Annotated in this window: 52 protein-coding genes and 1 riboswitch (2 of these 53 cut by a window edge); of the genes, 29 read left to right on the forward strand and 23 right to left on the reverse strand. The window is 49.0% G+C overall.

Going from position 1 to position 57671, the window contains the following annotated elements; all coding sequences use genetic code 11:
- The 6 genes from EKM84_RS04180 to EKM84_RS04205 form a co-directional block, all read right to left on the reverse strand.
- A protein-coding gene (locus EKM84_RS04180; RefSeq protein ID WP_125763989.1) for an NAD(P)-dependent alcohol dehydrogenase crosses the window boundary here: on the reverse strand, positions 1–522 show its beginning. It extends 603 nt beyond the left edge of the window; 522 of the gene's 1125 nt are visible here — the first part of the coding sequence; its start codon is at positions 520–522; its stop codon lies off the left edge, out of view.
- A gap of 235 nt (positions 523–757) precedes the next feature.
- The gene (aldA, locus tag EKM84_RS04185; protein ID WP_125763991.1) at positions 758–2233 is read right to left on the reverse strand and encodes an aldehyde dehydrogenase; all 1476 of its coding nucleotides are present in this window, start codon (positions 2231–2233) and stop codon (positions 758–760) included.
- 348 nt (positions 2234–2581) lie between these two features.
- Entirely contained in the window at positions 2582–3364 is a 783-nt protein-coding gene (locus EKM84_RS04190) for an SDR family NAD(P)-dependent oxidoreductase (RefSeq protein WP_125763993.1), read from the reverse strand.
- Between the two features lie 204 nt (positions 3365–3568).
- Positions 3569–3892: a DMT family transporter gene (locus EKM84_RS04195; RefSeq protein WP_125763995.1), complete on the reverse strand. Its 324-nt coding sequence runs from the start codon at positions 3890–3892 to the stop codon at positions 3569–3571.
- 159 nt (positions 3893–4051) lie between these two features.
- Positions 4052–6346 (reverse strand): CDP-glycerol:glycerophosphate glycerophosphotransferase, encoded by a 2295-nt coding sequence (locus tag EKM84_RS04200; protein ID WP_125763997.1) that lies wholly within the window; start codon positions 6344–6346, stop codon positions 4052–4054.
- 14 nt (positions 6347–6360) lie between these two features.
- A complete protein-coding gene (locus EKM84_RS04205; protein ID WP_125763999.1) occupies positions 6361–7272 on the reverse strand; it encodes a hypothetical protein in 912 nt (303 codons plus the stop codon).
- Between the two features lie 852 nt (positions 7273–8124).
- On the opposite strand from EKM84_RS04205, the gene EKM84_RS04210 reads away from it, so the two are divergent.
- Together EKM84_RS04210 and EKM84_RS14300 are read left to right on the forward strand one after the other, a co-directional pair.
- Positions 8125–11130, forward strand: a complete 3006-nt coding sequence (locus EKM84_RS04210) for a YfhO family protein (protein WP_125764001.1) — start codon at positions 8125–8127, stop codon at positions 11128–11130.
- A 141-nt stretch (positions 11131–11271) separates the two neighbouring features.
- Positions 11272–12153 (forward strand): hypothetical protein, encoded by an 882-nt coding sequence (locus EKM84_RS14300; RefSeq protein ID WP_225418138.1) that lies wholly within the window; start codon positions 11272–11274, stop codon positions 12151–12153.
- A gap of 110 nt (positions 12154–12263) precedes the next feature.
- Here the strand turns inward: EKM84_RS14300 and EKM84_RS04220 are convergent, their stop codons facing one another.
- The 4 genes from EKM84_RS04220 to EKM84_RS04235 form a co-directional block, all read right to left on the reverse strand.
- A complete protein-coding gene (locus tag EKM84_RS04220) occupies positions 12264–14522 on the reverse strand; it encodes an SH3 domain-containing protein (protein ID WP_125764003.1) in 2259 nt (752 codons plus the stop codon).
- Between the two features lie 102 nt (positions 14523–14624).
- On the reverse strand, positions 14625–14915 hold the full coding sequence (locus tag EKM84_RS04225) for a hypothetical protein (protein WP_125764005.1): 291 nt from the start codon (positions 14913–14915) through the stop codon (positions 14625–14627).
- Between the two features lie 172 nt (positions 14916–15087).
- Entirely contained in the window at positions 15088–15441 is a 354-nt protein-coding gene (locus tag EKM84_RS04230) for a phage holin, LLH family (RefSeq protein ID WP_164511307.1), read from the reverse strand.
- Positions 15442–15934: 493 nt separating this feature from the next.
- The gene (locus EKM84_RS04235) at positions 15935–17737 is read right to left on the reverse strand and encodes a phage tail tip lysozyme (protein ID WP_164511308.1); all 1803 of its coding nucleotides are present in this window, start codon (positions 17735–17737) and stop codon (positions 15935–15937) included.
- 419 nt (positions 17738–18156) lie between these two features.
- Here EKM84_RS04235 and EKM84_RS04240 point away from each other — a divergent pair, with 419 nt between their 5' ends.
- Positions 18157–19200: a hypothetical protein gene (locus tag EKM84_RS04240; RefSeq protein WP_125764011.1), complete on the forward strand. Its 1044-nt coding sequence runs from the start codon at positions 18157–18159 to the stop codon at positions 19198–19200.
- Positions 19201–19721: 521 nt separating this feature from the next.
- Here the strand turns inward: EKM84_RS04240 and EKM84_RS04245 are convergent.
- Positions 19722–20411, reverse strand: coding sequence for an N-acetylmuramoyl-L-alanine amidase (locus EKM84_RS04245; RefSeq protein WP_125764013.1), 690 nt, complete (start codon positions 20409–20411; stop codon positions 19722–19724).
- A 328-nt stretch (positions 20412–20739) separates the two neighbouring features.
- Between EKM84_RS04245 and EKM84_RS04250 the strand changes: the two genes are divergently transcribed.
- Together EKM84_RS04250 and EKM84_RS04255 are read left to right on the forward strand one after the other, a co-directional pair.
- Complete coding sequence (locus EKM84_RS04250; RefSeq protein WP_125764015.1) at positions 20740–21960, forward strand: RNA-guided endonuclease InsQ/TnpB family protein; 1221 nt, start codon at positions 20740–20742, stop codon at positions 21958–21960.
- Positions 21961–22166: 206 nt separating this feature from the next.
- A complete protein-coding gene (locus EKM84_RS04255) occupies positions 22167–22433 on the forward strand; it encodes a Mor transcription activator family protein (RefSeq protein WP_225418139.1) in 267 nt (88 codons plus the stop codon).
- Positions 22434–22494: 61 nt separating this feature from the next.
- On the opposite strand, the gene EKM84_RS04260 is transcribed toward EKM84_RS04255, so the two are convergent.
- The gene (locus EKM84_RS04260; RefSeq protein WP_125764019.1) at positions 22495–23442 is read right to left on the reverse strand and encodes a helix-turn-helix transcriptional regulator; all 948 of its coding nucleotides are present in this window, start codon (positions 23440–23442) and stop codon (positions 22495–22497) included.
- Positions 23443–23532: 90 nt separating this feature from the next.
- Here EKM84_RS04260 and EKM84_RS04265 point away from each other — a divergent pair, with 90 nt between their 5' ends.
- From EKM84_RS04265 to budA, 4 genes are all read left to right on the forward strand, one after another.
- A complete protein-coding gene (locus EKM84_RS04265; RefSeq protein ID WP_164511309.1) occupies positions 23533–23787 on the forward strand; it encodes a Mor transcription activator family protein in 255 nt (84 codons plus the stop codon).
- Between the two features lie 104 nt (positions 23788–23891).
- Positions 23892–24155 carry a Mor transcription activator family protein gene (locus EKM84_RS04270; protein WP_125764023.1) on the forward strand — a complete coding sequence of 88 codons (264 nt, stop codon included), beginning with the start codon at positions 23892–23894 and terminating at the stop codon, positions 24153–24155.
- A 232-nt stretch (positions 24156–24387) separates the two neighbouring features.
- Complete coding sequence (locus EKM84_RS04275) at positions 24388–26634, forward strand: hypothetical protein (protein ID WP_125764025.1); 2247 nt, start codon at positions 24388–24390, stop codon at positions 26632–26634.
- 251 nt (positions 26635–26885) lie between these two features.
- The gene (budA, locus tag EKM84_RS04280) at positions 26886–27599 is read left to right on the forward strand and encodes an acetolactate decarboxylase (protein WP_125764027.1); all 714 of its coding nucleotides are present in this window, start codon (positions 26886–26888) and stop codon (positions 27597–27599) included.
- 142 nt (positions 27600–27741) lie between these two features.
- On the opposite strand, the gene EKM84_RS04285 is transcribed toward budA, so the two are convergent.
- Positions 27742–28245 (reverse strand): DUF2798 domain-containing protein, encoded by a 504-nt coding sequence (locus tag EKM84_RS04285; RefSeq protein ID WP_125764029.1) that lies wholly within the window; start codon positions 28243–28245, stop codon positions 27742–27744.
- Between the two features lie 68 nt (positions 28246–28313).
- A complete protein-coding gene (locus EKM84_RS04290; RefSeq protein WP_125764031.1) occupies positions 28314–28736 on the reverse strand; it encodes a hypothetical protein in 423 nt (140 codons plus the stop codon).
- Between the two features lie 289 nt (positions 28737–29025).
- On the opposite strand from EKM84_RS04290, the gene EKM84_RS04295 reads away from it, so the two are divergent.
- The 4 genes from EKM84_RS04295 (at position 29026) to EKM84_RS04310 (ending at position 31745) form a co-directional block, all read left to right on the forward strand.
- Entirely contained in the window at positions 29026–30039 is a 1014-nt protein-coding gene (locus tag EKM84_RS04295) for a C40 family peptidase (protein ID WP_125764033.1), read from the forward strand.
- Between the two features lie 170 nt (positions 30040–30209).
- Positions 30210–30440: an antitoxin of toxin-antitoxin stability system gene (locus EKM84_RS04300; protein WP_125764035.1), complete on the forward strand. Its 231-nt coding sequence runs from the start codon at positions 30210–30212 to the stop codon at positions 30438–30440.
- Positions 30433–30783 (forward strand): type II toxin-antitoxin system PemK/MazF family toxin, encoded by a 351-nt coding sequence (locus EKM84_RS04305; protein ID WP_125764037.1) that lies wholly within the window; start codon positions 30433–30435, stop codon positions 30781–30783. The genes EKM84_RS04300 and EKM84_RS04305 overlap by 8 nt, the downstream gene beginning before the upstream one ends.
- 254 nt (positions 30784–31037) lie before the next feature.
- A complete protein-coding gene (locus tag EKM84_RS04310) occupies positions 31038–31745 on the forward strand; it encodes a hypothetical protein (protein WP_125764039.1) in 708 nt (235 codons plus the stop codon).
- Between the two features lie 228 nt (positions 31746–31973).
- Here the strand turns inward: EKM84_RS04310 and EKM84_RS04315 are convergent, their stop codons facing one another.
- From EKM84_RS04315 to EKM84_RS04325, 3 genes are all read right to left on the reverse strand, one after another.
- Complete coding sequence (locus EKM84_RS04315) at positions 31974–32546, reverse strand: DUF1097 domain-containing protein (protein ID WP_125764041.1); 573 nt, start codon at positions 32544–32546, stop codon at positions 31974–31976.
- Positions 32547–32768: 222 nt separating this feature from the next.
- On the reverse strand, positions 32769–34040 hold the full coding sequence (gene preA / locus EKM84_RS04320; RefSeq protein ID WP_125764043.1) for an NAD-dependent dihydropyrimidine dehydrogenase subunit PreA: 1272 nt from the start codon (positions 34038–34040) through the stop codon (positions 32769–32771).
- On the reverse strand, positions 34040–35302 hold the full coding sequence (locus tag EKM84_RS04325; protein ID WP_125764045.1) for an FAD-dependent oxidoreductase: 1263 nt from the start codon (positions 35300–35302) through the stop codon (positions 34040–34042). The genes preA and EKM84_RS04325 overlap by 1 nt, the downstream gene beginning before the upstream one ends.
- 1112 nt (positions 35303–36414) lie before the next feature.
- Between EKM84_RS04325 and EKM84_RS04330 the strand changes: the two genes are divergently transcribed.
- Together EKM84_RS04330 and EKM84_RS04335 are read left to right on the forward strand one after the other, a co-directional pair.
- Positions 36415–37269: a glycosyltransferase family 8 protein gene (locus EKM84_RS04330; RefSeq protein ID WP_125764047.1), complete on the forward strand. Its 855-nt coding sequence runs from the start codon at positions 36415–36417 to the stop codon at positions 37267–37269.
- A 360-nt stretch (positions 37270–37629) separates the two neighbouring features.
- Complete coding sequence (locus EKM84_RS04335) at positions 37630–38091, forward strand: hypothetical protein (protein ID WP_125764049.1); 462 nt, start codon at positions 37630–37632, stop codon at positions 38089–38091.
- A gap of 378 nt (positions 38092–38469) precedes the next feature.
- Here the strand turns inward: EKM84_RS04335 and EKM84_RS04340 are convergent, their stop codons facing one another.
- From EKM84_RS04340 to EKM84_RS04350, 3 genes are read right to left on the reverse strand one after another with little or no spacing between them, the layout of a single operon-like run.
- Positions 38470–38640 (reverse strand): DUF1068 domain-containing protein, encoded by a 171-nt coding sequence (locus EKM84_RS04340; RefSeq protein WP_125764051.1) that lies wholly within the window; start codon positions 38638–38640, stop codon positions 38470–38472.
- Positions 38641–38655: 15 nt separating this feature from the next.
- Positions 38656–40644, reverse strand: a complete 1989-nt coding sequence (gene feoB / locus EKM84_RS04345) for a ferrous iron transport protein B (protein ID WP_125764053.1) — start codon at positions 40642–40644, stop codon at positions 38656–38658.
- Position 40645: 1 nt separating this feature from the next.
- The gene (locus tag EKM84_RS04350; RefSeq protein ID WP_125764055.1) at positions 40646–40873 is read right to left on the reverse strand and encodes a FeoA family protein; all 228 of its coding nucleotides are present in this window, start codon (positions 40871–40873) and stop codon (positions 40646–40648) included.
- Between the two features lie 1362 nt (positions 40874–42235).
- Here EKM84_RS04350 and sufC point away from each other — a divergent pair.
- From sufC to EKM84_RS04395, 9 genes are all read left to right on the forward strand, one after another.
- Positions 42236–43030, forward strand: coding sequence for a Fe-S cluster assembly ATPase SufC (sufC, locus tag EKM84_RS04355; protein ID WP_125764057.1), 795 nt, complete (start codon positions 42236–42238; stop codon positions 43028–43030).
- 21 nt (positions 43031–43051) lie between these two features.
- On the forward strand, positions 43052–44323 hold the full coding sequence (sufD, locus tag EKM84_RS04360) for a Fe-S cluster assembly protein SufD (RefSeq protein ID WP_125764415.1): 1272 nt from the start codon (positions 43052–43054) through the stop codon (positions 44321–44323).
- On the forward strand, positions 44313–45557 hold the full coding sequence (locus EKM84_RS04365; protein ID WP_125764059.1) for a cysteine desulfurase: 1245 nt from the start codon (positions 44313–44315) through the stop codon (positions 45555–45557). The genes sufD and EKM84_RS04365 overlap by 11 nt, the downstream gene beginning before the upstream one ends.
- Positions 45538–46005, forward strand: coding sequence for a Fe-S cluster assembly sulfur transfer protein SufU (gene sufU / locus EKM84_RS04370; RefSeq protein ID WP_125764061.1), 468 nt, complete (start codon positions 45538–45540; stop codon positions 46003–46005). The genes EKM84_RS04365 and sufU overlap by 20 nt, the downstream gene beginning before the upstream one ends.
- The gene (gene sufB / locus EKM84_RS04375) at positions 46005–47411 is read left to right on the forward strand and encodes a Fe-S cluster assembly protein SufB (protein ID WP_125764063.1); all 1407 of its coding nucleotides are present in this window, start codon (positions 46005–46007) and stop codon (positions 47409–47411) included. Before sufU ends, sufB begins: the two co-directional genes overlap by 1 nt.
- A gap of 32 nt (positions 47412–47443) precedes the next feature.
- Positions 47444–47767, forward strand: a complete 324-nt coding sequence (locus EKM84_RS04380; RefSeq protein WP_125764065.1) for a metal-sulfur cluster assembly factor — start codon at positions 47444–47446, stop codon at positions 47765–47767.
- 11 nt (positions 47768–47778) lie between these two features.
- Positions 47779–48672 (forward strand): helix-turn-helix domain-containing protein, encoded by an 894-nt coding sequence (locus tag EKM84_RS04385; RefSeq protein WP_125764067.1) that lies wholly within the window; start codon positions 47779–47781, stop codon positions 48670–48672.
- A 226-nt stretch (positions 48673–48898) separates the two neighbouring features.
- Entirely contained in the window at positions 48899–49948 is a 1050-nt protein-coding gene (locus EKM84_RS04390) for a sensor histidine kinase (protein WP_125764069.1), read from the forward strand.
- Positions 49941–50594: a response regulator gene (locus tag EKM84_RS04395; RefSeq protein WP_125764071.1), complete on the forward strand. Its 654-nt coding sequence runs from the start codon at positions 49941–49943 to the stop codon at positions 50592–50594. The genes EKM84_RS04390 and EKM84_RS04395 overlap by 8 nt, the downstream gene beginning before the upstream one ends.
- A 401-nt stretch (positions 50595–50995) precedes the next feature.
- Here EKM84_RS04395 and EKM84_RS04400 read toward each other — a convergent pair whose 3' ends face one another.
- Positions 50996–51799 carry a hypothetical protein gene (locus EKM84_RS04400; RefSeq protein ID WP_125764073.1) on the reverse strand — a complete coding sequence of 268 codons (804 nt, stop codon included), beginning with the start codon at positions 51797–51799 and terminating at the stop codon, positions 50996–50998.
- A 131-nt stretch (positions 51800–51930) separates the two neighbouring features.
- Positions 51931–52029, forward strand: a riboswitch (TPP riboswitch).
- A gap of 72 nt (positions 52030–52101) precedes the next feature.
- Between EKM84_RS04400 and thiW the strand changes: the two genes are divergently transcribed.
- Entirely contained in the window at positions 52102–52611 is a 510-nt protein-coding gene (thiW, locus tag EKM84_RS04405; protein ID WP_125764075.1) for an energy coupling factor transporter S component ThiW, read from the forward strand.
- A 71-nt stretch (positions 52612–52682) separates the two neighbouring features.
- On the opposite strand, the gene EKM84_RS04410 is transcribed toward thiW, so the two are convergent.
- Together EKM84_RS04410 and EKM84_RS04415 are read right to left on the reverse strand one after the other, a co-directional pair.
- Positions 52683–53345, reverse strand: coding sequence for a Fic family protein (locus EKM84_RS04410; protein WP_125764077.1), 663 nt, complete (start codon positions 53343–53345; stop codon positions 52683–52685).
- Positions 53346–53566: 221 nt separating this feature from the next.
- Complete coding sequence (locus EKM84_RS04415) at positions 53567–54046, reverse strand: hypothetical protein (RefSeq protein ID WP_125764079.1); 480 nt, start codon at positions 54044–54046, stop codon at positions 53567–53569.
- 117 nt (positions 54047–54163) lie between these two features.
- On the opposite strand from EKM84_RS04415, the gene EKM84_RS04420 reads away from it, so the two are divergent.
- The 4 genes from EKM84_RS04420 to EKM84_RS04435 all read left to right on the forward strand — a co-directional run.
- On the forward strand, positions 54164–55348 hold the full coding sequence (locus EKM84_RS04420; RefSeq protein WP_125764081.1) for an MFS transporter: 1185 nt from the start codon (positions 54164–54166) through the stop codon (positions 55346–55348).
- Positions 55349–55888: 540 nt separating this feature from the next.
- Positions 55889–56398, forward strand: a complete 510-nt coding sequence (locus tag EKM84_RS04425; protein ID WP_125764083.1) for a TetR/AcrR family transcriptional regulator — start codon at positions 55889–55891, stop codon at positions 56396–56398.
- An 11-nt stretch (positions 56399–56409) separates the two neighbouring features.
- Positions 56410–57471 carry an ABC transporter permease gene (locus EKM84_RS04430; protein ID WP_125764085.1) on the forward strand — a complete coding sequence of 354 codons (1062 nt, stop codon included), beginning with the start codon at positions 56410–56412 and terminating at the stop codon, positions 57469–57471.
- Between the two features lie 3 nt (positions 57472–57474).
- Positions 57475–57671 carry the 5' portion of an ABC transporter ATP-binding protein gene (locus EKM84_RS04435; RefSeq protein WP_125764087.1) on the forward strand. It continues 475 nt past the right edge of the window, so only the first 197 of its 672 coding nucleotides appear in the window; it begins with the start codon at positions 57475–57477; its stop codon lies off the right edge, out of view.

Genomic DNA, 57671 nt, shown 5'->3' on the forward strand with positions numbered 1-57671 from the left:
AGAACCGGTGACGTAGCCACAGCCCAGCGGTCCGAGCTTCCGTAAGTCCAGGTCCTTGTCGACCTTAACGGCGTTCCGTTCCCGAACGACCGTGGTCGAAGTGAAGGAACTTTGGTCGAACATGTCAGCGACATCGTGGCCATTTTCAGTGAAGTGCGCGGTCCCGTCAGGACGAACCCCAGACAGGTTGTTCGCGGCGTAGTTTTCACACTGCGTTGGCATTCCAGCCAGGCAGCTCTTGCAGTTCCCACAACCGTAGAAACTTAGAACAACGTGGTCGCCGGGCTTGAACTGGGTAACTTCTGGCCCAACCTTTTCAACAATCCCGGAACCTTCGTGGCCCAAGACGATGGGGTAGTCAATGGTGGCGACCCCGGTACGTAAAGCTTCGTCGGAGTGGCAGATCCCACTGGCAACCATGTGAACTTGGATATCGTCCGCACCCATGTCAGCCAGTTCAACGTCATCACGAATTTCAAAATCAGCATTTTGCTTATCAACAACTGCAGCTTGAATCTTCATAATTGGCACCTCGTTTTAAAAGTTATTTACACTTGATAATTATGTCACAATGAGCCCGAAAAGCAAGCGCTTTCATGAAAACGTCACTTTTAGGTTAAGCCTAACAACTGCTTGCTAGGACTGCGGTCACGGTCCTGAAACGGGACTGACCACAGATTTGAAAAATGGTAACGCTTTATTCACAATCACAGAAAAAAGATAATTCGAAAGGGAATTATCTTCTTTCATGGTTAGCTTAAGCTTGCGTCTTTTCTGGGTGACCCTGCAGGTAGATGACGTGGGTGTTCAGGAACTCTTCGATCCCGTGCTTCCCGTCGTCGCCGCCGATCCCGGATTCCTTCCAGCCGGAGTGAGAGCCGTTCATGGCTTCGAAGTTGAAGCGGTTGATATAGGTTTCGCCGTCTTCGAGCTCGTTAGCTGCCCGCATGGCGTTCTCGATGTTTTCGGTAAAGATGGAAGAGGTCAGGCCGAAGTCACTGTCGTTAGCCATGTCGATGGCGTCGTCCAAGGTCTTAAAGGTCAAGACTGGCAGAACGGGACCAAAGATTTCGTCTTGCACGATTTCAGAGTCCTGCTTGACGTTGGTAATGACGGTTGGTTCGTAGTAGAAGCCGTTAGCGATTTTAACCTTGTGCCCACCAGTTTCTAGCTTGCCACCAGCTGCAACGGCCCGGTCGACCATGCCAGCAACCTTGTCGAGGGCGCCTTGGTTGATCAGGGGACCCATGCCGATGTCTTCGTTCTTCATGGGATCGCCCACGGTAACGGCGGCCATCTTGTTGGCCAATTTCTGGGTAAATTCAGCCGCAACGTCCTCTTGCACGTAGACCCGTTCACAGTTGTTGCAGAGCTGGCCGTTGTTGTCGACCCGGGAGTCGATGATGGATTGCACGGCGAGGTCGATGTCGGCGTCCTTGCAGACGATAGCGGGCGCCTTGCCACCTAATTCCAAGGAAACCTTGGCCATGTGGGTGGCGGCGGCCTCCATGACGCGCTTCCCGGAGTTCACGGACCCGGTCAAACTGATGATGCCAACCTTCTTGTTCCGGGACATTTCGTCGCCAATGACCGAGCCGGGACCGGTGATGATGTTGACAACACCCTTAGGAATCCCGACCTTTTCAACGATCTTGGCAAATTCCAAGCCTAAGTTAGGCGTATCGGTACTTGGCTTCATGACAATGGTGTTCCCGGTAACCAAGGCTGGCCCCATCTTCCGCGCAATCAGGAAGAATGGGAAGTTCCAAGGTAAGATACCAGCGGCCACCCCGATAGGTTGCTTGGCGATCATGATATTTTCGTTGGCGTTGTCGGACTGCAGGATCTCGCCTTCGTAGGTCCGTGATGCGCTGGCCATATAGTCGAAGTAGTCGGCGGAGAACAGAATTTCCGTGGTGGCTAACGACTTGATCTTGCCCTGTTCCTCTTGGAGCATGGCAATCAGGTGGTCGGCGTCCTGGCGAATTTCAGTCGCGACGTCGTGCAGGTACTGGCCCCGGGTTGCGGCGGGCACCTTCTTCCAGGACTTTTGCGCTTCATAGGCGGCGTCGATAGCTTCCCGGCATTCGTCTAAGGTCGCACTGGGAACCGTGGAAATGGGTTCCCCGGTGGCTGGATTTAACACGGTGATCAGATTGCCGGATGACGAATCCTTAAACTCACCGTTGATATACATTTGATAGTGTTTCAAAGCAACTGAACTCTTGGACATAACAATAAGACTCCCTTCAACATCGTCAAGAAAAACTGACTTGACCCCAAAATGATGCCGAGGTGATGACTCGCACCGGACCCAGTAGGTAATTAACTGGTTAGGTAATTTTCTGTGGTGTAGAGGTTATCCCTCAACTCTGTTATACCGCGTTTTGATTGTTAATGTGATTATTTTCACAAATAATATGTTTGGTGGAGAGTAGTGGCGCTGGCAACCCGGTCGGCGCGTAGGAGCACACAGTTCGGTAGGTGACCTTATCAAGTCTCAGAACATTCGGGACAATGCGGATTGAAAAAAACGAGCAACCGCGGCAGGTTAGCCACAGTTGCTCGAATGATTATGGAGTTAGTCTGTTAGAAATTCCGAATGCTGCTGAAGAAAGGCGTTAACGCCGGGATGCTCCTGGAGAAAGGTTTGAAGGCGGTCGGGATCGTTCATGACCGCTTTGAGTGCTGAAAATTCAGATTCGCTTTGTTCTCCCGCGGGATAACGCAGTTCGGTCTGGTTCCGGTCGGCCGCGGCCTGAAGATAGGCCGTCGCCACGTTGGCCGGTTGCATGGCGTCACTGGTCCCGGAGATTCCCTGGATGGTGATGAGGCCCACGTAAACGGCCGTGTCAGCCAGTTCGTCGGCCAGGGAATAAGCATAACTACGCAGGGCGGCCTTGGTCAGGGACAGCGTGGTAGTCGCCTTGACCGGGTTCAGCGCCGCGCCACCCCCGGTAATCAAAATGTTGCGAGGAATATCGGTGTCGGCTAAGTCCAGAAACTGCCGCGTCGTGCGAATCGCGCCAAGCACGTTCACGTCAAAGGCCTGGGCGATGTGGGTTGCGGGTGTGTCCCGCGGCCGGTCCAGCTGGGTATCGGCCACGTTGTAGACGAAGGTTTCGGGGATGCCAAAGTGTTGGACGACCTGCCGAAAGAGGTCGGCGGTCGATTGTGAATTGGCGGCATCGGCTACCAGCCAGTCGGCACTGATGTCGGCGGCGCGTAGCTGAGCGGTCATGTGTTGGAGCGCCTCCTCGTGGCGCGCAGCCAGGACCACGTGTTTCCCCTGTTGCCCAAACGCCTGCGCGATGGCAAAGCCAAACCCTGAACCTGCACCTAAGATGACGACCGTTTTTGTCATAATGAAGCCTCCAATTCGTAGATGGCCACGGGGCGAACTCGTGACATGAGACGCTGTCAGAAACACAACGTAGAATCAGTATACGCTTGCCCACGGCGTAATAGCCATTAATTCACCTTATAAATATACTTATGATAAAACCAATTTCGTGCAGGTGGCTGCCGCCCAGAGTCGAGCAGTTGGCGCGCATCACAGCCTACCAGCTCAGTGGCTGGGGCCGTAAAGATTGAGCACAACGACGCCAACTACAACCAGGATAATTCCGAGAACACTGGCAAAGTTGATGGGCTCGTGCCAGAGGATGACGGCAAGCACAGTGGTGATGACGATCCCGATGCCGGCCCAGATGGCGTAGGCGACGTTTAGGTCGATGCTTTTCATGGCTAAGGATAGGAAGAAAAAGCAAATGCCATACGCCAGCAGTGCGCCCACCGACGGCCAAAAACGGGTGAAGCCGGCCGCTGCCTTGAGTAAATTGGTGCCAATGAGTTCTCCGATAATTGCGGTGCCTAGGTAAAGGTAGGACATTCGCTCACCCCCATAGTTTCAATGACTTCTTGGCCATTAGCTTAGCAGGTTCAGTGGGCGATGGGTGAAGAAAGTTTGTTGTTCGTAATTTGAGTAGCAAAACAGGCCTGAGCGGAAGTCTTCAGGCCTGTTTTAGCAGTATTTGGAAAGGTGTCAACGTTACTTTAAATCAAAGAAGGTGTTGACGACACGCTGGGTGGCATGACCGTCTTCCCAAGCATTGAACCGCTTGCTGAACTGCTGGTAGGCGTCACGGTATTGCCTTTCAACAGCAGGCAGATTGTGTAAGGCACCAAGGACCTCGTCATTCGTTTTTAGCAGGGGGCCTGGCAGGTCCGTTTCCATGTTGAGGTAGAAGCCACGTAAAACGCTACGGTACTTTTCGTAGTCGTAAACAAAGTAGAGAATTGGTCGTTTTAGAATAGCGTAATCAAAGAAAACGCTGGAGTAGTCAGTAATGAGGACATCGGAGATCAGATATAACTCGCTAATGTCATCGTAGCTGGACTCGTTGTAAACAAAGTCGCCAAAGCCGGTTGTATCAAGGTGATCAGTAATAAAGTAGTGGGTTCTGAGCACAAGAACATAATCTTGACCTAATTCTCTTTTTAATCGAGGAATGTCGAGCTTCAAAGTGAATTTGTAATTACCAACACTATAGTAATCATCATCGCGCCAGGTCGGTGCGTACAGGATAACCTTTTTATCTAGAGAAATCCCCAGCTTTTGCTTGATGTTATTCGCTTGGCTGGCCTTGTCTGGGGCGCTGAGAATATCATTGCGTGGGTAGCCGGTTGATAACATTTTTTGCGTCGGATACATAAAGGCGTGTTCGAAGACATTCACAGAAAATTGGTTGGCGGTGATCAGGTAGTCCCATTGGCGAGATTGCTGATAGAAGATTTCCTTGTAGTGTGGATTAGCACTAGCAACGTTATCCATGTCAAAAACCAAGTGCTTTAAAGGTGTGCCATGCCAGGTGGCGAGAAATTTTGTTCCGGGTCGTTTGATAAACCACTTTGGTTGTCGCATATTGATAACTTGATACTTGGCGGTGGCCAAGTAGTACATGTAGCGCCAGCCAAAGCGCTTAACCACCTTGGTGTCAGACTGATTACGGGGGCCAGTATCTGTGTGGTCGGCCATAACCCAGATGTGTTTGAATTTACCGGGATAGTTTGCTTGCAGATACTGATAAATAGCCTTGGGACTGTCCGAAAAGTTGCGGCCGAGAAAGGACTCGTAAAGAATCGTTTTGGGCTTAACGGGTAGTTTCGTGAACCACCAGTCATAGGCCAAGCGCGTCACGCCGCGTCCGTGATGCTTGATGACTCGGCGCAACTGACGAAGCCGTACAATCGTATTAATCTGTCGCTGGGGGATGGTGCCATGCAGTTGAAAGTGACGCAAAATTTTTCGACTTAATAGCGGCATAGCTTGAAAGCTGCTCGGCGTATCAATTGATTGAAGATATCGCTGAAGTTGTACGGCTAAATCCTGGGGGTCAGCAACGGTATCGTCGGTGTTGGTGGACAGGGACTTATACAAGTAGCGATGCAGCCGGTTTAGTGTATAAGCGACGAAGGCATCGCGCAAATCACCAGCAGAAAGTTGGTCTAGACTAAGTTGCCAGGAAGCTAGTCGATCATGCCAACGGCTAGATGTAGGTAATTGGTGTACAGAAGGCGCATTGATTGGATCGTTGTGTCTGACACGAATATAGGTCGGATTAGCCAATTGAAGATAAGCCGATGTGTGGGCCATGACTTGTGTGAGGAAAAGACTATCCGGGTACAAGGGGTTCGTCGCATCAAATTGAATCTTAGTTTGCTGAACGAGTTCGCGATTGATGACCTTACCAGCAATTGACAGTTGACGCTTGAAATTATCCCAGCGAGTGGTGTTTTGATAGAGCCGATATTTATAATTCAACCAGTTCTGTGCCTTAATTGGTAAATCATTTGGCGTTTCGGTAGTTAGGTTTGCGGGTAAATCGAGTGGACGATAGGTGACCTTCTTGCGTTTAGAACCTGTGCCTTTGGGTAAGCTATCCCGCGCGATTGTTTGGGAAAGGGTGTTGATAAAGGCAGTGTGTGGTTCATAGGTCGGGTATTGATGCAAGTCAGCCATGACAGTGGGAGTTAAGGCGTTAGTACCAGCCAAGTGGGCTAGTGCCTCCGGTAATAAGTAGTCATCACTGTCCATGAACACAAGCCAGTCACCCTTGGCACTCGCAATAGCAGCATTACGTGCCGCGCCGATGGTTGAGACGGTTGGTTGGATCAAACGAATCGGAAACGGCGTCTGCCAAGTAGGACTTTGCAAATCCAAGGTTAGATCGGTCGCGACTAGCCATTCGAAATCCTGCATGGTTTGCTGGGATAGATTCCGTTTGAGTGCTAGAAGTTGGGGAAGCTCTTCGGCCTTTACTGGCGTAATTAAACTGAATTTCATAGGTGATCTTCTCCTTAGTGGAACAATAGATGGGCCAGTTGTGGCGAGATGTGTTGGAGTAGAGCCAGCCGTGTCCAAGGATGGACTGGTTTGCTTGTTAATTGCTGAACTTGTTGTAGGAGACGAATATGCTCTGCAGGTGTCAGCCGGTGGGTGGTGGTAGTTGCCAGGATTAAGGTTAATTGATGCTGCAGGTAGTGAGTAAAAAGTGGTTGCCAAGCGGTATCTAATCCCGTGACATCAACAGTTTGCAGTTGTTCTAGCCAGGCTAGCGGTGTTGTGGCAGCCCAAGATTGCGTTATAAATGTTGGGACACATAGCCGGACAACTTCAGCGGCGGACTGAAACGCAGACAGCGTCTGGTTCAGTGAGACTAAAGGGTATTCAGATTGGAGTAAACTTACGGGTAGGAGAACACCAGTAGGTTGGAGCTGTTGGGCTAATTGATGGGAGCTGGGGAGATCAGGCAAAATTGTGTACTTTTGTAAACTCCACAAAACAGTTGATGAGGTTACTGGGCCTGCTAAGGCTGAAAAAGTCGTTTGTAGGCTGTTTGCTTGATGATGATTAAGATAATCATGGATTTGATCGGATGGTGAATGGCTATTGTCAAAACTGGCAAGGCTGATAATAGCTTGGGGATGAAGGGCTGCCAAACTGTGCCACTGTAGGAGGGCCCCCGGTAGTAAGTGATCGGTTTCTCGCAGGTTAATGAGATAGTCAGCGGAAATTAAGGGTGGCTGGTTTACGGACAATGACCAGTTTGAAGCCGTTACGCGTTGCTCAATCGATAAATGCTGTGTTAAAGGTAGTTGTAGATTTAATGATAGATTTTTAAAGCGCTGTGATTTAATTTCTTCAATTAATGTTGTTAGATGAGGCCAGCTTAATTGGGCCTCGGGTGTAATGTTAATGAGGATATGCATGACGTGAGACTTCCCTTTAAAATAAGATATAAGGTTTCAGAAGAGGCCGCGGTTTATTAGAGAGGCTGTTGTGACCTGAAATCTTACTTAAATAGTAATCCTGAACTCAGGGGAGAAAACGCCAATAATCGGCCATTTTTTTGAAGTGACAGGTATAATAATTTGGGGCTTCAGGCAAGACCAATCGTTGTCGATTGGTTGTTGCCTCAGCCCTAAATAACGCCTTCCTGGCTGTTCAAGAGGAGAAGATTAGATTAATCGAATATATTAACATAGGGTATAAGGATACTACATTTTATGGTTGATATAAACAATTAAATTGAAAGGGCAAGCCAGGGCGAAAGCAAATAAGGCGTCATTTTGGTATCGATCAAAGGTCCTTTCGGAGATTAGGAGCTTGGAACATGTCTTGGGGACCGTGTACGCATTAATGTAGCGGAGACGTAGAATATCGGCTAGAAAGGCAATGTTTGCGATTGCACGCTTCCCAGATAAGTATGCAAAACTAGTGGTTCGTGATTAATTTTGTAAGATAGTTATGAGAATAGCAAGACGCACAAAAAGGAGTTTCTAATCGTCAAGATTAGAAACTCCTTTTTGTTGTGCTAACGCTTATTAGCCTAATATTTGAAACGAGTTCTGACTCTTAATAGCTGCCGCTAATAATTTCGGATATACATAGATTACAAGTGTTAACGAATTGTGGCAATAGGATTACATGGGATAATTCTTTGTTAAAAGTTGCGCTATCTTCTTGTGTGAGATGAAGGTAACTCCTATAGTGAAGGAAAGAGCACCTTGCAGAGTGCGGAGAACCCTGCAGTTGGTTTTACATATAAGGGGATAAACAAGATGAAACGTTCAAGGGAGAACTATCTGTACTATTCGGGGATATTTATCATATTAGCCGGCCTGTTGTACGGTATTTTTATTTTGACTGGAAAATCGTTTATTTGGGAAGGAGACGGCCTGGCACAACACTATCCCGTATTGGAAAAGTTCTACACCTGGCTGCATCAGGGAAGCCTCACCGGCTGGTCCTGGGACCTGGGCCTAGGGGCCGACAAGGTGACGACCTTTTCCTATTACGTGCTTGGAGATCCGTTTAGCTACCTAATTGGGCTCTTTCCCCGGCATGCGCTGGAGTTCGGGTATAATTGTCTGATTTTACTGCGGCTCTACGCGAGTGGCTTGGCCTTTCTATTCTTCGCGCGGCAACGAGACTTTCGACCGACTAGCGCGCTACTGGGAACCTTGGCTTACACCTTCACCGGTTATAGCCTGTACGTCAGCATTCGGCATCCGTTCTTTCTTTTGCCCATGATTCTGTTTCCGTTGCTGGCGTATGGCATCGACCACGTCTTACGGGGGCGGTCCTGGGTGCCATTAGCGGTATTCACGGGCCTGGCGTTGGTCAGCAACTTCTACTTTGCTTACATACTAGCTATCGGCAGCCTGGTCTACGCCGTCTTACGCTATCTGAGTCTCCGACCGTTGCCCCTGTGGCGGACGGTGCGGCGTTTGGTGGGCGCCGGTGTGACGGGCTTTCTGTTGGCGGGGAGTCTGTTTATCCCGTCCGTGCTAGGGGCGCTAGGATCCACGCGGGCCGGGGGCCAATTCGCCAACGGGTACAAGCTATTTCCGTTCGACTACTACCTCCGCCTCCCCAACGCGCTGGTGACGACCGGGAACCCGATGCGCTTCTGGGTCAGCCTAGGCGTGAGCGGCCTGGTCTTTCTGGGCATCGTCTACGTGTTCCGACATTTCCGGCAGTACCTGTGGTTAAATGTGGGCTTACTGCTCCTGGCAGCGGGACTCCTCATCCCGGCAGTCCCAGCGCTCATGAACGGTGGCACGACGCCCTCGCAACGCTGGTTATTGCTAGGCAATCTGGCGTTTGGTCTGGCGACCATGCATTTGCTGGACCACGTAACGGCACTGACCCGTGGAGACTTACAGGTCATGATTGCTAGTGTGTTAGGCCTACTAGTAGTTGTGTGGGCAGCCAACGGGTTCATTTTCAACAATCATGTTCATGATTTCACCATGTACGGGCTATTGCTGGTCACGCTGGGGGCACTGATCTGTGGGGTCATGTTTCATTGGTCATCTGGTCAGTTGCTGGGAAGTTTGTTGGCGTTATTAAGCTTGAATATCGTGACCAATGGGTATGGCTATTACAGTCCCAACTCGGGCGGTGCCAGCCAACAGTTGTTGACCCGCGGAGTGGCAACGAAATTTCAAAAGAACTTCTACGACGGGGCCCAACGGTTTACCAACCGGCAATCCGGGTTCAGTCGTAGCGCCACCAGTAAATACTATTACTATAGTGATGACGCGAAGACCAACCTGGGGATGAACCTGGGGAGCCATGACATCATGAGCTATTTCTCCGTGCAAAATGGGGCGGTTGGCGATTTCAGCCAGGCGCTGGGCAATGCGCAATTTCAGATGAACAAGCCGATTAACCAGGCAGATAGCCGCACGACGCTGAATAACCTGTTGGGTGTGCGGACAATCTTTGCCCGCGGCAATCAACTGGGGATGCAGGCACTTCCGTATGGCTATCAGCCAGCGACGCAGCACGGACAACGCGTCACGTATCGTGATCAACCCGTCCACGGGCTCGGTAACGCCTATGATACGACCGTGCTCCAGTCCAAGAACGCCTTACCGTTGGCATACGTCCAGCTAAAGCAACTACGAAGTGGTCAGTTCAACCGGCTTAATGGGAGTGACCGCGAGCAGGCGCTAACTACCGGTGCACTCGTCGCGGGTGGCGCCAAGGGCGTTCCCACCACGACTTATCACAGTCATCAGCGCGAAGTAAAGTACACGACAACCAGCGATTCCCAGCTTGCGCTGACGAGCCTAGCCAAGGTGGTCAGGTATCGCCAGCAAAATAATCAGTTGGATCCGGCGCCGGATCAAATTCAAAAGCCATCGTTGCGTAAGCATAACCTCGACCGTTCCGTAAGCATTGAAACGGACCGGCCCCGTTTACGGCGATTGACGCGAGAAAACCGGCAAATTCTGCGGGCCAATCAAAAGAAGAATGCGCACGGCTTGCGGCAACTGACCAGTGATAACCAGAATCAGCCAATTGCGGTTGATCTGACCGTGAAGCGGCCGAAAATCACGCGCGGTACCGAGGTTTATTTGGAATTACGGGGCATCCAGGCACAGGGATTCGGGGTCATTGATAATTATCGTGGCACCCAGAAGACGCAGGCCTTTCGTAACAGTGCCTTCACGGGGATCGCCCGCCTGAATCGGTTACGGAATGCCCTCTGGAACCTAAACGACGGGGCCTACACACTTACGGTCGGTAGTAAGCAAAATGTCACCAGCTATCGTCAATTGGGGCAAAGTAACTTGTCGGATTATCAGCCACAGCGACGCGTGCTCCTGAATCTGGGTTACACCAAGCAGCCACGGCAAACGATTCGCGTGACCTTCCAAGGCGTGAAGCAACTCACGTTCAAGTCGGCCAAGCTAATTGCGGTCCCATTTGGCAAGACCTATGATCAGCGGATGCAGGCGCTGAAGCACCAGGGTCTACATCAGTTGCGAGTTCATGAGAATACCGTGACGGGAACGTCTCAGGCCCAACAGGCCGGTGTCCTGACGACATCGATTCCGTATTCTACGGGCTGGCATCTAACGGTCGATGGGAAAGCGACCCCCACGACTAAGGTCAACGTCGGCTTCGTTGGCGCAAGGTTGCCAGCAGGTACCCACCGTATTCGCCTGACGTATCGTACACCGGGCTTACGCGTGGGCCGGTGGTTGACGGGACTGGGACTGGTTGTCCTGGTAGTTGGCGGGACAGTTGACAAGTTCCGTCGTCAGGAATAAGAATTAAGTTAGTGTTGCCTCGTAGCTATTTTTTATGATGTAAGGGTATATTGGGGTAAATTAATTCTGCATATAGCTTTAGTTTGTGCAGATTAATGCTAGGATTAAAGTATGTAGCGTTCATAAGAGGAGACTAGGGATATGAATAAAGTAAAATTAGCACAAGGTGTAATTGCACTTGTAGCTTCTGCAGGGATGTTTGGTTTTATGACGACAACTGCATCAGCTAACAGTCAATACTCGGCTGCTAGATCCAATTCGGTTAAATTAGTTTGGCGTAAGAGTATGAAGCAGCATATGTACACGGCTACTAAGGGTGCACGGTATTCAAAACACTTAGGGATTCGTTACAGTAATAATGATGTAACTCCGACAGTGACTTGGTATACAGATGCTCATGAGAAATTATATAAAAAGTACAAGGGCCATAGTGCCATCTACTATCACGTTAAAAGTGCGGATGGAACCCTACAAGGCTGGATTTGGCGTGGTTATTTAAGGAAAGTTGTAAGTACGAATACCACGATTGCGAAAAATGCTATTATCAACCTGGGGAGTGGTGCTAAACCGGATGCGCAATCTATGCAAATTGCAAAAAACATTCTAAATCAATTATTGAGCAGCAAAGTTCATTTTAGGACCCAGGCTGAGGTTTTTCCAAATGTTCCTGAGAAGTCAAACGATAGGGATATTGTGTTGCGTGATCCGTCTGCAGATAGTTCAACGCCAAGTGCGAAATTAATGTTTAACTTATTAAAAGAAAATAGAATTAATGGATCAGGGTTTGGTGTGGGCAAAGCCAGTACAACTTTGTTGATTCAAAATAAAATAAATGTTGGGGACACGTTGCACAGTTATTTTGACCCTTCATCTGATTTTTATGGTCAACAAGGACTGACGCGAAAGAACTTCTTTACTGACGTCAAGATTGGAGTTGCTGTAACCAAGACAGCTGATGGACGTATGGCAGTGCTGGCGGTTTTCCAATATCCTGATAAGTACACTAAACTGACGTCTGACTAAGCAATAGCTATATCTTGCGAAGAGATAACAAAAAAGGGTAAGAAAACCATTTGCGGTTTTTCTTACCCTTCTTTGTTTTACTTATGCGTACCTATTTATTAAAGATATAATTAAAGGTAAGGCATATATACATTACCGTCAGCGGAATCATAGCCGACAGTAATGGTTGAAACTGCTGGACTGTATCCATTGTAGTTCTCCAATGAGTAACTATATGGAAGATTCTTTTTAGCTGTGATAGTCGTAATCAAGAACTTTTGACCATTCGGTTGTACACCATAGATAGACTGTGAATACTGACCATGGGCAGACTCGTTTCCTGACAAGCCATTTGCAATCGGTGCTCGTTCAGGGTTGGCATTAGTCCAGGTACTTGCACCGACGCCCTTGACTCGCATATTTGAGCTTGAATGGATATCCTTAGCCTTTTCAGTAATAGTCTTCCCATCTTGATTAGCTGGTTTTACATCACTTGCTAACGTGTAGATTTGATTACCGTCCACATGAATATCATCCATTGTGTGAGTAGATCCAATCATAAACAAAGCGTATGATGGCGCATACTTAAGCGCTTTTTCAGCATTTGCATTGTATCCGTGAACGTCATTGAGAATATCAGGTTCAGCAACGTGGACCATTTGCGGATTCATATTGAAAATCTGGTTGTTTCGAATGTAGAATCCACTGTTCTTCTGTTTAGTCCCTTTCTTGTAGTTATAGAACATAAATACGTTAGGAGAAACTTGAGTCTTTCGACGCTCAATTTGATTGTTAGTAATTGTGATGTTTTCAGCACTAGGGAAATGAATTGGTGCGTAAAAGCCGTAGCCTCCAAAATTTGCCGGTTTAGGGTCCAAAATTAAGCAGTTAGTCAGATGAATATTGTTTGGTACTTGTGTAGTTGCAGCACCAACGGCTCTGCTAAGATGGGTACCAACAGGTTGAGGCCCATATTTGGCAAGTGTCGTAGCATAACTATCGGTATAGAGTGGCAAGAATCGACAACCATCAATATAGACATCTCGTGTCGGAAGTTCAGTGAATGGGCGAGAACCGTAATCATTTGGCCTTGCACTGTATCCGCCATCATAGTCATAGTCGGTTTGAATCGCCTCTTTATAAAAATCTTTTTCAGAAATTGAAGACGTAGATTTTCCAACACCAATGAATGTCGAGTCACTTACATAAATATGGTCCGAACCACCTAAGTCAAGAGAATGACCACCGTTGGCTTCGTTTTGATCAAAAGTGCATTTAGTGAACTTGATATAATGGCTTACTAGGATGCTATGAACTAAGCGATAAACATCGTTGTGATCATTATCGTTAATTCCGCGGAAGATAATGTTAGTCCAAGTGGTATTAGATACACCATCATATTGAAAAGCGCTTCCTTTATGGGTCTTGATATCCTGAACCTGAGATATTGTCCCTAAGAAGGTGGCCCCATCAGCACCAACAAAATCAACGTTGGAACCAATATTAGGACGGCCAATTTTGAAAACACCGGCCGGAATATTGACAGTTACAGCAGATGAGTGGGCAAAGGTAAATAACTTTTGAAATGCCTCGTTGTTAGCTGCAATATTATCCTCGGAAGTTCCAGAAACGGCTCCTAAGTCTTTAACGAAATCAATAACCGTTTGACCAGGAGTCAGACCACCGGCATCACCAGTAGTACCGCCCGTGTTGCCACCGGTTGAACCACCTTGCGAGTAGACTGGGTCACCAGGCTTAGAATCAGTCCCATAGTACCGGAATGGATCAATCGTTGCGTATGGAACGTAATAAGTGGCGCCACTGGTGTGAATGTAACGGAACCAGTAGTGACCGTCAGCCTTGATCTTACCGTTGTAGTAGACCGTTTCACCAATAGCGAAGCTGTCAACTTTGTTGGCAGTTGTCATGTTCGTGGCATCTCGCCCACGAGCTGTTTCATCAAAAGTAAATGATCCGTTCTCAACAAGAAGTGTACCATCAGGAGTTTGGTCGGCCACATTGGCACCGGCTTGGCCCGTCAAGGAACCTAAAGACCCAGTCGTAGAACCTGTACCAGTTGAACCAGAGCCGCTAGTAGCGGCCTTAATGGGATTGACTGAATTAGAATCAGTCCCAAAGTAAACGCCGGTGTCGGTGTTAGCGTAAGGAATGTAACGACGAGTGCCGCTAGCAGCGATGTAGGATAACCATAAGTGATTACCATTTTTGAGCTTACTATCGTAACTAACGGACATCCCTACAGTGTACGTAGCAACGCCGGAGTCGCTCATATCAGGTGTGTTCCGTACACGACAGTTCGTGTTAAAAGTGAATGACCCAGAAGCAGTAATCTTATACATGTCTGGGGTGTTGCTTACATCAATAGCCATAATTAAAAACCTCTTTCAAATTTTTTTGTATAAAAAAAGCGCTAATGCGCTAGAAATTTGGGTATAAAAAAAGCCGTCTAGATAGACGACTGAATGTTAGTGTTACAAGTTACCGTACTTGGCATGATACTTATCATTTTCCTGGCGAAGGATAGTGTTAGCTCGGCGAAGAGTTGAAATTTGCTGCTCATATTGCTGGGCCATGTGTTCTTTCTCATGAGATAGGTTGTCGAAGTCTCTCTGTAAGTCGTCCAACTTGTCTTGCATATTAGTCAATGCTTCCGCCGAGTTATGTTTCACCTGGGCCATAATCCATTCCTCCCACTTGGTTCGGTCTTGCTCCGCTTGTCGCTTGTCGCGAGTATGGGCGTGAATGATAGACCAAATAACCATGGCGAATGAGCCTAAAGCACCTACCAGAGTAGCGATATCTCTAAGACTCATGGTCATCGCCTGCTTTGCGGTAGAGTTGGCAGAAGGGTGGAAGTAAGGCATCAGCTGATATGGTAAGTTTTTCGATTCTGTTGGGAACCGAGCCGATACTTAGAACCATCATTGAACCTCCTTATAAATCAAGGTGTTGATCACCAGCCACTAAATGTTTGTAGAGCTGATAAGCGTTTTCTACAGCAGCAGAAACCACGGATGGGGATAACGTAATGCCATGATTATTGAGCTTAGATGTTACAAAACGGATTGCTTCATCTTTACGTTCGGATTTTCCAAGATTACTCATGACGGCAATCTCAGGAACAATGATTGTAGCTAGTTGATCGGTAAGCTTGAGTGCTTGCTGCAGTCGGGTGTTATGCAAGGTCTTGAGCTTAGCCTGAACTAGCGGATGGAGAACGTAGTAAGCAACGATAAGGATTACTGTGAATAGCGCGAACCAATTAAGCGCGTCCGCATTATCGGGCATAAAAATCATCTCTTTTCATGGAGACTTTGATTTATTGCTAGCAGATAAATCAGTCTCCTTTGGTTTTTTGGTACAATACCATAATATGATGGAATTGAAGGTTTCAACTGCAGGGGCACTGCGGGTTTGGTGAAAAGACACTGCAGATTTAATGAAAATCCAGTAAGAGGAATAGGGTTGTGACAGAGGATAGGTTTTAAGAAGCAAGAGCCTTAACCTGATAGGTGGGTCGTGCAAGTTGGTAAACGTAGTTCGAAATAAAAGGCCTGAGAAATTGCATATGCAATTTCTCAGGCCTTTAGACGAAGCAAAATGATGTCATAATTTAGATGAAGCGAGCTATTCTCTGGGTATTCAGGGGGCACATTTGTACAACGGTATTATGACTGATGGTGTTACATATAGAAGCTATTTGGCGTACTCGGTCCCCTTTTAACAGTGTCAAATTAAAAAACACCTCCCTATTGGAGAGGTGTTAAGAGTTACGAGGTTTCTATTCTGCTGGTTTGATAGGATCCTTAGGAGTGGTATCTGACCCAAAGTAGGTTCCTTTAGAAATATTACCGTAAGGGACGTAACGACGAGCACCGCTAGATACAAGGTAGGATAGCCAAAAATGGTTATCGTTTTTAACTTTGCTATCGTAGTTAACTGTCATACCGGTTGTATAGGTTGCAACACCAGTGTCACTCATGACGGGAGTGCTTCGTACACGACAATTTGTGTTAAAGGTAAATGAACCTGAGGTGGAAATGGTATACATCTCTGGTGTGGTTGCTGCAGTGCCGCCGGTTTCACCAGTTGAACCAGAGCTGGTTGAACCAGACCCAGTCGATTCAGACCCAGAGTCTGAAGAGATAGGATCTTTGGGGTTATGATCATTACCGAAGTAGACGCCGGTAGCTGTGTTAGCGTAAGGAACGTAACGACGAACGCCACTGGCTGAAACGTAAGATAACCAGAAATGGTCGTCAGTCTTAATCTTTTTGTCGTAGTTAACCGTACCACCATCGGTATAAGTGGCGACACCAGCGTCACTCATCTTAGGTTCATTGCGAACAGCGCAACTCGTATCAAAGGTAAATGAGCCTGAGAGGTCAATGCTGTAGCCATCAGGCGTAGCTTGTGCCGCTTTGGTGTCCATCTTTCGCGTGTTAACGCCATAAGTTCCGGCATTGCCCTTGTTGTAAATGGTCCACCAATTTGCAGCAAATTTTTCACGTTCCGCCGCCGCGTCACTGATTGGTTGGTGCATTTCGTAGCCACGTAAGAAATCGAGTGCGGCAGTCTTAGGGTTCGTATTGTGGGCAAACTGCTTAAACGTTTTGCCGCCACCATAGAAACCATTTGTAGATACTTGACCCCAGATGTAGTCTAATTGGACATTGATGTCGCTGACGGACTTGCCATGCTTGTCGGCATAAGCCTTGATTTTGCCAGCTGGCGTGAACTGGGCAATCCCATACCCAGTAGAGGAAGACATTGACCAAGTGTGTGGCATACCTAGTTGCCATTGTGTGGGGTTGATATAGGATTCGTGCTGGAAGTTTCCCAAGATTCCACAGATAGCCGCGTCTGAAAGTCCCTTTTTATTGAAATAGGTATAAACTTGTTCAGCATGTTGGTGCATCGGGTCAGCTGGCTTCGTTGGCGTAGTGGTTCCAGTTCCAGTACTGGTCCCAGTGGTTGTAACCTCGCCGAGTAAAGTGCCATCAAAGTCATAGCTGAAATCGACGTGCAGACCGTGTCCGTTATCGGTGTATTGCCAGGCTCCAGCATTGTCAACGCCAGGCTCAACATTGTTATAGGCAGCAACCCAGATTGGAGTGTTGTTAAACAACTGTGACTTATTGATGCGGCCAGAGGTAAACCAGCTAGCCGAGGCGTAAACAACCAAGTGTTTGTAGCCTTGTTGGCTAAGGTACTGTAAGAATAGGTTGATGTCATGGGTAGCAGACTGCATGACGACAGGATCCTCAACATCGATAGCAACAACGGTGGACTTATCCAGGCCGATAGCTTGTAGGTTTTTATCAAACCATTTGGCTTCGTTAATCGGATCAGAATCCCCGTATTTTTGAGAGTTACCTTTGAAATAATGGTAAGCCCCCACGGTCTTAAAGACCTTTAACCCGTTAGCAACTTGTGTCTTAGCCTTGGGGTTCACGTAGGCATCACCCGTAGCTGAACCTTGAGTTACTTTGATAATGACGCTTTTAGCATAAACAGCGAGTTTCTGCATGAATGCTAATGAATCATCTTGGTAACTAGAAATATCTGCAACTTCTGTTGACATAAAATCACGCTCCATAGTTAGTTTTTGGTACATGATTAGATTAAGACATTGCGGAGGATGTAATGCGCCATTAATACGCCAATTTAACGTCAGGAAAGGCAGATTCTTGTGTGATTTGAGTGTTTTGTGGTTACAAGAATACCGGTTGGTATGTGGATAATGTGATTTATTAGATTAACTATTTTTGAATCACCTTAAGGCTGCCCTATAAATGGTTGAAGCGTACGATGGATATGAGCCTGCTAAATTAATGAAAAGTATGAATAATTTTAAATCCAGATGCTGTATAACGTAGAGTTATAATGAAGAATAAGTTGAGAGGATATGGTAAGAACGGTTAATAACAGAGCAGTTTTTTTGCCTCTTCTGAATGGTATACTTTAAGTGTCTAAAGTTAAGTAATTAAGGAGGGTGAGTGTATGTGGGGAGCAATTGCTACGGTTTTTGCGGCACTTATTGCCGCTGTTACTGCAATGCAGATAGCAAGAAAATTCCAAAGACAAAATGATGAAATTAGCAACCTTCACGGAGAATCGAGTTGGCGAGCAGATTTATTTGAACTAACTCATGTGAGTAAGATTGATAGGGAGTCTTTGGAACTTTTTCGAACTTGCCTTAGCGCAACGCGGGGTATAAAGGTTACTAAGGGATTAAGATCTAGGCTAGTGAAGTACGACCTCAATGAAGCAAAAAGGACTAATCTTGATTTGGATGATATTTGTATTCAATATTATGCTGGTTTGAATGAAAAACTAATATTGCAGGATGTAATTACAGAGGATAAATTGCTAATTAGCTTTAGACTTTTATGTCGATTGTTGTTGAAATCTGATTGGAATATTCGTACCTCTCCCGAGAATAAAGAGAAGGTTAACTCAGAAATTATCAATAAGGCAGAGAAGATTATAAAATTGCTAGGTGACCCTTTTAAGTGTGCAGAGGAAACGCTGGAAAGTGGTTTTAAGAAAAATTCCGAGAAGAAAACAGCGAGCTCGGCGGTTGTGACTGAGATAGTTTGGGCTTTATTAGGAATCAATCTAGGTGCTTATCTGTTCTATAAGTTTTCTGATGCATTTTCAATTGTGAATGGATATTTGGGACAGCTAAATATATTGGATTTAGTTGGACTCAGTACGATTTTGTTCTTTGCAGTTCTTTTCTCTTTTGTAAATCTTGTGTATATGTTGTCGTTAAAACATAAGGGCTTTAGAGTATACAATGAGTTGTTCTTTACCTTATTGCCGCGATTCTTCGCTTGGGACGTGTTGATAATCGCGTGTGTCATGCAATTACCTAAAGTGAAGGATAATTTGATGGGTGTCACACCTGTTTTGGTTTTGTTTGGTATCACCTGTTTGCCAATCATTACTGGGGTGATTTTGGTGTGGAAAATAGATGGTCTGGGTTTGAATGGTTTTTTTGAACTTTCAAAGATTCGGGCGCACTTTGGAAAAACAAATTAGAAGTACTGGAAGAAACTAGTTGGCAAATTGTTATTTTCACGATAAACGTGATAATTAGCAGACTTGACAAAAGTGTGGTTTATCTTTATGCTAACGACTGCAAGGAGTGATTTGATTAGTTACATAGGTTAGCTGGGGCCTGGGGCGTGTAGCCCCAATGAACCGTCCTTTGTGTAACAAAGGACGGGGTAGTATTTAAAACAAATTTGTTTCTAATTGACAAATTGAGTGCGGTAAAGAAGAAGACCTAGGCAACATTAGCATTGCCTAGAAAGTTACGTAAGCGATAGCTAAGTGCGTTTAAGTTTCCATTGTGCCCTCGTTTAGAGGGTTTATATATATAAAAAGGAAACGGCATTCTCAAAAATCGAGACTGTCGTTTCCTTTTTTATTTGCGCTCTAATATTTATCTACCTTTAGTGAAACGGTAGTGTGTTGCACTGTCAAGAAGAGCCTGATTATATTCATTTTTTGTCACTGAATCAAGGGTCCGAAGAAAGACGGTTAGCGCGGGAACCCGGTTACTTGATCTTCTCGTTAGTGATGGCTTCAATATCACCCTTGGCAATCTTAGCCATGTGCTTCTTCAGATGTTTAACGTCAGTCTTGTTCGTGATAAAGCCGGATTCGACCAGACTGTAGTCGATACCCCGGCGCCGTAATACGTTGCAGTTCCGTAGGTTGGTCCGAAAACTGTAGCCGTTGTAGGCTCGGTTCAAGCCAACGTATTTCTTGATGACCTTGGCCAAGCGTTTGTCACGGACCGTGGGGTGCTTCTTGTGAATGATGACGTGGCCACCGTGACCGGCAGGGGCGTCCAGATGGAACATGATGACGGTCGTGTGCTTGTTCAGCTTGTAGCTCCCCTTGTGATGGTAGAGCGTGTCGCTGACCAGGTTGTGCTTGGGATTGTAGAAGGTGATGGTGCTGTGCTTAACTTCCTTGGCGTACTTCCGCAGCTGGGGCAGCATGTGTTGCCGCAAAAAGTGGGCTTCGGTCGTCCCATTTCCGCGGGCACCCGGATCGCCGGCACCGTGGCCCATGACAATCAAATAGTGTTTCTTCGGGGTCGTGCGCTTCGCCGTTTTAGTGGTCTTCGTGGTGGTTGTTTTGGCAGTTGCCGTGGTCGTCTTGGCTGCAGCGGACGTGGTTCCAAAGGTCAATGGCAGTAAGAGTAGGGCTGCTGCTAAACCCAATTTCCAGGTTCTCATATGTAAAGACTCCTCATGTTGTGATGTGAATCGTTATCAGTTCAGCTGATTAACTGAATTAATGATACGCCAAATGACGTAAAAATTGTAGGATTCATTCAAAAGAAAAGGAATTATACAAGAGAAAATTCACTGTTACTTAGAAGGCAAACTGGAATAATGCCTTATGGGTGTAAGGTCGAACATAGTTTTATTAAAGACAGAGCAGAAAACCTGCGATTTTAATCGTGGGATGAATGCCAGAACTTAATAATATTTTTTTGAAACATACGTTCCCCCAAAGGGCTAAACATGGTATACTTAATCCAATCTACAGGGGAGGTATCCATTGGTTAAATTAGGGCGGACAATTAAGCTGAGACTCTATCCAGACACGAATCAAGCAGAACAATTTTTAGCAATGAGTCAAGAGTATCAACAATTAGCCAATATTGTCAGTCAATGGATCTTTGACCATGAGTTTCAGTTGAGCTGGTTAAAAATCAACCACCATCTGTACAAAATATTTAGACAAGAATCACCACTCAATAGTCAGATGGTCCAATCTGTTTTTCGGACAGTAGTAGCTCGCTACAAAACGGTTCAGGAACAAATGAAGCAACATCCTTACCGTTACCAGAACGAGGAAAAAAAGTGGGTTCAAGTTCCTAGAGACCTGAACTGGTTAGTGCAACCCATCCAGTTTCGTCGGCCACAAGCAGACTTGGTACGCCAGAGTAATTATTCCTTTGTAGACAAGATGCGACAGATTTCAATAACGACTCTAGGTAAACGAACTAAGTTAAAATTCACTAGCAAGGGATTTGAAAAATACTTTGCCGACAACTGGAAACTAGGTACCGCTAAGTTAGTCCACAATCGGGGTAAGTGGTTCTTGCATATTGGCATCACGAAAGAAGTTAGTGATTTCAATACTAAGGATAATCCTAAAATCGTGGGTATCGACCGTGGATTACGTTTCCTAGCGACTGCCTTTGATAGTGAAGGAAAGACGCTATTCTTTGATGGTCAAAAAATCTTACGTAAGCGAAAGAAGTTCTTAGAAATTCGTCGGCAATTACAAAGCAAGGGAACTAGATCTGCCAAGAAGAAGCTGAAACGACTAGCTCAACGAGAGAACCGCTGGATGACCGATGTGAATCATTGGCTAGCTAAGACACTCGTTGCGGCATATGGGTCGCATACACTTTTTGTTTTGGAAGACTTAACTAATGTGACATTCAATACTAACGATTTGCCTAAATCCTTGCGTAATAGCCATCGTTCGTGGGCCTTTTTCCAGCTAGAATCTTTCTTAATGTACAAGGCTCAAGCCATTCAAAGTACTGTTTTGAAAGTGAGTCCAGCATTCACTTCACAACGCTGTCCCAAGTGTGGATTAGTTGAGAAAACCAACCGGCACCACGATACTCATGAGTATTGGTGTGCCCAATGCCAATATCGTTGTAACGATGATCGATTAGGAGCCATGAATATCGAGATGCTGGGTCAAGAATGGTTGAATGGTGTCAAGAGACCAAAGATTAAGAAACTAACGACTGTTGGGTAGATCCTGATAGTTAAACGGGTAGCTGTCAATTACCCGATGATGTTGCCACTACGAGTAGGAGTGCCTAATAGGCATGTTGGACTACTGTGTCGTCAGACACGTGAGCGACAAGCCTCTGAATTCATTCAGGGGCAATTGACCGGCCGTACACCTTTGGTACGCTATAAAGGCAAAAAACATTACAGTGAGGAGAATGATCAATTGGAATGCGGGTTGATTTGCTACAGGAATCATACGCTCAGCTTTATGAATTAGTGGGTGAAGAGTTAACCGAGAAGATTTATGAAATGTATCGGAGCCGGCAAATTTCGTTTCCAATGCGCCTTTACAACCGCGACAAGGTCGCCGAACAAATCGTTGAGGAGTACGACGGTCACAACTTGGCTGAGTTAACCAAAAAATATGAATACTCGCAGCGCTGGATTCGCCAGATCATTCAGAAGCATCGCGAAGAACATGGCGAGAAGAAATAGGAAAAGACGTTTGGACTTGCGCCCAAGCGTCTTTTTTGATGGTGTCATAAATTTTTGTATGTTAGTAGCGGTCTAAAGTCCGTTGTAGTTCGGCGCGCATGTCCGCAACAAAGTCACTGGGAGATTGGACCTGAACTAGGGCGCCCTGACTGAGCAACCACATCTTAGCGCCGCGGTCGAACGCTATCGCTTCAATCAAGACGGCACCTTCGTCGGGGCAACGCTTGATTACTTTGGCTGTCGGAAAGCGGTCGAGGGCCGCCTCCACGATGCCCCAGAATTTGAAGCGGACTGTGAGCTTCCTACCCGGCTGCATGTAGTGGACTAGCTGGCGAATCTCACCATCCTCGACGCGTTCCGCACGGGTCCGGGTAATTGGCTGTTGATTGTTGACCTGGGTGTGAAGAATCCGGTCGACCCGGTAGAAGAGATTGTTCTTGTATTTGGCATTATAGGCGACCACGTAGAAGTAGTACTCTGAGAAAATGATGGCCTCGGGCAGGATAGTACGGGTCACGATTTCGCGGTGCTGACGCTGATAGGTGATGGTGATGGTCTGGCGGTGGCTGATGTAGCCGGTGAGTTGCCAAACGGCGTCGAGCAAGGGTCGACCGTGATGGACCGGCTGATAGTAGAAGCGTTCATTCTTGATGATGGGGCGGATTTCATTTTGATCAGCCACGGGGATGAGCTGGAGCAGGCCGTCGATAGTCTTATTCATTTCCTCGGTGGTTAGGGCGCGGCTGGCGAGCACAATTTTAATCAAGAGGAGTAGTGCTTGCTTGGAAACGGTGGCCTGGGTGGTTGCTAGCTGATAACCCCCGGATTGATGATCATAGGTTAGGCGGTAGAAGAGTTGTTGGTCGGTAAAAAACTGGCGAATTTGGCTGATATCCCGTTGAATCATGCGCGAGCTCACGTGAAATTGGTCGGCTAGTTCGGCTTTCCTGATGAGATGATTGGTGAGCAATAATTGAAAGATGGTTAATTGACGGTAGGCGGCATTCATTTGGCGGCCTCCTTTTTTAGTAGGTGGACATATTCTGTCTATTTGTCATTGTAAACTCAAGTTAATTCGTAAGCAATGGAGTTGATGACGATGGATGAGACTAAAAATTGGCACGGATTATACCAGGAGCTGGCACGGGTGGTGGGTCCTAAGGCCACGAAAAAGTTGTGCGTGTACTTTGGCGGCTCCCAAATTAGTTTCCCCAAGCGGCTGTGGGACCAGCAAAAGGAGGCCACGGCCATCCGACAGGCGTACAACCAGGGCGTTAGCGTGGTCACGCTGGCTCGTGAGCACAATTACTCTAGTCGCACCATTCGCAGAATCTTAGCAAAACCGGAGGCATAGTGCCGGGAAAATTGCCGGTCGCGTGTACGGCCAATGCCATTTTAGCTAACCGTGCACGTTTGCTACTCTGTGAAGTGTAGAAGTCAGTGAAGGAGGAGTTTTGAATGAAAATGCGAGTGGATTTATTACAGGATACGTACGCCCAGTTGGTGGAGTTGGTGGGGGAGGAGCTGACCGAAAAGATTTATGAGCTTTACCGCGGTCAGCAGGTCTCATTTCCCATGCGGCTCTACAACCGGGATAAGGTCGCCAAGCAGATTCTGACTGAATACAACGGCCACAACATTGCGGAGCTGACTAGGAAGTATGATTATTCCCAGCGCTGGGTGCGGCAGATGATTCAGTTGGGGCGGGAGAAAAGAAGATAGCAAGCAAAGTGTTTATAAGATGATGCAAGTCCAGTTAACAAGCTTTTAGACTAGAATCTTTTTGTTCTCTGAATTCTAAAAAGTGAGTCGTAGCTCAGACCATAATAAAACGTAATAAAACTTTAGAGGGTTCTTGAATGTTGTATGTTTTATCGGGAATTATGCAACTTAAAGTAGGATAATAGTAAATATTATAGGTAAGTTCTTACAATAAACTTTGGGAGGTCATACTATGCTCTTTATACTCTATATTCTAGTCGGATTTTTTTGTTATTGGTTTGGAAAAAATGAATTGAATACGAAAGGAAAGGTGCTCTGGGGAGCCACATTAGGTATACCATTTCTTGTGGCTTTTTTATGGGTAGGGCTAGGTTTTAAAACATTAATTTTAGTCATTGTAGCTGTTTTAATTGTATTTCAGGTTCGTGATGGGCTATCTGCCAGCAGTAACCGTGCTAGCTGGAAAAGAATAGATTCTATAATTGAAACACCTTATGAATTTGTGGAAGCTTTAGGACAAAAAGTGGAGAGTTCTGGTAGAGGTTCAGACATAAAAATTATGCCGGATGATCTTCCGTATAACCGTATACGGGCATTTATTCACGGAACGTCGCTAGATTCCAATAATAGTGGTGTTTTTCCAATAGTTTATAATGCACAGCCTGCGGATAATGAGATGGCCTTTTTGGAATACGGGTACACGGTTTTAACTGCTGGTATTGTAATTAAGTATCAGGTTGAAGATAAGACCGAGGTGACTGATTCTAAACAGAAAAAATATAGAGCGAAAACTGAAATTATCTATTTTCAGAATTTATATTATGTTCTTCGAAAGGGTAGTAAGCTTATTCTTTGGTATGAAAATAATAACGGAAAACAAAAGCGAACATTATCAAGTGAAGAGTTAGCTGCCCACCTTGAGTACATATTAATGACGGTTATTCAGTTGGGGTGGACTCATAATGTCAGCCAGGTTTTAAATCGATTTTCTGCTGAGGATAATAACGAACTGGACATGATCGTTGATGAAACGAATCAGGAAGCTGATCGTATAATGGCGATTAAGAATGCAGCTGAAAGTGCGAATAAGGCATATGAGTATAAGCAGTTTCAAAAAAATATGACAAGATTTAGGACGGGAGCGTTTAATTTAAATCAGACACTTTCTAAAGAGATTATTCTCAATCAAGTTGCCGATCGATTTGGTGGCGGCCAAGGACACGGACATGCTGGTGAACAGGCAGGCCATGCAAACGATGCATTAAAGCTAAAAAAAGCTGTGAGATGGGGTGGAACGCACGAGAAAGGTGGGGCTGATAGAGTAGTTAATGGTCAGAAAATTCAAACCAAATATTATACGACGGCCCGTGGATCTGTCGATGCATTCATAAAAGGTGATTATGCAAGTAGGGGGGAGATATTAGAGTGCCCGAAAGATCAGTACAATCAGGCGATTAAATTGATGGGTAAGAAGATTGAACAAGGAAAAGTTTCAGGAGAAACAAACCCTCAAAATGCTGCCAATTATGTTAAGTGTGGTGCGTTAACCTATGAACAGGCGGAAATTGCGACTAAATCAATTTTTGATCGTCACTCAACAATTGCAGTGCGAGGAGATAACAACAAAGTAGTTCGTGATAGTAATGGAAAAATTGAAACAAGAAGTGTCACCTTTGGTGAAAAGTTAGCGTATTCAGTAGGTACTGATTTAAAAGCTGGCGCAGCTGCAGCATTGCCAATGGCAACAGTAACAGCAGTTTGGACTTTTACTGTTGCAGAATGGAATGGTGCAGATATGAAGACGGCTCTAAAAATGTCGCTTTTAGGATTTGCTAAACCAATGTTGTTTGGAGCGGGTGTATACGCTTTTTCAAGTCAATTTGCTGGTTCAAATATGGGCAAAAAATTAGCAATTAATCTTTGGGGAAGCCGTAGTAGTAAGGAGCTAGCGAAGGTGGGTAAATTAGCTGGTGGAACAGTAGTTGCTGTTATTTCGTATGGTCCTGATACAATTGACTTTTTACGTGGAAGAATTTCGATGAATCAACTGACTAAGAATATTAGTGTTACAACCACAGGCATGGTAGTTGGGTCAGTGTTGGGCTCCTCACTGGGACCAATTGGAGCAGTCGTGGGTGGAGCAGTTGGTTCCTATACTTCAAAAAAATTACTCGATCAGTTCTCAGAAGATGACAGTAAAAAAATGATTCGAGTTGCAAAAGAAGAATTTATTGAGAATGTTGTCTCAATGCCACTGTCTATGGATGAATTTCAGGAAATTACGACAATAGTTTTCCTAGATAAGAAAAGTACTGGACTCTATAAGGAAATGTATGCATCAGGTGAGGCAAGAAAGTATATTGATGATGTCTTACAAAAATTAGTCGCTGATAAATTTAAGAGTCGTGATTTACCGGAAGATGATATTGTTAGTATGGTGCAGAGTGCGGATGAGAAGTTTGCTGGTTACGCTTGGTAGTAAGTACCTATTTACCAGCAGGATGCCAAGCACCTCGCAATCTATCAGCAGCGAATGGCGGCTAAGCAGTGGCAACGGACCTGGCCGCGGTTGCAGGTTGCGGAACGCTAGTACATCGCCAGAATAAAGATGACCTGATTTTAAGTCCATTCGCGGTTAAACGAATGGGCTTTTTTGCTAGGCATGCCCCTTGCAATCCCCACCACGCGCGGTATCGTAGAGACAAAGAACTGCGAAAGGAAGCATACCTAATGAAGGATACAACGACACTTTACCAACACGGCACGTTGGCTCTGCTGGTGCCCGGACTGTTAGCCGGCACCCTGACCATGGCCGAGCTCTTGCGGCATGGCGACACGGGAATTGGGACCGGGGAAGGCCTCGATGGTGAGCTGATTATTCTTGACGGTCACCCGTACCAGGTTAACGCGCAAGGTGACGTCCATGAGGTGGCCGGGGATTTCACGCTACCCTTTGCCAATGTTCACTACGCCGACTACCAACCGTTGATGACGGTGCTGGGCGCCAGTCAAGCCGACCTCAACCAGCAGATTCGCGCACTGGCTCAGCTGGATAATGCCTTCTTCTCCGTTAAAATTACGGGGCTGTTCACCGCCATCCGGACGCGGGCCGTTGCTAAATCCGAGCCGCCGTATCAAACGTTGGCCCAAGCCGCGCAGCAGCAACAGATTTTCTCCCGCGGTGAGGTTGAGGGGACATTGATTGGCTACTACGCGCCACAACTCTATGATGGCATTGCGGTCGCCGGATTTCACGATCACTTCCTGGCGGCTGATCACAGCTTTGGCGGTCATTTGCTAGACTTTGAAAGCGTCACGGGTGAGGTGGACGTTCAGCCTTTTAGCACGCTGGCCCAGCACTTGCCGATTGCGGACGCCGCTTACCGCCAACATGACTTTAGTGGTGACGATATCGTTGGGGATGTTCGGCGGGCGGAGCATTGAGTTCACAATCGTTAATATAGAAACTAAAAGCAGTGCCAACCGCAAAAGTTTCGGTTGGCACTGCTTATTTTTTCGTTGGCGTGGGACCGCGAAAAAAGAAAAACGTCCCCACTACTTGTTGGTAGCGGCGACGTTTAGTTAGTTAATCTTCGACTGATTTGGTTTCTAAGACTTCGGCTGGGGCAGTCCGCTTTTGCACGGCACCCAGGATAGCGCGGGCGATTGGCCCAACAATCAACAGCTGTAATGGCAGAGCCATGAACAGGTTGAAAATCCAAGTGTGCAGGTAAGTGAGGAAGAAGTTGCTCCCGAAGTTTTGGGTAACGACCATCCCGAACAGAGACATCAGGGTGACCATGCCGGCAACCATCATCACTGAGATGGTGAGGGCGATACGAATCTGCTTCTTTTTCATGTAATCGTTAATGATAAAGTGGAAAAAGATGTATTTGACGCCGGGGCCGATGATCCCCAGGTCGCAAATGGCGGCGACGATAAGGGCCAGCGGGTAGCCGGTCAGGACTTCGCGGATGAAGTGATGTGAAAATCCGTCGGCTAAGGCGATGTTGTAGCCAGCCATGACCAAGACCATGAGTCCCGCCATAACGGCTGTGAAAAGTAATTCTTCTTTGAAATTTTTAGGCATTGTGTTGCTCCTCGTTTAAATTTCCCACGAGATGCTAGCGTACCATAAATTTTTTGTTTGTGTAAGGATTATTTGTGGTACCAGACATATTTATGTGCTACAGACTGTGCATCAATACCTTTAACACCAACGAGCTTTCCTTTTTTCTTCACATGGATAATGTAGCCAGGCATAGTCCCGCTCTTACCAGAGTTTACGAAAATACCCTTAATCGAATAGGTATTCTTGCTAGACTTGACTAGGTGGGCTTGGGCCAGTCCTAAATCAAAGTTTTGCCAGTACTTTCCATATTTATGATAAATGGTGGCGTAAATCTTACTTGTCGTAACATGTAGTGTTCGCCGGTTTTTGGCAGTTCCCTTAGTCTTCCAGGTTCCACGAAGTGATTTAGGTATCGGCTTATAAGCCGCCTGAGCAGGAATACCAGGCATGCCTGCCCCAACAGTCGCGGCGATTAAACCTGCTGCCATTAGTTTTGTGACCTTCCGCATAAAATCATCCTCCTAGAGTCGCTGGCGAACCCGTCGGCGGCTTTTTAAATTGGTATAAAACGCTAAGTAAGTTGGTCGCCCGGGGTCGTTCATCACCCTGGAGGTGACACAACCTAGGCTAACTCGAGTTTAGCGGAACTAAATGGACGTTACCAATCCTTCTGCCCGTGCATTCCCACCTGATTTCTGCAAGGTAAACCGCATTACCCCGAAACCCGAATATTTAGTAGGATTACCCTGTATTCATCGTTTCATAACTAAATAGTTAACCAATCAGGAGGGATTCACAGTGCATAAAGTGAAGTACATATTGAGCGGCTTCTTTGCGCTCGGCTTGATGGTCACGGGATTTGCGGCCCAACCAGTGACAGCCCAAGCCAGCAACACGGCGGATAAAGTCGTTTACAACAAGGCCATCAACAAGACCAAGACGTTGTATCACACCAAGTACGGCTTCTACAAGAAGATGTACAAGACGGGGATGAAGAAGTCCGCATCGGCTAAATACGAGTACAAGCACCATTTCAAGGTTAGCCGGATTGCTAAGAACGGTCACGGGGTCTTCTACAAGACTAACCGGGGGTGGATTCGTCAGGATGCCTTTTACAAATGGGTTCGTTATTTCAACAAAATGAATTACACCATGAAGGTCAATAAGAAACACATTTTGCTCTACAATAAGCCTAAGGGACTGAAGGGGGCCAAGGTGACTGGGAGTACCAGCACCAAGAACCTCGTCGGCCACTGGTACCACGTGGATAAGCGGGTCGAATTGAACACCACGCCATCCAAGTCTGGGTACTACCGGATCAACGTTGGCGACAAGAATTACTGGATTCGTGCCAAGTACATGACCATGGACCAAAAGGCCCTCAAGGGAAACATCAAGAAGGTTGAAAAGGCCATCAAGACGGGTTCCGCACTGGTTGGTCAGTCCAAGTACCTGTGGGGCGGCGGCCGGACCAGTTCCAGCATCGCAGCTCGTCGCTTTGACTGTTCATCCTTTATCCACTGGATCTACGCCAAGTCTGGCGTGCGCTTAGGACCAACGTCCAGCTGCACGACCTACACGCTGATCCACATGGGCCGAAAGATTAAGCCGAAGAATATGAAGCGTGGGGACATCTTCTTCTTCAACGACAAGGCTGAAGGGCCTAACTGTCACGTTGCCATTTACTTGGGCAACAAGGTCTTCCTGCACGACTCACCAAGCTCAGATACTGGTGGTGTCGGGATTTCTAGCTTAAATGATAGCCACTGGAAGAGCCGGTTCAACGGTAGCGTTCGCCGGTTGGTGGGTTAAAATGAATGAGATTTAAGGAAAGTCGTCGCCGGTTGGTGGCGGCTTTTTTCGTGCTGAGAGAGAGGCGGTCTAAATAATCTATCTTAAATATGGGATAGCTGAAGCGTAGTGCTTGCAAAATAGTAGTTTGCATATATACTGATATATATAAGGCGAAAGGAGTGGTCAGAATGACAATCAAAGCACGTAAAGTAGGGAGTTCTACTGTGTTGACAGTACCCAGTAGCATTGAAACGGCACCTGAATACGAAGTTTATGAGGGACAAGATGGTCAGATCATTTATACGCCTAAGACACCAAACCCATTTTTAGATTCTAAGTTTGTGGCAACACACGATTTTTCACAAAAAGAGGCATTTTCCGGACACATGGTAGGTCACGAGGTTCCGGAAGATGACTGATTATATTCCAGAGGTACAAGATATTGTTTGGATGGATTTTGATCCAGCGCTTGGTCATGAAATAAAGAAAAGAAGACCAGCGTTAGTGTTGAGTCATAGTGGGTACAGTAAGTTGACCAACCTGGTTGTTGTTTGTCCAATTACGCATGCGGCTAATAACGCCATTCGGTCGGCTGGGTTCATGATACCAATTTCCAATGATATTGATGAAATTGATGGATTTATTAACCCATTACAATTTCAAACGCTTGATTTTAATAAGCGACATATCAAGTACATTACGTCTCTAGATACGCCCACCTATCTTAATGTCCGAAAAAAAGTGTTATTTGTTATTGGCTAGTCATAAACACATCTGGGAGTGCGAAATGCGTTCTGAGTATGACCTATTGTGCTAAGCTTGATTAGATAATTTAATGCAAGTCGTCGCTAGTAGGTGGCGGCTTTTTTGTACTGAGAGCTATCCTTAGGTGGTAAGCGAGGTAACCGTCTAACGAAGTGAACGGTTAATCATAAAATGAGAGCAGCTCATATGGTCTACAATTGGGCAAAAGAAATAGCAAAGATGATTTTTTCAGAGGGGAGGGCGTATAGGAAATGATTATTAATGGCACGCTCAAGAAAATTCGAGCTGAACGTACTAGGAGTTTGGTAGTTGGTCCAATCGAATTATCCTGTCCAGATTACCGACTTGAGGGGAATTTTGCACCCTACAATCGGTTAGCAGATTTCCTTTGGCAGATTATTTCAACGCGAGTGATACCATCTGCATTGAAAAAGAACGATGTTAGTGAAAAGCAAAACGAATTTTTAGAAAGTGACCTAATGCTACCAGCGAGTTTGACTATCTTATCGAAAAATAAGGCTGGGATGACGGAATACTTGTTGGTTTGTATGAATCGCGACTTAACAACAACCTATCGTGTTTATTTCTCAATGGATCAGGAAATCTTTCGTCGTAGTCAGTATGGCTTCTTGATGACCGATTTGTTGGCCACGGTGACTGCCAAGGGGGTTACGCGTGAGTTCCAGATGACCGATGTCACTGAGCAGGGTTACAATGCTTATTGGGAGCTTGCGCAAGCGCTTTGGCTGATTGTCGAAGATAGCGTTGCACTTGTTTTTGATGGAACGGAAGAGGAAGACGATGCCCAGTATTATTTCACACCACGCTGGATAGGTGATTTAGGACGGGTCTCGGTTCATTTAGAGCGAAACAAGAATCACTGCCATTTAACAGGGAGTTTGGCAGATGGCTCGTATCGAGCAGAGGCCACGTTTACGATTCATGAGAAGCTAGGTTGAGAAGCTTAGTAAGCAGAATTGCCAGCCTTGATTAAGGAATAGATTTAAAGAGATATCGTAAAAAAGCAAACAGGTGTCCAGTTGATATTTTTCGTGGATTACCAAATAGCCTGCACTGGGCGGAGACAACGTTTACTTTGGCAAAGAACGCGAAAAGTTAAGTGGCATCAAAAAGACCTGAGCACTGGCCAATCGTCAGTCTCAGGTCTTTATTATTGGACTATAAAGTTAACTCATCTGGTCCTCAGGTTCACTCTTATCCGCGGTATCGTCGTGGTGCTTACCGTTCTTGTCCGCTTCCTTTTCCGGGAAGAACTTGAACATAATCTTGTTAAAGTAGTCTGACGCGTACCCAATCACGAAGATTCCCATGAACATGGATGCCAACAGTTCGAAGCAGAACATTGGCCAGCTCTTGATGGTGATGTTGGAGATAATCAGCATGGTCGTCCCCCAAGTAATCAGCCAAGCCGGGACTTCCGTGAACGGCAGGATGGTTCCCTGCAGGAAGAGGGCGGCGAAGGTCAGAATCCCAAACATCACTGAGGAAGCGACCAAGCCGGAAATCCAGGACACGTGCAGCAGTGAGAATGCCAACAGCCCCCAAATGAGGCCCAGGCAGAAGCTCAACATGATATTCCAAATCTTATCCTTCGGGAAGCCGGCGCCGAAGAAATAGGAAACGGCAATGAAGGCTGCCGCACCCATCCACAGTGAAAAGCCCGTCATGATTAGACTGTAAACGATGGTAAAGCCACCGACCCCAATGGAGTCGAACCAAACTTTTTTACTAATTTTCATGAGTGTAATCCCCTTTGCTAGTTAGCGCTTCCATTCTGCGTATTGCTCTAGTGTACAGAATTACGCAGAACCGCGCAAGGACTTTAGGTAAAACGTTTAAACCCAAAATGGGGCCGAACCCAAACATAACGTTTTGGCCCAGCCTCATTCGGGGTTCGTCACGCCCCGCGTTCAATCATTTTTTTAAATCCCCCGGCAAGCAGGCGTGACGCGCTTAATTTTTTAGAAATGAGTCAAGCGTGGTGACTCAATCTTAATGTCTTCTGGATTACCTTCCCGACCAGGCTTCATCACAACTTCACCAGTTGAGATGGCGCCAACCGGGCAGACCAGGTTGCACAGGTGGCAGCCGACACACTTGTCGATATCAACTGTTGGGCGGCGAGCTTCTTCATTCCATTGGATAGCTTGGTGCGCACCATCGAAGCAGGAAATGTAGCAACGGCCACAACCGATACACTTGTCCCAGTCAATTTTAGGGTAAACTTTGTAATCCCGGTTCAGAGAGTCAACGGGCACGATGCTCTTGTTGGCAGCGCCAATGATTTCTGACAGGTGGTCGATTCCTTGTTCTTCCATGTAGTGCATTAACCCGTTCTTCATGTCTTCAACGATCCGGTAACCATATTGCATAACGGACGTGGTAACTTGAAGGGTGGTTGCCCCTAACAGGAGGAATTCAGCGGCGTCTTGCCAAGTTTCGATCCCACCGATCCCAGAGATTGGTAATTGTTCCATGCCGGCAGCTTCACGTAATTGTTGGATGAAGCGTAAGGCGATTGGCTTAACGGCTTTCCCGGAGAACCCGGAGACGGAACCCTTGCCGTCAACCGTTGGTAAGGCCGTCTTGCGGTCGATGTCCAAGTTGGCGATGGACTTGACCGTGTTGATAGTGGCGATCCCGTCAGCGCCACCGTCCATGCTGGCTTTAGCAGCAGGAACCATGTCGGTGATGTTTGGCGTCATCTTAGCTAAGATTGGTAAATCAGATCCGCGGCGAACGGCGGCACAGTACTTCTTAACTAATTCAGGGTTGGTCCCAACGTCAGAACCCATGTCGTGGGAGGTCATCTGTGGGCAAGAGAGGTTCATTTCAATCATGTCGGCTTTGGCTTCGGTGACTAATTGCGCTAATTCTTCCCAGTCTTGTTCGTTGGTCCCCATGATGGAGGCGATGATGATCTTGGTTGGGTAGTTTTCCTTTAACTTCTTTAAGTCATGCAGGTTTTGTTCCAAGGGATGTTCGGCAATTTGTTCCATGTTCTTGAACCCAACGAATGGGGTGCCTTCCTTGGTTAATTCATCAAACCGTGGCGAAACTTCGTCAACTTTAAAGTGCTTTGGTCCAATCGTCTTAAAGGCAACGCCGGCCCAGCCTTCGTCAAAGGCTTTGGCACACATTTCGTAACAGTTGCCTACGGGAGAAGAGGATAGGAGGAAAGGATTCTCAAAATGCACGCCTAAGAAATCTACGGATAAGTCTTTTTTAATCATTATTCGTTACCTCCTACCAAGTCTGCTTCTTTGTCTTTGTCCATAATCATTTTGTCGATTTGTTCTGCGACTTCTTTACCTTTACGAACGGCCCAGACAACGGTCTTGTCGCCTTGTGCGATATCACCAGTAACGAAGACCTTTGGATCGGCAGTGCCGTAACCAGCGTAAGGAACTTCTTCGTGCTTGTCGATGGTGATGTTCAGGTTAGCAGCGTTAACGCGTTGTCCAACGGCGAGGATGATTTTGTTGGACTTGATGGTCATTTCGCTGTCGATGTGACGGTGCTTGAAGGTGACTTCATTGCCGTTTACAGCGGTTGGAACGTAGCCATCAACGATGGTGACGCCGGCTTCACGAGTGCCTTTGAGTTCCTTCTTGGAAGCTTTGAATTCGTCAAATTCTTCGTAAGCCATGTCGGTCACGTTCTTCACGTCTAAGCGGCGTAAGGTCGTGGCAACATCCATCGCAACGTCCCCACCACCGATAACAACGGCATTTTCAGGTAAGTCGGTGATGTTCCCCTTGGCTTCTTTAACGCGAGCCAGGAAGCCAACGGCCGTTTCAACGTTTTCGTTGTTGGCAAACATAGGAAGAACTTTACTTTCGCTAGCACCAACGGCTACGACAACGGCGTCATTGTTGGCCTTTAAGTCGTCCATCATGATGTCATCGCCAACCGTGGTGTTGTAGTGAATGTTAGCACCCAAGTTGATGATCCGCTTGATTTCGTATTCCACGATATCGTTTGGTAAACGGTATTCTGGGATGCCGTAGGTTAAGTAACCGCCGGCCTTTTCATTCTTTTCGTAAATGTCAACGGCGTAACCCTTGGTCAACATGGTCGTAGCAACTTGCAAGCCAGAAGGGCCGCTACCAACGATGGCAATGTGCTTGCCGTTGGACTTGCCTTGCTTCAGGATGTCCATCTTGGCAGCTTGTTCGAAGTCGGTGACGTAACGTTGAATCCCACCGATATCGATAGGGCAGTCGATGCCAGTCCGTGAGCAAGCCAGTTCACAGTACTTTTCAGTTGGGCAAACCCGGGCACAAATGGCACCCAAGGCGTTGTTTTCCCGAATGGTTTCGGCAGCACCCTTAACGTTGTTGAAGCGCACGCTGCGGATGAAACGTGCTGGATCAGTGTCAGCGGGGCAGGCCTTGGAACATGGGGCGTCGTGGCAGAGCAAGCAACGAGCTGCTTCTTCCATTACCGTAGTCATAGTGTATCCTGGGGCTTCTGTTTCGTATTTTTTAGTCATGCTGATACCCTCACTATCTTTTTTTGATTTGGTTGATTGCCATAATGATGAGGCGCGTGACGGTCGGTATAAGTTTGGTTATGTACCTTGTTATTTCTTTCACGTGCCTTGAACAACTAGAGAATACCATGTCCAGGGGTGACGGTAAAAAATTCCCGAGAATTCTGGCCGATATTCGCGTTTGGGAGCGGTTTCTATATACATTTGTATATAGGCAAAACACCCGTCATTTGGCATAATTGAGGGTTTTGCCTAATAGTTGAGGTGGCGAAAGCGGGGAGAAAGCTTGAATTATCAGCGATTGCGGTAATTAATGGTGGTTGGGCAAAACTTTTCCATGTTATTTTGGCATAAAATACTGGCAGCAAATTATTCCCACCAATATGCGCCCCAATCCCTCAGATGGCATAATTGGGTTTGGGGCTGGGGGTAGTCGTTGTCAGCGCCTACCGGGCGACAAAAAATGGGTCGGAACGCGGTGGGCAGGACGGCCGAAGCCTGAGGAGCGGTCTTCGACCTCGCTTTGAACCTCATAGCCCGAGTTTCAAAGTCGCCATTTACTGAGCTGACCGCTCAGTAAATCCCACGGCTGAACCCATTTTTTGTCGCCCTCACGGCTGGAGTGGAGCGGGCCCCAAACACAATTTTGCCTCGGGTATTGATCGTGGGGGACTATTTTTCAGCGTAGGGAGCATTTCTGCCGGGCGGTGAAAATGGGTCGGAACGCTATGGGCGGACACCCGGAGCCAAAAGGCGGTCTCCGGGATGCTTTGAACCTCTGAGAAGCGAGTTTCAAAGACACCAATTCTCTAAGCGGCAAAGAGCGCCACTAAGAGAATTCCCATGGCTGAACCCATTTTCACCGCCCTCTCGGCTGGGATGTGTTAGGGCGCGTAACCCAAGTTCTGACATGGTGTGGTGGGTGGCTTTTCTGTGTAGGCCGAGTCCTAAGTAAGATTGCGTTTCGAGATTAGGCAATCTTGTGGAGCGCTGTCGGCCACTAATAAATATGACGTAACAAGGTGTGGTACAACTTGTAAGTCGTCCGGGCCAAAAATAGATGGTAAACGTGATTTAATAGAAGTAAATTCAATCGGAAGTCGGTGGAAATTTTGTCGGATGAAATTAATTTGCTGGTCACGTTAAACTCAGGGTACTTGGAACCGTTGAAGGTCATGCTGTACTCAGTACATGCCAATAATCCCGGAGAGCGGATGCATTTGTGGCTGGTGCATGCCAGTCTGACGCCTGATGAGGTGGCGTCTGTGCGGCAGCTGACCACGGCGTTTGGCTGGGAGCTGAGCGCCGAACGGGTGACGGCGGACTTCACGGCCGGGGTGCCCTTGATCAAACGCTATCCGCGGGAAATGTATTTCCGCCTCTTGAGTGGACAGATCTTGCCGAAATCAGTGAAGCGGGTCATCTATTTAGACCCGGACTTGTTGGTGATTAACAATTTACGGCCACTATGGACGTTAGATTTAGCGGGTCACATGTTAGCGGCCGCCGTTCACCGTGGCGTGACCAATCTCATGGACAGCGTCAATCAGTTGCGGCTGGGCACGACGACCAGTTATTTTAATTCGGGTGTGCTGGTCATTGATCTGGACCAAGCGCGGGCCAAGATTAAGCTGAGCGACATCACGCAGACGATTGAGAAATATGAAAGCGAGCTAATTTTACCGGATCAGGATATCTTGAACTTTCTGTATGGGCCAGACATTTTGGAAATTTCTGAGGAAATCTGGAACTACGACACGCGCAAATACCTGATGTACCAGACGCGCAGCCTGAATCAGCATGAGATTCACTGGGTCATGGCCAATACGGTGATTCTGCATTACTGCGGGACGCCCAAACCGTGGAATCCGGCCAGCGATGGCAAGTTTACCGGCCTATTTCTGAATTACCAGCAGCAGCTCCAACGGCTAAATGGTCGCCTCCGAGATGGTGAAAATGAGTCGTGACGGCGGCTGTCCGTTCCCGGCGGCGGGTTCAACCTGCCCTGCTGTGGGGAACGCCTCCAGCCTGAGAAGCGGGCTTCCACCTCGCCTTGAAACCTCGCTACAAACCGCGAGTTTCCAAGGCCGTTCCGTGCTCTAAGCTGAGAAAATTACTCAGCTAAGACCACCAACACAGCTGGTCAGGTTGCGTGAACAGAAGCTTTACGTGAATGTTGATTACTAACAGAAAGGGTCGTGATTTCCTAAAATTAGGGGTCACGACCCTTTGTTGTCTGGAAGAATGTCGTCCAATAGGGTATCAGCTTAATCGTAGCATTAATGGAAAAACGGTTGATTTACGCGGGTGTTAACCGTTGATGTTTATTGAAAAAGGATGGATTTTTTGATTTACATGGGCCTAGCCACAGCTGCTTATTGAAAAAGGATGGATTTTTTGATTTACATGGGCCTAGCCACAGCTGCTTATTGAAAAAGGATGGATTTTTTGATTTACATGGGCCTAGCCACAGCTGCTTATTGAAAAAGGATGGATTTTTTGATTTACATGGGCCTAGCCACAGCTGCTTATTGAAAAAGGATGGATTTTTTGATTTACATGGGCCTAGCCACAGCTGCTTATTGAAAAAGGATGGATTTTTTGATTTACATGGGTCTAGTCACAGCTGCTTATTGAAAAAAGGCGGTTTTTTTGATTTGTATGGGTCTAACCGTCGCTGTTTATTTAAAAAAGGCGTTTTTTTGATTTGTATGGGTCTAACCGTCGCTGTTTATTTAAAAATGACGGATTTTTTGATTTGTATGGGTCAAACCATGGCTGTTTATTGAAAAATTGGCGTTTTTTTGATTTGAAGCGCTTACACGCGGAAGATAATCAAAAAAATAGGTCGTAATTCCATTTGATTAGGAATCGCGACCGATAACTATTTGGAGGAAGACAGATTAAGTAATGAGGACAGCGGCACAAGTACATTGACCGCCAACGATGAAAAGGCGCAACCGAAAAACTAGTGTTAGCGTAGCTGGCGGGCGACCGGTGCGGAAGCCTGTGTTCGTGGCGTTTGTCGACGTTCTGGGTCGGCTTACACCACTGGACGTGCTGGAGACTCTGTACTTTGAGGCTCTAGCGCGAGCGCGAAGACCGTTTCTTAGGCTTCGGGCGGTCCCCATAGGCTGGGAGCACCGGTCGTCCGCCGGCGTAGCGCATTACGACACGTGTTTTTCGGCTTGGTGCTTTTTCAGTTGTTGTTTGGCGGGGCAATCGTACTCGCACGCCGGGCAGCTGCCCTGGCTGGACTTTTTCAAATGCCGGTACAGCACGAACCCGGCGCCACCAATGATGGCAATGACGATAACGCTATTAATCAGGATTGACATGGCTAAGCGCTCCTTTTAAATGAACAGCGACCCGACCTGGAAGATGATCATCGCGACCAGGTAGGCAATTACCGTGTTGGAGACCACGGAATAAACGGCCCACTTGGTCGAATTGGTTTCGGCCTTGATTGTCGCCAAGGTGGCAAAGCACGGTGCATAGATCAGGATGAAGACCAGGACGGCGTAGGCAGACAACGGGGTGAACAGGGAACTGAAGGTGGCAATCAAACCAGTTTGACCACTCAAATGGAAGAGCACAATCATGCTGGAACTGATGACTTCCTTGGCCAGAATCCCGGTCATCAGGGCACTGATCGTTTGCCACGAGGTGATGCCGATTGGGGCAAAGGCGGGCAGGACGAAGCGGCCAATCATGGCGGAGAAACTCTGGTCGATGTTGGTCACCACGCCGGCCGGTCCCAAGTTGGACAACAGCCAGATGAGCACGGTGCCGCCAAAGATGACGGTGCCGGCCTTGCGGATGAAGCCCTTGCCCTTTTCCCAGGTGCCCATGGCGATGATGTCCGGCCGGGGCATGTGGTACTTCGGCAGCTCAATAATGAAGACGGAATTTTCTTTAACTTTAAACACCCACTGATAAATCTTGGCCATGAATAGCGCCAGCGCAATCCCCAGGAAATAGAGGGAGAGCACGATCAGCGCCTGGTTCCGGTCGAAGAAGGCGGCGACGAACAGCCCATAGATGGGGAGTCGGGCCGAACAACTCATAAATGGTGAAATCAGCGTGGTAACCAGCCGTTCCTTGGGTTGCTCAATCGTGCGCGCGGCCATGATCCCCGTGACGTTACAGCCGAAGCCGATGATCAGCGGAATGAAGGCCTTACCGTTGAGCCCAATCAGTTGCATCAGCCGGTCGGTCACTAGCGCGGCGCGGGCCATGTAGCCAGAATCTTCCAGAATGGAAATGCACGCGAACAACACGAAAATCTGGGGAATGAAGCTGAGCACCCCACCAACGCCGGCGATGATACCGTCAACGATTAGGGATTTCAGAAACGGCATCGCCCCAACGCTGGTCAGAAAGTGACTGGCGGTCGCGGACAGTGGCCCGGAAATGAAGGCATCCATCACGTCCGACAGCGGTGTCCCAATCCAGTCGAAGGACAGCTTGAACATTAACAGGAATATACCCACGAAAATGGGGAGTCCCAGCAGGGGATGGGTGACGATGCGGTCAATCTTCGCCGTCAAATTGGCGTTGGAGACCTCGTGTAGATACTTGGTCGTGGCCGTCAGCGTTTCATCAATGAAGGCCAGTCGCGTTTGAAAGATTTGTTCCTCAAAGTCCTGTTTGTCGTAAGCGTCCTGCTGCGTCAGGAGGGGTTGCAATTGGTGCTTACTGGCGTAGCGGCGGACGATTTGGTTACGGTTCATGAACTGAATCGCCAGCCAGTTGGCAAAGGTCGGCGTCAATTGATCGTCGGCAACCAGTTGCTGCGTGGCCGTGGCGATGGCGTCCTGAACCGTAGCGGGATAGGCCAGGTGCAGGGGCGCGGTCGTTTCCGGCGGCGTGGCCAACAGTTCTTGGCGGAGTTGGTCCAGCCCCGATTTCTTCCGAGCATTGGTCGCGCGGACCTGACAGCCCAAGCGTTTAGCCAGCTCGTCGAAGTCGTAGGTGACTCCGTTTGCCTTTAAATCGTCGATCATATTTAAGGCGAGCACCACCGGGCGGCCGAATTCCAACAGCTCAATCGAGAGCAACAGGTTGCGTTTCAGCTGGCTGGCGTTGGTGACGTTTAAAATCATGTCGGGTGAGTCGTTTAGCAAGTAGTTGCAGGCGACGGCCTCGTCCTTGGTGATTGGCGTGAGGGAATAGATGCCGGGGAGGTCGACCACCACCATTTCAGAGTGGCGAATCTTCCCCATCTTCTTGTCAACGGTGACCCCTTCCCAATTACCAACGTAGGCATATTTATCGGTCAACTCGTTAAATAGCGTGGTCTTGCCAGTATTTGGATTTCCTAAAAGGGCAACGGTTGTCATGCTAGTGTCCCCCTAAGAGTGCTTTGAAAACAACGTAGCGAATCCCAACTTTCTGCTGATCGAATTCAACGATGACGGGGCCGTGAAACGGATATTGCCGGAGCACGGTCAGCTGGCTGCCAGGGTGAATGCCGAGGTTATGTAGTCGGTGAGCGGTCTGGCCATCAAGGGTCGCCATCTGTTCGACAGTTACGATTGGATAGGCTGATTCTGAATAACGGAGTTGCATTATCATCAGGCCTTTCAAATTAAGTCTTTAAACGGTTTTTGCTGGTTAAACTTTGATTCGCCTCCGGCAGGGTGAAAAATGGCTCGGAACGCGGTGGGCGGACACCCAGAGCCAAAGGGCGGTCTCTGGGATGCTTTGAACCTCTGAGGAGACGAGTTTCAAAGACACCAATGTTCTAACCCGCAAAGGACGCGGCTAAGAACATTCCCACGGCTGAAGCCATTTTCACCCTGCCTGCGGCTAACACAGGCTTAACCAGCACCGGGTTTGCGTGTCATTTGATTACCGCTGGTTTCTGGTTAGCCTCGGTGAAGATTGGCTCGGAACGCGGTGGGCGGACACCCAGAGCCAAAGGGCGGTCTCTGGGATGCTTTGAACCTCTGAGGAGCGAGTTTCAAAGACACCAATGTTCTAACCCGCAAGGTACGCGGCTAAGAACATTCCCACGGCTGAAGCCATTTTCACCCTGCCTGCGGCTAACACGGATTTAACCAGCACCGGTTTTATACATCTATCAGCAATCTATGCTTGATAGTCATTAGCTGGTTATGCGGTACTGGATTTCCAGTTCTGCCGCAATTATATAGGTGAGACAGGTGTAATCAGCAAGCTTATGTTTTACATCATTCAGGTAAGCAGCTGCGCGCGAGATTAAGTAATGGCTAAGCCGCCATCAAATTATGTGATCTAAGCGCACAGCCGGAATAATAGTTAAGTGATAGAAGAAGGAACACAGCCAACCAATGGAATGGTCAGCTACCCATCAATTGCAGGAACCGCCTTGGTGACGGGCCAAACTAGTCTTAGCCGCAGGGCTGGTGAAAATGGGCGCCGTGTGAGTGACCAGAGGTGGACCAAGATGACCAGCTGTGTCGGTGGTCTTAGCTGAGTGATTTTCTCAGCTTAGAGCACGGGACGACCTTGGAAACTCGCGGTTTGTAGCGAGGTTTCAAGGCGAGGTGGAAGCCCGCTTCTCAGGCTGGAGCCGGTCCCCACAGCAGGGCGTCTTGAGGCCACCGCCGGGAACGCTCAGCACGGACCGGCCCATTTTCACCGGCCCGGAGGCGCTGTCAAAGACTAAAGGTTTGACCCAGACACCAAAAGCAGGTTAATTCATTTGATGGGTCTAGCTTACCATGTAAGCACTTTCACATATATTAGGGAAATGCCTAATATTATTCCAGGAATATTCTGCCTATAATAATGTCAAGCGCTTACAAAGGGCGGTCTAAAGCGGAATAGCCCCAGGCATAAAATTGCACACTTTCCGGAATATGCGGGCATAATTTGTGAAAACCGCACAAGACCGCAATGAAAAACGCCACAACAGTGAATTTCATAACTAACGGAGGTTGATGGATAATGGCAACACTAGAAATTAAAGACTTACACGTTGAAGTGACCGATGAAGAAAATCAAACGGCTAAGGAAATCTTAAAAGGGGTTAACTTAACCATGAAGACTGGTGAAATCCACGCCATCATGGGGCCCAACGGTACCGGGAAATCAACGTTGTCTCAGACAATCATGGGCCAGCCATCTTACCACGTTACTCAGGGTGATATTCTCTTGAACGGCGAGAGCATCGTGGATATGCCGGTTGATGAGCGGGCACGTAAAGGCCTGTTCTTAGGCATGCAATACCCCGCTGAAATCCAAGGGGTCACGAACGCTGAATTCCTGCGCGCCGCCGTTAATGCACGGCGGGCTAAGGATGACCAAATTTCCGTCATGGATTTCTTAAAGATGTTAGACAAGAACTTAGCGATTCTGGACATGAGTGAAGCCATGACGGAACGTTACTTGAATGAAGGCTTCTCGGGTGGGGAAAAGAAACGGAACGAAATTCTCCAACTCTTAATGATTCAACCATCCTTTGCCCTGCTGGATGAAATTGATTCCGGGCTGGACATCGATGCGCTGAAGGTCGTTTCCAAAGGCGTTAACGCCATGCGTGGCGACAACTTCGGGTCCATGATCATCACCCACTACCAACGCCTGTTGAACTACATCGTGCCTGATGTGGTCCACATCATGATGGGTGGCCGCATCGTGAAGACCGGGGATGCCTCATTGGCTAAGCGGTTGGAAAAGGAAGGCTACGCCGGTTTGCGGGACGACTTGGACATTGACGTGGCACTCGTGGATGAAAACTAGGGGGTGGCAAGATTGGATACCATGCAAACGCAAACTCAAGCGGCAACGGCTGTTCAAACTGCTGCCCAGCAACACAATGAACCCAGCTGGCTGATCAACAAGCGGTTGGCGGCACTAGACCAAATGGCCGACTTACCCATGCCATTGGTTCAACGGTTCAACTACCGTGACTGGGACTTAATGCCCGGTAACCTGCAGTGGGCCGATTCCAAACGGGACCTCGCGCAAGTCGCTGACGGACCCGTGCAAATCGTGCAGGTGGGCCAGACCACGGTGCGGGTCAATTTACCAGAGAAACTCCAGGAACAAGGCGTGGTGCTGACCGACTTCTTCACGGCGGTCAAGGACTACCCGGACTTGGTTCAGGAAGCCTTTATGACCAAGGCGATGAAGGCCAACGAAAACCGTTTGGCCAGCTACCACACGGCCTACTTGAACGCCGGGGTCTTCCTCTACGTACCCAACAACGTCGTCATCAGTGAACCGATTGACATCCAATTGATTCAAGACAACACGTTGGACCAACCATTGAACTCGCACGTGCTGGTCGTTGCCGGCCGCAACACGGAAGTCTCTGTCAGCCAACACCTGACCACGGTCGGGGAAAACGCCAACCTGGCCAACTGCTTGATGGAAGTCATTGCCGACGAGAATAGTCACGTCACGGTGGCAACGTTGGATGAACTGGGACGCAAGACGCTGGCTTACGTGGAACGTCGGGCCTACGCCGCCGACAATGCGTCCGTTAACTGGGCGGTCGGCTTCATGAACGAAGGCAACACGATTGGGAACTTCGATACCGAATTGAACGGTGTCGGCTCCCGCGCGGATGCCAAGGTCATTGCCATCACCGACCACGACCAACGGATGGGTGTGAACACCAAAATTACCAACCGCGGGAAGCACACCAACGGGAATATCCTACAGCGTGGGGTCATCCTGGAGGATTCCGAACTGGTTTACAACGGGATCGGCGACATCATTCACGGCGCTGCTGGCTCCGAAGCCGAACAGGAAAATCGCTTACTGATGATGTCCAGCAACGCCCACGGAAATGCCAACCCGATTCTCTTGATTGATGAAAATGACGTCATGGCCGGTCACGCCGCTAGTGTGGGGCAGGTCGACGAACAACAACTCTACTACTTAATGAGTCGGGGCATCCGGCGAGAAACCGCGGAACGCTTGGTTATCCGGGGCTTCCTGGGAGCCGTCTTGAGCGCGATTCCAGCCAAGGCCGTGCGGAGCCAGTTAGTTGAGATCATTGAAAGGAAACTTGAAAATGGCCGCTAAAAACTTAGATGTACGCCAAGATTTTCCCATCTTGGATCAAAAAGTAAACGATGAACAACTGGTTTATTTAGACAATGCCGCGACGGCGCAACGCCCCACGGCGGTTACCGATAGCCTGGTTCACTTCTACCAAACGGACAACGCCAACGTTCACCGGGGCGTTCACACGTTAGCCGAACGGGCCACGGAAGATTACGAAAATGCCCGGCGGAAGGTGCAAAAATTTATCAACGCCGCCGAACCCGAAGAAGTGATCTTCACCAAGGGCACGACCGATGGCCTGAACCTGGTCGCCAGCACCTATGGCGAGGCCAACATTCAGGCGGGCGATGAAATCGTGATTTCCATCATGGAGCATCACAGCAACCTGATTCCATGGCAACAGTTGGCCATCAAGAAGCACGCCACGCTGAAGTACATTGGCTTGACGGCCGATGGCGAGCTCGACATGGCCGATGCCGCCGCCAAAATCACCGACAAGACCAAGATTGTAGCTATCGCCCACGCTAGCAACGTGATGGGCGTGATCAATCCGTTGGCCGAATTGGCAAAGTTGGCCCACCAACACGACGCCATCATTGTGGGTGACGGTGCGCAAGCCGCGCCGCATCTACCAGTCGATGTCCAAGCCTTGGACGTGGATTTCTACGCGTTCTCTGGCCACAAGATGATGGGCCCAACCGGGATTGGGGCCTTGTATGGCAAACGGGCGCTGCTCGAAGCCATGCCGCCTTACCAATACGGTGGGGAAATGATTGACTTCGTGCACCAACAGGACAGTACCTGGGCGCAGTTACCGTACAAATTTGAAGCCGGCACGCAAAACATCGCCGGCGCCGTGGGCTTAGGCACCGCGGTGGATTACCTGACCAGCGTGGGCATGACCAACGTCGAAGCCCACGAACAAGCCATTGTCGATTACTTATTACCGAAATTGGTGGCGGACCCCGACCTCGAGGTTTACGGTCCCCACGATCCCGCTAAACATACTGGTGTGATTGCCTTTAACGTGAAGGGCATTCACCCCCACGACATCGCCACGGCGCTGGACATGGAGGGTGTGGCCGTTCGGGCCGGACACCACTGTGCACAGCCGTTGATGACGTACCTCGGGTTGGTTGCGACCGCCCGGGCTAGCTTCTATCTCTACAATACCCAGCAGGACGCTGACCGGTTGTTAGTCGCCCTGGCCGAAACAAAGGAGTTCTTCAACCATGGGGCTGTCAAAGCTTAACAGTTTATACCGGGAAGTTATCCTGGATCACGCGGATCATCCGCGTCACAAACACGATTTACAGACGAGTACGAATACGATTACCTTAAAAAATCCCACTTGTGGGGACGTGATCAATCTATCCATCAAATTGGATGACCAAGATCAAATCGCGGATATCGGCTTCAGCGGCGATGGCTGCACGATTAGCCAGTCGTCCGCCAGCATGATGACCGACGCCGTCATGGGCAAGGATAAAGAAACCGCGCTGCGCATGGCCAAGACCTTTTCCGACATGGTCATGGGCACGAAGCACCCGCAAGCAGACCTTGATGAATTAGGGGATGCCGCCATTTTATCCAGTATCATGAGTTTTCCGGCTCGAATCAAGTGCGCAACGCTAGCTTGGTGGGCCTTACAACGGGCATTACTTGAAGAAGACGCGCCCACAGATGAGGAGGAAGCATAATGCCAGACATGCCAGAAGAAGTGGTCGATGATAAGGACTATGAATTCGGATTCCACGATGATATCAAGCCCGCCTATTCTACGGGCCGGGGCCTGACGGAACAGACCGTGCGGGACATTTCCGCCGCCAAGAAGGAACCCAAGTGGATGCTGGATTACCGGCTGAAGGCTTACGAAATCTACAAGAAGCTGCCGATGCCCAAGTACGGGCCAGACCTGTCCGGCTTGGATTTGAAAGATATGCTGTACTACCAAAAGATGACCGACAAGAAGTACCGGGACTGGGACGATGTGCCCGCTGACCTGAAGAAGACCTTCGATCGGTTGGGGGTTCCCGAGGCCGAACGTCAATACCTGGCCGGGTCCTCTGCCCAGTACGAATCAGAAGTGGTCTATCACAACATGCGCGACGACTTCGCCAAGCTCGGTATCATCTTTACCGATACCGACACGGCCTTGCGCGAATACCCGGAACTGTTCAAGAAGTGGTTTGGTAAATTGGTCAAGCCAACCGACAACAAGTTTGCCGCTTTGAACGCGGCCGTTTGGTCCGGTGGCTCCTTCATTTACGTGCCGAAGGGTGTGCAAACGAAGACGCCGATCCAGTCCTACTTCCGGTTGAATTCCGAAAACTCCGGACAGTTCGAACGGACCTTGATCATCGTTGAACCCGGCGCTCGCGTGGACTACGTGGAAGGCTGTACCGCCCCGAATTACTCGTCGGATAGCCTGCACGCCGCGGTCGTTGAAGTGAACGTGGAAAAGGATGCTTACTGCCGCTACACCACCATTCAGAACTGGTCGAACAACGTCTACAGTCTGGAAACCAAGCGGGCTGCCGCTGCCGAGAACGCCACGATGGAATGGGTCGACGGCAACCTAGGTTCCAAGGTCACCATGAAATACCCCTCCGTTTACCTGAACGGTGAGGGTGCTCGGGGGACCATGTTATCCATCGCCGTTGCCAGCAACAATATTCACCAGGACTCCGGTGCGCGGATGATTCACAACGCCAAGAACACGTCGAGTACCATCGTCTCCAAGTCCATTTCCAAGACCGGGGGCTCGACCGACTACCGCGGGACGGTGCGCTTTGGCCGTCACTCCGATGGGTCCAAGGCTCACGTGGAATGTGACACGATCATCATGGATGACCAGTCCTCGTCCGATACGATTCCGTACAATGAAATTTCTAATGCCAACGTTTCCATGGAACACGAAGCCAAGGTCTCGAAGATTTCTGAGGAACAGCTGTACTACCTGATGAGTCGGGGCATTTCGGAAGCCAAGGCGACGGAAATGATTGTCATGGGCTTCGTGGAACCGTTCACCAAGCAATTACCAATGGAATACGCGGTCGAATTGAACCGTTTGATCAGTTTTGAAATGGAAGGAGCTATCGGCTAGGCCGGAGCTCAAGCAAAGGAGGTTCACCACAGATGGATGAAGCAAAACAACTGTCACCGGCTGAGGTCAGCGTCATGCAGGCCTTGGAAATGGTGATCGACCCAGAACTGGGCATTGATTTGGTCAACCTAGGCTTGATCTACGGCGTGCACGTCGATGGCGATTCTTGTGAGGTCGACATGACGTTGACCACGATGGGGTGCCCGCTGAGTAACGCGCTGGATGCAGCGATTATTCAGGTGGTCACGGCCGTTGAAGGCATCGAGCACTGTGACATTAAGTTGATTTGGGAACCGGCGTGGAATATGGGCATGATGACCCGCTACGCCAAGGTAGCTTTAGGCATTCATGAATAGGGTGAGTTGATATGAATATTGGCATCTTTGTGGCTCGCCGCAAGGCCCTCAAAATTTCGCAGGTCAAGCTGTGTACGGGAATTTGCACGCAGGCGACGCTCAGTAAATTTGAAAATAATAACCGCGTTCCGTCGCTGTCGATTCTCAGCAAGCTGTGCGTGCGCTTGGGCCTCACGGTGGATGACCTCTACCAGGAAAGTGCGGAGACTGCGGTGCAGTTGCGGCACGACCTGGACAATATTGAAAAGGAACTGATGATGGAGAATTATCAGTGCGTTTTGAAACGGTTGGCGAAGTTCAAGCCCAACCAAATTGATGAGATCAACGTAAAGATGCAGTTCTGTTACCTGCGTGGGTGTGTGAATGCGCTGGTCAATCAGCAGCCGGATAAGATTCTCTTCGACTTCGCCCAGATTTTAAATGACCTGGACGAACGTCACCAAACGATTTTTACCCAGCTAGCCTTTCTGGGGTCGGGCATCATGTACGCGCGGCACCAGGAGACCCAGCAGGCGGACTTCTACTTTGACAAGGTCTATCAACACATCAAGGCGTACCACCCGGACGACCATCTGGATGAACCCAATCAGTATTACCTGCGGATGTTGACGCTGATCTTCTTCACGGCGGACTTCTATGCGGGCCAGGACAAGTATCGGCTGAGCAATCAACTGATCGACACCGGCGTGCAACTGTGTTCCGACGAGCGGGTCACGTATTACCTGCCCCGCCTGAAGTTCTTGGCCACGCAAAACGCGGTCAACCAAGGTAAACAACCGGCGACGATTCAACGCCTCATGGATGAGACGCTGGCCTTCACCCGCATCAATCAAAATGAAGTCATCGAAGTTAAGCTGGCGGCGTTGAAGTGTCAATTCAACCGGCAGTTGGCGGAGAATAAATAGAGTTGGTTAGGTGTCAGAACCAACGAAGAAAGGTCGACTTTTTGCGAAAAGTCGGCCTTTTTGCTGTCTGAAGATTAAGTTTGTCCGGAAACTGAAAACGCTTTACTGACAGTATGTTATACTACAGTTGTAGTAGGTATCCTGCTAAATAATTGTGACGATAACCAATTAACGGCAGTGAACATAATTTAAAGATTAAACCAAAATAGGACAAGGAGGATGGGCTTTGAATGAGAACGAAAAGTGGATCACTCGTTACTTTGAAAACGCCCCCGTTGCCATTATTTTATTCCAAGAAGATGAGATGCTAGCGTGTAATCAGGCAGCGCGGTGTTTGAAAGAAAAATTGAATTTTTATCCACATTACTTATATGAAATTGGCCACGCGGCGGTCAATCAACAGGGACGACCCGTAACGGATTGCCCAACCTGTGAAATCGCCAAACAGGCACGAGAAGTCGTGGTGCCGGTCCTGGCCGCTGAGGATGACTCGGTGGACGCAGGCTACTTGATGTTTTACAAGGCCCTGGACCTGCGCCAACATATCTCCTCCTTAACGTTAAAGAGCTGTAGTTCAGTCAATCGGGGACTCCGACTGGCCCAAAATGAAGAAATCAGTCGCTACGTGGTCAAGGCCAACGAGGAAGACCGTCATCAGATTTCGGCGGACCTTCACGACAACGTGGCCCAAGGCCTGTACTTTGCGACGACCGGGGTCAAACGGTTGGCCAACTGTGACCTCAGCCCGGCTGAACGGCAAGAACAGGCCGAAGCGATTACTAAACAACTCCAGGCCACCCTGGCCGAGGTCAGGAACATGGCGCTGGCGGTACGGCCGTCAGTCATGGACGATTTTGGCTTGTTCGCGGCGTTGCGGTCATTGGCTACGCGTCTGCAGAGCACGACCGGCATCGCGATTTCAGTTGGCGGTAATGCCAAGCCGGAACAGCTATCGTCGGCGATTCAAAGTGCGATGTACCGGGTCGCCCAGGAGGCCATCAACAATGCCGTGAAGCATGCCAACCCGCAGGAGATTATGCTCTTATTGGTTGAGCACAACCACTTTATTACCCTCCAAATTATTGATGACGGGGACGGGTTTGACGTGGCTAAACATTCGCAATTTAACGGCCACTCCCTAGGCTTGAGCGATATGCACGAACGCATCAAGTCATTGAGTGGGATTTTCCAGTTGGAATCTACGCCAGGCGTGGGGACCACGGTGTCGGTTAAATTTCCAGTCTGCACGAGTAAGGGGAGCCTTCAACATGTATAAAGTCTTAGTAGCGGACGACCACGCAATCGTGCGGTCGGGCCTGAAAGCCATCGTGGATGATCAGCCGGATTACCAAGTCGTCGCGGAGGCGGCCAACGGCAATGACACGTTTGTGCGCGCTGGTCAGGGCGATATTGATATGATTATCATGGATTTGAGCATGCCGCCGGGTGAAAGTGGCCTAGTGACGACCAAGAGGATTCACAGCCAGTACCCGAAAATCTGGATTTTAATTTTGTCGATGCACGGCGAAGAGGATTACGTGGACCAGGCCATTAAGAACGGCGCGTCCGGCTACGTCCTGAAGAGTTCGCCGGATAGTGAAATCATCAATGCCATCACGACCATCGTGAACGGCCGGCATTACGTGGATGAGAACGTGATCCTGCTGAAGTCCGACATCAAGAATATCCTCACGGACGTGGATAAGACCAATCTGTGGGGCCATAGTCCGTTGTCCAAACGGGAGCGGGAAGTCATGCCGCTGGTGGCGCTGGGGTACTCCAACAAGGAAGTGGCGGCTAAGCTGAATATCACGACCAAGACGGTGGAGGCGCATAAGGCTAGTATTATGCGGAAATTGGATTTGACGTCGCACGTCGAGCTAGTCCGCTACGCCATCCACCACAAGTTAATCGAGTTCTAAACGGGTGTTTCCGGCGCCTCCGGGCTGGTGAAAACTGGTCTGGTCGTGTCCGTTCCCGGCGGCGCGCTCAAGGCGCCCTGCTGTGGGGTCGGTTCCAGCCGAAGAGCGGGCTTCCACCTCAACTTTGAGCCTGAGGAGCGGTCTCAAAGGTTGTCCCATGCTCTAAGCTGAGTGGGAAACCTCAGCTAAGACCATCGACACAGCCTGGCACCTTGGCGCGCCTCTGGTCACTCCCACGACCGGCCCAGTTTTCCCAGCCCTGCGGCTGACACGGGTTTGGAACTGAAACTTGTGGTTGTGGGTTGATAGAGTGGTGTTCTAAAATAACTATCTATAGTAAAAAGCGCGTTCAGTTTTGAGCCTGAGCGCGCTTTAATTTGTGGCAGGTGTTGTTTTAGTTATCACTCGTAAAGGTATAGCGTGAAGGAAATCTGGCCATTTGTCAGGTTACCGCTAGCCGTTGGGTATAAAACGTAGGTCGTATCGTGGTTGGCAACTAGCGCTTTCTCAACGCTGGCGACGATTTTGAGGCCCAGTTGGCCCTGGCCCATCGTTTCCAATTTGGCGTTGTGATGCTGGGGGTCAATTGCGGCTGCTAGATTTGTGATAGCTGGGAGATTGACCGTCGTAATTTTATCGGCGTCTAAGTTCTTGATTCGCACGAGCTGAATGACGGCGGCCATGGACATTTGTTCGGGCGTCAGGTGGTTGGACCTGTAGTAGTCATACATCATCGCGAGGTGGTTATTGTTTTCATAACCATCCTTTTGCAACTGCTTAATGGCAAAAACCTCGAGCTGATTCTGGTCGGTGGCGTTCAGGGCCGTTGAAAGGCTGAGCCCATCGGTGGTGAGCACCTGCTTGCGGTAAGTCCCGGACTTTAGAAAGCCGTGCCAGATCCAGCCCGCGGTCCGTTTGTTTTTACTGACCACGTAATAGTAACGGGCCACGTGCGTGCCATGCTGGAGCAGCGCCGTCTTTTGGGCGACCCAGGTCGTGTGCGGAAAGTATTTCGTATTATGTAGTTTGGCCGTGTGCTGTTGATTCCACAAATAATGCGTCTGGACATCCCGGTTATGGTAGTAGGATGGCCGCGACAAGCTGTAGCTGTCGGTCGTCACGTATTGACTCGCGTGCGCCGCGGTCGGCAATAGTAGGATAGCAGACAGTGTTAAAACGGTTAAGACAACGATCTTTTTGAACATATAATCCCCTCCATTGCCTAGTATACCAGTCTGTCGTTTGATGTGAGAGATAATCCAATTAATGTTAAATCAGTCCAGCATATTATGAGTTGCTTTTAATTTTTACACCCGGTATAGTCGAGATTAACTGAAAAAGACACTAGGGGTGCCAGTCGGCTGAGATGGACACGTGCCAATCCCTTTGAACCTGTTGAGCTAAGACTCGCGTAGGAAAGTGGTCGGTCTGCTGGAAATGCCAGGGGAGCCGTCGTCGTGGGGGAACGGGGCTTTTTTGGTGAATTTGCAGTAGGAGTGTGACGAGAATGTCCAAGAAAGTGTATCCGATGACGCTGACCGCCATGTTGGTGGCGTTGGCCGTGATTGGTGGGAGTGTGTTTTCCTTTACGATTGGGGTCGCCAAGGTTGCCCCGGTTCAGCATTTGATTGACGTGGTGTCTGGGGTTCTGTTGGGGCCGTGGTGGGCCTTGGCGCAGGCCTTTTTGACCTCGGTGATTCGCAATATCATCGGGACGGGTACGGTGTTGGCCTTTCCCGGCAGTATGATTGGCGCGTTTCTTAGCGGCTGGCTCTTCCAGAAAACGGGGAAGCTCCTGGCCGGCGTCTGTGGTGAACTGCTGGGGTCGGGCGTGATTGGCGCTTTCGTGGCCTATCCCGTGGCTGCCTGGTTGATGGGCACGACCGGGGCCGTCTGGCTGTTTCTGCCGAGTTTCTTCATGAGCGCCTTGGTCGGCGTTATTTTGGCCTACGCGCTCCTGAAGAGCATGTGGGCGAGCGTGATTGCGCCGCGATTGGATAAGCTTCAAGGCAAGTAGATGGGTGCAAAAAAAGAGTCTGGGACAACCCCCCAGGCTCGATTTTTGTGTACCCACTCCCTTGCCGTGTCCTAAGCTAAATCGAGTCCGTGAATGCAATTAGCGTACAACCAGTCTTTCAGTTGTCGATCGTCATTAGTTTCGTAAAATGGGGCTAACAACTCGTTGAATGTTTCCAATTGCTGTTCGTTGACGGTGATGATACCAATTCCCATGGGGATGGCTAGATAGTTGATGGTTAAAAATGCCGTACGCTTATTGCCATCCCAGTAAAACTGACTGCGCATCATCAACAGCAATAGATCCAGCAGGCATTCGGTCTGCGTTTTGTTTTGCGCCAAAGCCGCGTTGATCAATTTGGGGACCTGTGCTTCATCGGGAATATCAGGAACGTATTCCGTATCGTCTAACGTGACATTACCTGTACGGATATGACCGGGATCAAGCGAATCTGCTTGGGCGACCAAGCGATTGATCTCATTGCTGACAGTCAGTGAATAGGGAGGCTGATTGTCGATAACAAATTGCCAACCACGTTTCAAATTAACGATAGTAGTGATGTCGTCCGTTGAGATACCTGACACTGACATCCCTTCAACAATGGTCCGCGTCTGAGGTAACGTGGCACGCGTGCCTTCAAATTTGGAAGTCGCGTAGATCAAGTTGACCAGGTTCTTTTTAGCAAAAAACTGTGCTTGCTGCTTAGTCATTTTAAATTTATCTGTAAATTGCATAGTGGCACCTCCTGTGAAGCGTACTCGTATAGTAATTTTAGCATAGTTAGGCTCGGGTTTTAACTGCTAGGGCTGGTTGACACTAGGCATATGCCTTGAGTCTACTTATTCATTCTGTGTATACATAAGATTCAAAAAAGGACTGTTCCGAGAAATCATCGATTTCTCGGAACAGTCCTTTTCAATACGTGAGTTATGAGTTTTGTCCCAGGCGCTTTCACTTACTTGCGGGTTAAAACACTGACACTTAATTTTGGCTTGTATTGCAGTTGGTAGGTGTGGCCGGCGTGAGACTTAAAGGCTTTCCCGGCCTTGCGCGTCCCATACTTTTGTAGCTTCAACGTCTTCCCCTGACGCTGGAGCTTGGTGTAGGCCCACGTTTTCTCAACGCTGTCGTAGGACCGCAAGCGGTAGGCCTGACCGACTTTCTTGTAGGCCAGGCGATTGCCGCCATAGTCGTGGGTGCCGTAGTCGTACATCACGTACAGCCACTTGGGAATCAAGATTATCGCGTTGTTCGTGACCTCCGTTGTGTCGTGGCCTAGGTGCTGTACGCGTGGCTTGGCATACCAGACGCCGCGCAGTTGTTTCGGTGTGCCGGGCGTCCATTTGGCTTTGGCCTGCGCTTGCGCCGTGGTGGCTTCCCCGCAACCGAGCGCTAGCCCCAAGACAACGATGGTTCCTGTTATAAATTTGTTCATAAATAATCCCCTCCGATACCGCCCATTATACCAGATTGGCTGATTAACCGGGAATCTGGGGGATGGTAGCCTTTTCCGCGCAAAAGTTTTAAACTTTTACGTAGGAGGTTTTGTGGAGTGAAAGAGCAAGCAACGTTGTCAAAAAAGACCATCTTGTTGATGGCAGTCGTGACGGGGGTCATTGTGGCCAACCTGAACTTCATTCAACCGATTGAAAATTTAATTGCGGCGGACTTCAACCTGTCCAAGGCAGTCGTCGGCATGCTGGCGATGGTCACGCAGCTGGGATACGCCTTTGGCCTGTTGCTGATCGTGCCACTGGGGGACATTTTCGACCGGTATCGGTTGATTCAATTCATGATGGTGCTGTCCATTCTTTCCCTATTGTTAGCGCATTGGGCGCCGAACGCCGGCGTCTTTGCGGTCGCCACGGGGTTAGTCGGCATCACCTCGGTGGCGCCCCAGATCATCATCCCGTATGCCGGGTACTTGGCGCCGGGACTCCAACGGGGGAAGGTCTTGGGCATCGTTTTGAGTGGCCTGTTGACGGGGATTCTCCTGTCGCGGTCCTTTAGCGGATTGCTAGGGAGCATCATGCCCTGGCAGGATATCTACCTAGTAGCGGCGGCCATTGACCTGGTTTTCCTGGTCATCGTGCATTTCCAGTTGCCCCATGACGAACGGGGTCATCAGGATTTGAAATACTGGCCGGTCATTCTCACGCTACCCAAGTTGTTTGCGACTCAGAAGCCGTTACGAGGTGCGGCCATCAATGGCTTTTGCCTGTTTGGGATGTCCAACGTCCTGTGGTCCACGCTGGCCTTTTACCTCGCTGCGCAGTATCACCTGGGCAGTAGCGTGGCCGGGTTGCTGGGCCTGTTAGGGATCGCTGGGGTGTTGGCCGCTCCCATGATTGGCACGCTGGTCGATCAGCGGTCACCGCGGTTGACGGTGGGCCTGGGGATGGTCTTCTCCGGCGTCGCGTTCCTGATTTTTTGGCTGGCTGGCCACTGGCTGCTGGGACTCATCGTGGGAATCGTCCTTCTCGACTTGGGGACCCAGTTCAGTCAGGTGTCCTGCCAAGCCATCGTACAGTCCTTGAATCGCCAACAGAGTAGTCGGAACAACTCCGTCTTCATGTTCAGCTATTTCTTGGGCGGGTCGATTGGGACCTTGTCCGCCACCTGGGCGTGGAGCCATGCTGGTTGGCTGGGCGTTTGTTTGGTGGCTTTGGTGTTCCTGGTGATTGCGGTGACGGGCCACTTCGTGATTGGCGAGCCGCAAAAATTAGCCACCGACTAACTTGAATTGGCGGGGTAAACTTTGGTCGTTGGACTTCGCCTCCGGGACGGTGAAAATGGGCCGTGACGCTGTGGGCGCTGTCCGTTCCCGCCGGCGGGTTCAAAACGCCCTGCTATGGGGCCGGTTCCAGCCTGAGTGGCGGGCTTCCACCTCGACTTTGAGCCTGGGGACCGGTCTCAAAGGTCGTCCCGTGGACTAAGCTGAGAAATTCACTCAGCTAAGACCACCGACACAGCTGGGCATTTTGCCCCGCCTCTGGTCACTAACATTGCTCACAGCTTGGCTCATTTTTACCATCCCTGCGGCTGACACGGGTTTAGCCTGCCATCGAGTTGGTCTGGCTAATTTGTGCTACGGGGTGTTGCTAGTTATCCATCGGCGTGTTGAGCGTCTTTGACTTACAATAGAAGCGTTAGAACTCGGCGGAAACTAGCCGGGTTCTTTTCTACACTAAAGTTGACACCGTGTCACCCACATGATATGCTGTGCTTTGCAATAAATGACACCGTGTCACTTTTAACTTGAAAGGAGTCGTTTTACATGCCTTCCACGACTTTTAAAAACTTAAATCCTGAAAAACGGGCGCGCGTGATGGCGGCCTTACTGACGGAATTTTCTAACCATAGCTTAGCCGACGCGCAGGTTGCGCGGATCATGACGGCTGCTGGGATTGCCCGGGGCGCCTTTTATAAGTACTTTGATGACCTGACGGACGCCTACCAAACCGTGTATCACGAGGCCTTGGCCGCCGTTCACCGGGACGTTGAGACGACGCCGGGTGGGGTGTTTACGCCGGCGACCTATTACGATGCCGTCGTGGCCTTCGTGGATCAGTTCACCAATAGTCAATACGATGAGTTGATTCGGCGGCACTACAGTGAGAATGAAAGTCTCCTGCCCGACCATCCCGTTCCCGTGACCTTACCGGCGGCGGATTGGTCGGCGATGGTGCTGAGCCACGCAACAATCAAAGAAATCATGTTACGACCAGCTAACCGGGATGCGGCGTTGACGCGCTTCCAGCAAGCCCTACAGTTACTGGCAGAATAGGAGGCACCACCATGTTTTTAGCACTCAAGGAGATTCGCCACGAGAAGCTGCGTTACGGGCTGATCGTCGGGATGGTCGTCCTGGTCAGCTACCTGGTCTTCGTGTTGAGCGGCCTGGCGTACGGTCTGGCCCAACAAAACACGCAGGCGATTGCGACCTGGGACGCCCAGAAAATTGCGGTGACCAGCGATGCCAACGATAGCCTGGCGCAGTCACTGATGACCAAACAAACGGCTAATAAAGTGACGCTGACCAAGCATGAGGCTTACATCGGTCAGGCGGGCGTCGTCGCCAAGGCTAAGGGCCAACCGAAGCTGTCCGCCCAATTCCTAGGGATCAACCGCGGCGAATTTATTTATCGCAAACTGACCGTGACGAGCGGCCATAAGCCAACCACGTCTCGCCAAATTTTGGTCGACGATAGCTTCAAGACCAATGGCTACCACCTGGGTGATAAGGTGAGTTTGGGGGCCACCGGCGGCAAATTTAAAATTGTCGGGTTCACCCATAACGCTAAGCTGAGCGTGGCCCCGGTCATTTACGGGACGCTGGTGACCTGGCGGACGTTGAGCCACGTCACCAGTGATTTCAAGGCTGGCGGCATCGTGTCGAACCGGTCTGGTTTTAAGCCCCAGACCAGCGACCTGAAGACGCTCACCATGAGCCAGTTTATTAACAAGTTACCCGGTTATTCGGCGCAGAACACGACCTTTACCTTTATGATTGCCTTCTTGATGGTCATTGCGATGGTCGTGATTGCCGTGTTCCTGTATATTTTAACCATGCAAAAGTTACCCAACTATGCGGTTTTGCGGGCGCAGGGGATTCCGGCAAAGGTGTTGGTCACGACGACCATCAGCCAGGCGCTGATCCTGGTCGTTGGGGGCCTGGTTATCGGGGCCGCCCTGACCGCGGCGACGGTGCTGGTCCTGCCAGCCGGGTTGCCGATGAGCTTTAACGTGCCATTGCTTGCCGGCGTGACCGGGGGAATCCTCCTGACTGGCGTGTTGGGCGCGTTGATTCCCGTTCGGATTATTTTACACGTTGACCCCGTCAGCGTGATTGGAGGTTAAACCATGCCAGCATTGACGTTAGCACACGTAAGTAAGCAATTTGGGCACGACACCAACCAGGTCACGGTCTTAAAGGACGTGAACTTCGAGGCGGAGGCCGGCCAGGTCAGTCTGGTGATTGGGCCTTCAGGTTCTGGGAAGAGTACGTTTTTGACGATTGCGGGTGGCATTCAGACGCCCACGGCCGGTGAGGTCCACGT

This window comes from Levilactobacillus mulengensis (assembly GCF_003946045.1).
Classification (GTDB): domain Bacteria; phylum Bacillota; class Bacilli; order Lactobacillales; family Lactobacillaceae; genus Levilactobacillus; species Levilactobacillus mulengensis.

Coding starts and splice junctions, on each gene's coding strand:
- feoB (WP_125764053.1), bottom strand. CDS start 40,644: ATGACAACCGTTGCCCTTTTAGGAAATCCAAATACTGGCAAGACCACG.
- EKM84_RS04410 (WP_125764077.1), bottom strand. CDS start 53,345: ATGCAATTTACAGATAAATTTAAAATGACTAAGCAGCAAGCACAGTTT.
- EKM84_RS04285 (WP_125764029.1), bottom strand. CDS start 28,245: ATGCCTAAAAATTTCAAAGAAGAATTACTTTTCACAGCCGTTATGGCG.
- sufU (WP_125764061.1), top strand. CDS start 45,538: ATGGGGCTGTCAAAGCTTAACAGTTTATACCGGGAAGTTATCCTGGAT.
- EKM84_RS04270 (WP_125764023.1), top strand. CDS start 23,892: ATGAAAATGCGAGTGGATTTATTACAGGATACGTACGCCCAGTTGGTG.
- thiW (WP_125764075.1), top strand. CDS start 52,102: ATGTCCAAGAAAGTGTATCCGATGACGCTGACCGCCATGTTGGTGGCG.
- EKM84_RS04385 (WP_125764067.1), top strand. CDS start 47,779: ATGAATATTGGCATCTTTGTGGCTCGCCGCAAGGCCCTCAAAATTTCG.
- EKM84_RS04305 (WP_125764037.1), top strand. CDS start 30,433: ATGACTGATTATATTCCAGAGGTACAAGATATTGTTTGGATGGATTTT.
- EKM84_RS04300 (WP_125764035.1), top strand. CDS start 30,210: ATGACAATCAAAGCACGTAAAGTAGGGAGTTCTACTGTGTTGACAGTA.
- EKM84_RS04260 (WP_125764019.1), bottom strand. CDS start 23,442: ATGAATGCCGCCTACCGTCAATTAACCATCTTTCAATTATTGCTCACC.
- EKM84_RS04430 (WP_125764085.1), top strand. CDS start 56,410: ATGTTTTTAGCACTCAAGGAGATTCGCCACGAGAAGCTGCGTTACGGG.
- EKM84_RS04275 (WP_125764025.1), top strand. CDS start 24,388: ATGCTCTTTATACTCTATATTCTAGTCGGATTTTTTTGTTATTGGTTT.
- EKM84_RS04190 (WP_125763993.1), bottom strand. CDS start 3,364: ATGACAAAAACGGTCGTCATCTTAGGTGCAGGTTCAGGGTTTGGCTTT.
- EKM84_RS04365 (WP_125764059.1), top strand. CDS start 44,313: ATGGCCGCTAAAAACTTAGATGTACGCCAAGATTTTCCCATCTTGGAT.
- EKM84_RS04315 (WP_125764041.1), bottom strand. CDS start 32,546: ATGAAAATTAGTAAAAAAGTTTGGTTCGACTCCATTGGGGTCGGTGGC.
- EKM84_RS04255 (WP_225418139.1), top strand. CDS start 22,167: ATGCGGGTTGATTTGCTACAGGAATCATACGCTCAGCTTTATGAATTA.
- EKM84_RS04240 (WP_125764011.1), top strand. CDS start 18,157: ATGTGGGGAGCAATTGCTACGGTTTTTGCGGCACTTATTGCCGCTGTT.
- EKM84_RS04230 (WP_164511307.1), bottom strand. CDS start 15,441: ATGCCCGATAATGCGGACGCGCTTAATTGGTTCGCGCTATTCACAGTA.
- EKM84_RS04425 (WP_125764083.1), top strand. CDS start 55,889: ATGCCTTCCACGACTTTTAAAAACTTAAATCCTGAAAAACGGGCGCGC.
- EKM84_RS04200 (WP_125763997.1), bottom strand. CDS start 6,346: ATGAAATTCAGTTTAATTACGCCAGTAAAGGCCGAAGAGCTTCCCCAA.
- EKM84_RS04340 (WP_125764051.1), bottom strand. CDS start 38,640: ATGTCAATCCTGATTAATAGCGTTATCGTCATTGCCATCATTGGTGGC.
- EKM84_RS04245 (WP_125764013.1), bottom strand. CDS start 20,411: ATGAGAACCTGGAAATTGGGTTTAGCAGCAGCCCTACTCTTACTGCCA.
- EKM84_RS14300 (WP_225418138.1), top strand. CDS start 11,272: ATGAATAAAGTAAAATTAGCACAAGGTGTAATTGCACTTGTAGCTTCT.
- EKM84_RS04310 (WP_125764039.1), top strand. CDS start 31,038: ATGATTATTAATGGCACGCTCAAGAAAATTCGAGCTGAACGTACTAGG.
- aldA (WP_125763991.1), bottom strand. CDS start 2,233: ATGTCCAAGAGTTCAGTTGCTTTGAAACACTATCAAATGTATATCAAC.
- sufB (WP_125764063.1), top strand. CDS start 46,005: ATGCCAGACATGCCAGAAGAAGTGGTCGATGATAAGGACTATGAATTC.
- preA (WP_125764043.1), bottom strand. CDS start 34,040: ATGATTAAAAAAGACTTATCCGTAGATTTCTTAGGCGTGCATTTTGAG.
- EKM84_RS04325 (WP_125764045.1), bottom strand. CDS start 35,302: ATGACTAAAAAATACGAAACAGAAGCCCCAGGATACACTATGACTACG.
- EKM84_RS04400 (WP_125764073.1), bottom strand. CDS start 51,799: ATGTTCAAAAAGATCGTTGTCTTAACCGTTTTAACACTGTCTGCTATC.
- budA (WP_125764027.1), top strand. CDS start 26,886: ATGAAGGATACAACGACACTTTACCAACACGGCACGTTGGCTCTGCTG.
- EKM84_RS04220 (WP_125764003.1), bottom strand. CDS start 14,522: ATGGCTATTGATGTAAGCAACACCCCAGACATGTATAAGATTACTGCT.
- EKM84_RS04350 (WP_125764055.1), bottom strand. CDS start 40,873: ATGCAACTCCGTTATTCAGAATCAGCCTATCCAATCGTAACTGTCGAA.
- EKM84_RS04235 (WP_164511308.1), bottom strand. CDS start 17,737: ATGTCAACAGAAGTTGCAGATATTTCTAGTTACCAAGATGATTCATTA.
- EKM84_RS04195 (WP_125763995.1), bottom strand. CDS start 3,892: ATGTCCTACCTTTACCTAGGCACCGCAATTATCGGAGAACTCATTGGC.
- EKM84_RS04290 (WP_125764031.1), bottom strand. CDS start 28,736: ATGCGGAAGGTCACAAAACTAATGGCAGCAGGTTTAATCGCCGCGACT.
- sufC (WP_125764057.1), top strand. CDS start 42,236: ATGGCAACACTAGAAATTAAAGACTTACACGTTGAAGTGACCGATGAA.
- EKM84_RS04210 (WP_125764001.1), top strand. CDS start 8,125: ATGAAACGTTCAAGGGAGAACTATCTGTACTATTCGGGGATATTTATC.
- sufD (WP_125764415.1), top strand. CDS start 43,052: ATGCAAACGCAAACTCAAGCGGCAACGGCTGTTCAAACTGCTGCCCAG.
- EKM84_RS04205 (WP_125763999.1), bottom strand. CDS start 7,272: ATGCATATCCTCATTAACATTACACCCGAGGCCCAATTAAGCTGGCCT.
- EKM84_RS04415 (WP_125764079.1), bottom strand. CDS start 54,046: ATGAACAAATTTATAACAGGAACCATCGTTGTCTTGGGGCTAGCGCTC.
- EKM84_RS04225 (WP_125764005.1), bottom strand. CDS start 14,915: ATGGTTATTTGGTCTATCATTCACGCCCATACTCGCGACAAGCGACAA.
- EKM84_RS04380 (WP_125764065.1), top strand. CDS start 47,444: ATGGATGAAGCAAAACAACTGTCACCGGCTGAGGTCAGCGTCATGCAG.
- EKM84_RS04265 (WP_164511309.1), top strand. CDS start 23,533: ATGGATGAGACTAAAAATTGGCACGGATTATACCAGGAGCTGGCACGG.
- EKM84_RS04395 (WP_125764071.1), top strand. CDS start 49,941: ATGTATAAAGTCTTAGTAGCGGACGACCACGCAATCGTGCGGTCGGGC.